At 63.3% G+C, this 44,050-nt stretch carries 29 protein-coding genes and 4 pseudogenes (1 of these 33 cut by a window edge); 11 read left to right on the top strand and 22 right to left on the bottom strand.

The features are described from left to right. A protein-coding gene (locus tag FHU13_RS23945) for an alpha/beta hydrolase (RefSeq protein ID WP_312889637.1) crosses the window boundary here: on the bottom strand, nt 1-726 show its 5' portion. It extends 189 nt beyond the left edge of the window; only the first 726 of its 915 coding nucleotides appear in the window; it begins with the start codon at nt 724-726; its stop codon lies off the left edge, out of view. A 266-nt stretch (nt 727-992) separates the two neighbouring features. On the opposite strand from FHU13_RS23945, the gene FHU13_RS23950 reads away from it, so the two are divergent. Then, a complete protein-coding gene (locus FHU13_RS23950) occupies nt 993-1,274 on the top strand; it encodes a DUF2312 domain-containing protein (protein ID WP_183438371.1) in 282 nt (93 codons plus the stop codon). A gap of 41 nt (nt 1,275-1,315) precedes the next feature. On the opposite strand, the gene FHU13_RS23955 is transcribed toward FHU13_RS23950, so the two are convergent. From FHU13_RS23955 to FHU13_RS23965, 3 genes are all read right to left on the bottom strand, one after another. Further along, complete coding sequence (locus tag FHU13_RS23955; RefSeq protein ID WP_183438341.1) at nt 1,316-1,642, bottom strand: tyrosine-type recombinase/integrase; 327 nt, start codon at nt 1,640-1,642, stop codon at nt 1,316-1,318. Nucleotides 1,643-2,607: 965 nt separating this feature from the next. Next, entirely contained in the window at nt 2,608-3,549 is a 942-nt protein-coding gene (gene tehA, locus FHU13_RS23960; protein ID WP_312889638.1) for a dicarboxylate transporter/tellurite-resistance protein TehA, read from the bottom strand. A 79-nt stretch (nt 3,550-3,628) separates the two neighbouring features. Further along, nucleotides 3,629-5,017 carry a PLP-dependent aminotransferase family protein gene (locus FHU13_RS23965; protein ID WP_183438343.1) on the bottom strand — a complete coding sequence of 463 codons (1,389 nt, stop codon included), beginning with the start codon at nt 5,015-5,017 and terminating at the stop codon, nt 3,629-3,631. A 193-nt stretch (nt 5,018-5,210) separates the two neighbouring features. Here FHU13_RS23965 and FHU13_RS23970 point away from each other — a divergent pair, with 193 nt between their 5' ends. Beyond that, nucleotides 5,211-5,615 carry a DUF983 domain-containing protein gene (locus tag FHU13_RS23970; protein ID WP_183438372.1) on the top strand — a complete coding sequence of 135 codons (405 nt, stop codon included), beginning with the start codon at nt 5,211-5,213 and terminating at the stop codon, nt 5,613-5,615. A 283-nt stretch (nt 5,616-5,898) separates the two neighbouring features. Here FHU13_RS23970 and ispF read toward each other — a convergent pair. From ispF to FHU13_RS28660, 6 genes and pseudogenes are all read right to left on the bottom strand, one after another. Further along, nucleotides 5,899-6,411: pseudogene (gene ispF, locus FHU13_RS23975) on the bottom strand (2-C-methyl-D-erythritol 2,4-cyclodiphosphate synthase); the annotation flags it as partial. A 100-nt stretch (nt 6,412-6,511) separates the two neighbouring features. Beyond that, the gene (locus tag FHU13_RS23980; RefSeq protein WP_183438345.1) at nt 6,512-7,375 is read right to left on the bottom strand and encodes a pseudouridine synthase; all 864 of its coding nucleotides are present in this window, start codon (nt 7,373-7,375) and stop codon (nt 6,512-6,514) included. Between the two features lie 10 nt (nt 7,376-7,385). Further along, nucleotides 7,386-8,648: a Glu/Leu/Phe/Val family dehydrogenase gene (locus FHU13_RS23985; RefSeq protein ID WP_183438346.1), complete on the bottom strand. Its 1,263-nt coding sequence runs from the start codon at nt 8,646-8,648 to the stop codon at nt 7,386-7,388. A 154-nt stretch (nt 8,649-8,802) separates the two neighbouring features. Continuing rightward, entirely contained in the window at nt 8,803-10,050 is a 1,248-nt protein-coding gene (locus FHU13_RS23990) for a phosphoserine transaminase (RefSeq protein WP_210287822.1), read from the bottom strand. A gap of 41 nt (nt 10,051-10,091) precedes the next feature. After that, nucleotides 10,092-11,531: a homospermidine synthase gene (locus tag FHU13_RS23995; protein ID WP_183438347.1), complete on the bottom strand. Its 1,440-nt coding sequence runs from the start codon at nt 11,529-11,531 to the stop codon at nt 10,092-10,094. 1,158 nt (nt 11,532-12,689) lie between these two features. Continuing rightward, the gene (locus tag FHU13_RS28660) at nt 12,690-13,622 is read right to left on the bottom strand and encodes a universal stress protein (RefSeq protein ID WP_183438349.1); all 933 of its coding nucleotides are present in this window, start codon (nt 13,620-13,622) and stop codon (nt 12,690-12,692) included. A gap of 1,476 nt (nt 13,623-15,098) precedes the next feature. Here FHU13_RS28660 and FHU13_RS24010 point away from each other — a divergent pair. Together FHU13_RS24010 and FHU13_RS24015 are read left to right on the top strand one after the other, a co-directional pair. Beyond that, on the top strand, nt 15,099-15,422 hold the full coding sequence (locus FHU13_RS24010; protein WP_183438350.1) for a hypothetical protein: 324 nt from the start codon (nt 15,099-15,101) through the stop codon (nt 15,420-15,422). Then, complete coding sequence (locus FHU13_RS24015) at nt 15,422-16,084, top strand: hypothetical protein (protein WP_183438351.1); 663 nt, start codon at nt 15,422-15,424, stop codon at nt 16,082-16,084. The genes FHU13_RS24010 and FHU13_RS24015 overlap by 1 nt, the downstream gene beginning before the upstream one ends. Before the next feature lie 151 nt (nt 16,085-16,235). Here FHU13_RS24015 and FHU13_RS24020 read toward each other — a convergent pair whose 3' ends face one another. After that, on the bottom strand, nt 16,236-17,195 hold the full coding sequence (locus FHU13_RS24020) for a helix-turn-helix domain-containing protein (RefSeq protein WP_183438352.1): 960 nt from the start codon (nt 17,193-17,195) through the stop codon (nt 16,236-16,238). 327 nt (nt 17,196-17,522) lie between these two features. Here FHU13_RS24020 and FHU13_RS24025 point away from each other — a divergent pair, with 327 nt between their 5' ends. Then, the gene (locus tag FHU13_RS24025; protein ID WP_183438353.1) at nt 17,523-17,990 is read left to right on the top strand and encodes a MucR family transcriptional regulator; all 468 of its coding nucleotides are present in this window, start codon (nt 17,523-17,525) and stop codon (nt 17,988-17,990) included. Between the two features lie 129 nt (nt 17,991-18,119). Here FHU13_RS24025 and FHU13_RS28030 read toward each other — a convergent pair whose 3' ends face one another. Then, complete coding sequence (locus FHU13_RS28030) at nt 18,120-18,452, bottom strand: site-specific DNA-methyltransferase (RefSeq protein WP_246714838.1); 333 nt, start codon at nt 18,450-18,452, stop codon at nt 18,120-18,122. Between the two features lie 280 nt (nt 18,453-18,732). Here FHU13_RS28030 and FHU13_RS24035 point away from each other — a divergent pair. Both FHU13_RS24035 and FHU13_RS24040 read left to right on the top strand, forming a co-directional pair. Beyond that, nucleotides 18,733-18,940 (top strand): annotated as a pseudogene (locus tag FHU13_RS24035) (IS630 family transposase); the annotation flags it as partial. Nucleotides 18,941-19,579: 639 nt separating this feature from the next. Further along, nucleotides 19,580-20,719 carry an HPP family protein gene (locus FHU13_RS24040; protein ID WP_183438354.1) on the top strand — a complete coding sequence of 380 codons (1,140 nt, stop codon included), beginning with the start codon at nt 19,580-19,582 and terminating at the stop codon, nt 20,717-20,719. A 477-nt stretch (nt 20,720-21,196) separates the two neighbouring features. Here the strand turns inward: FHU13_RS24040 and FHU13_RS24045 are convergent. Beyond that, nucleotides 21,197-21,378, bottom strand: a pseudogene (locus FHU13_RS24045) (integrase core domain-containing protein); the annotation flags it as partial. Here FHU13_RS24045 and FHU13_RS24050 point away from each other — a divergent pair. From FHU13_RS24050 to FHU13_RS24060, 3 genes and pseudogenes are all read left to right on the top strand, one after another. Next, a pseudogene (locus FHU13_RS24050) lies at nt 21,376-21,648 on the top strand (integrase core domain-containing protein); the annotation flags it as partial. The pseudogenes FHU13_RS24045 and FHU13_RS24050 overlap by 3 nt on opposite strands. 961 nt (nt 21,649-22,609) lie before the next feature. After that, nucleotides 22,610-23,266 (top strand): SGNH/GDSL hydrolase family protein, encoded by a 657-nt coding sequence (locus FHU13_RS24055; RefSeq protein ID WP_183438355.1) that lies wholly within the window; start codon nt 22,610-22,612, stop codon nt 23,264-23,266. 337 nt (nt 23,267-23,603) lie between these two features. Then, a complete protein-coding gene (locus FHU13_RS24060) occupies nt 23,604-24,596 on the top strand; it encodes an NAD(P)/FAD-dependent oxidoreductase (RefSeq protein WP_183438356.1) in 993 nt (330 codons plus the stop codon). 426 nt (nt 24,597-25,022) lie between these two features. Here the strand turns inward: FHU13_RS24060 and FHU13_RS24065 are convergent, their stop codons facing one another. From FHU13_RS24065 to FHU13_RS24105, 9 genes are all read right to left on the bottom strand, one after another. Next, on the bottom strand, nt 25,023-27,110 hold the full coding sequence (locus FHU13_RS24065) for a response regulator (RefSeq protein ID WP_183438357.1): 2,088 nt from the start codon (nt 27,108-27,110) through the stop codon (nt 25,023-25,025). After that, complete coding sequence (locus FHU13_RS24070; protein WP_183438358.1) at nt 27,107-32,920, bottom strand: HAMP domain-containing protein; 5,814 nt, start codon at nt 32,918-32,920, stop codon at nt 27,107-27,109. The genes FHU13_RS24065 and FHU13_RS24070 overlap by 4 nt, the downstream gene beginning before the upstream one ends. Nucleotides 32,921-33,738: 818 nt before the next feature. Next, complete coding sequence (locus FHU13_RS24075; RefSeq protein ID WP_183438359.1) at nt 33,739-35,694, bottom strand: AI-2E family transporter; 1,956 nt, start codon at nt 35,692-35,694, stop codon at nt 33,739-33,741. A 474-nt stretch (nt 35,695-36,168) separates the two neighbouring features. Then, a complete protein-coding gene (locus tag FHU13_RS24080; protein WP_183438360.1) occupies nt 36,169-36,408 on the bottom strand; it encodes a hypothetical protein in 240 nt (79 codons plus the stop codon). Nucleotides 36,409-36,440: 32 nt separating this feature from the next. Then, nucleotides 36,441-36,962: a DedA family protein gene (locus FHU13_RS24085; RefSeq protein ID WP_183438361.1), complete on the bottom strand. Its 522-nt coding sequence runs from the start codon at nt 36,960-36,962 to the stop codon at nt 36,441-36,443. 94 nt (nt 36,963-37,056) lie between these two features. Continuing rightward, nucleotides 37,057-37,344: a hypothetical protein gene (locus tag FHU13_RS24090; protein ID WP_183438362.1), complete on the bottom strand. Its 288-nt coding sequence runs from the start codon at nt 37,342-37,344 to the stop codon at nt 37,057-37,059. An 818-nt stretch (nt 37,345-38,162) separates the two neighbouring features. After that, nucleotides 38,163-39,860: a PAS domain-containing methyl-accepting chemotaxis protein gene (locus FHU13_RS24095; RefSeq protein ID WP_183438363.1), complete on the bottom strand. Its 1,698-nt coding sequence runs from the start codon at nt 39,858-39,860 to the stop codon at nt 38,163-38,165. Nucleotides 39,861-40,010: 150 nt separating this feature from the next. Then, nucleotides 40,011-40,814 carry a GAF domain-containing protein gene (locus tag FHU13_RS24100; protein ID WP_246714839.1) on the bottom strand — a complete coding sequence of 268 codons (804 nt, stop codon included), beginning with the start codon at nt 40,812-40,814 and terminating at the stop codon, nt 40,011-40,013. A 314-nt stretch (nt 40,815-41,128) separates the two neighbouring features. Then, a complete protein-coding gene (locus tag FHU13_RS24105) occupies nt 41,129-41,302 on the bottom strand; it encodes a hypothetical protein (protein ID WP_183438364.1) in 174 nt (57 codons plus the stop codon). A gap of 463 nt (nt 41,303-41,765) precedes the next feature. On the opposite strand from FHU13_RS24105, the gene FHU13_RS24110 reads away from it, so the two are divergent. Beyond that, complete coding sequence (locus tag FHU13_RS24110) at nt 41,766-43,910, top strand: helicase-related protein (RefSeq protein ID WP_183438365.1); 2,145 nt, start codon at nt 41,766-41,768, stop codon at nt 43,908-43,910. Nucleotides 43,911-44,050 lie beyond the last annotated feature (140 nt).

Genomic DNA, 44,050 nt, shown 5'->3' on the forward strand with positions numbered 1-44,050 from the left:
GACGATGTAGTCACGCGTGCCCCAAACGACGAGCGTTGGCTGAACAACCCGGAGCACCTTTTCTCCGATGCGGTTGTCGACCATGCTGCGTAAGGTCAGGATGTAGCGTCGGATCCCGCTACGGGCATAGTCGGCAAGCGCCACCCAGGCGAGCGACCAGCGCTCGAATGGTGCGATGAAGAAAAAGCCGACGATTTGCCGGATGATGCCACGTGCCTCCGGGTCCGGGGTAGGTCCCTGCAACACAAGGCGGTCGACAAGCTGAGGGTAGGCGAGCGCCAATTCGACCAACACCTCGCAGCCGAGCGAATTGCCAACGAAGGCCGCACGCTGCACTCCGACCTCGTGCATCCAGGCAGCCAGCGCATCGGCAAGCTCGCGAACTGTGAGCGCTCGGGGAGGCTTGTCGCTTAGGCCGAAGCCGGGCAGGTCAGGCGCGTAGACCCGTAGATGAGGGGCGAGATGCTTCGCGAGCGGGATCATGTAGCGGCTCGACATCCCGAGCCCGTGGACCAGGATCACGGGCAGGTGGTCATCACGCACGTAGTCGATTGAAACTCGGGCATGCATGGTGTTGCCGCCAACGCGGGTGTACCTCGTCGCGAGTCGTCCCAGACGTGTTCTACGCCTCTGGCTAGCAGGTCGGTCGGCTAAGGGTTTGAGCATGACCAGACCGGCCAAGACACCACCGGCCGTCACAGCGATCCACCGCAGGAACACGCTCACCTTCTGTCTTCAGCCAAAACAATCTCGAACTGATCGTCGAGACGTTGCAGCACCATGAAATCCAGCCGCGTTGAGGATGGTTTCCAACGATCGAGCTTTCAGACGTGAACCAGTACCACGCAGCTGTCGCGATCGGGAACGCAACGAGGGCAGCAAGCGTGACGACCCTGCCTTGCAAGTGGCTCGACTTCCACCCCGCGGGTCGCCTTAACCTCCCGCTTACCCAAACGAACGAGGTTGCGCGGCGGATCAGCCAAGGAGTGAGCATGTCCGACACGACCGACACCGTGGGCGTCGCAGGCGACCGGATCCGCTCCATCATCGAGCGCATTGAGCGGCTCGATGAAGAGATAAAGGATCTCATGGAGACCAAGAAGGAGATCTTCGGCGAGGCGAAAGGCGAAGGGCTCGACGTCAAGGTGCTCAAGGAAATCCTGAAGCTTCGCAAGCAGGACAAGGACGAGCGCGACGAGCAGGAGACACTGCTCGACCTCTATTTGCGGGCCATGGATGCGCCGACCCCCACGCCGGTCGCCCAGGCGGCCTGACGATTGGCGGAAGCAGCGCTATGTTGATGCCGCCGTGCTGGTCAAAAGACCTCCACGGCGGCGCGCATCGTCTCGTCATTGGCGCCGATGTAGCGCTGCGTGGTCGAGAGATGCCGATGATCCGCCAGCATCATGATGGCTTTGGGCGGGATGCCCGCATGAGCTAGACGCGTGATGAACCACCGACGGCCGCCGCGACCCGATCCGCTGTTTAGCCCAGCCAAGTCGTCCCAGCTGCGCATGCGCTGACACAGCATGTTGGCGCTGAACGCCGATCGCTTCTGCGTGCTAAAGACCGGCTGCGCGGAAAGTGTGGGTCCAACCATGCTGGATCGGAACTGCTCGATCCAATGTCGAGGCGCGTTCATGAAGACGCGGCGCGCTACCCCTTGTTACGGCCGCACTGATCTGAACCGGGCGCCGCGGTCGAACGGCCGCGACGCCCGGTATGGATTCTGGCCTTCAGGGTTCCGAATGACCCCACCGGGAACTTCAGCGGCAACGCCTTGAATGTCCGCTTGGGAAGAAGAGCGGCGGTTCGAGTCGCGCCCCTTAAAGGTCCGCTGCAGGCGCACAGCCGAACAAGCGACATGCGAACTCCTGACCCCTTCGGGACCGTCCAACCTGCTGGTGCGGATGTCCGCGCGTAAGGGAAAGCAGACCTATAGGCGTCAGCCACTACATCAGGATGTCGTGTAGTATCGAGCGGGTGCGCTTTCGAGATTTTGGGTGGCGACCCGCGCTCCTAAGACTTAACGCCTATCTTCAGCCTCACCCGGTGCGCCCACGGTTCCAGAGGCGGATTGTGCGTCGCCCGCACGGACGATGAAGAAGAGCCGTGTCAGCGAAGAGCAAATCATCGGCATGGTCGCGATAGGAGCGCCTCCGCATCGCCATCAATCATGCTTGTGACCGGCGCGAACTTCGCGGGGGCGGCAAGCCAGATGTCCAATTTCTCCGGCGTCCAAACGCCGCCTGCCGACCGGAGAGCCCCCTTATAGCCGACGCGTCGGCTGTTGCTGGCGACAGGCTTGCCAACCACGTCGTAGAGACCGGGACCGTTTCGGTCGCCGGCCCCATCGGACCGTGTGACAGGCAGGGCACTGACCGAACAAGCGGCCGCCCCGCATCGCATCGGCCATCCGCATGAGGGCGCCGAAGCTTGGGCTGTCGTCCAGGGTACGGCGACGCTCCCCGTCATCATCCGAGCAGGCCGTAACTAGGACGGTGAGCGCGAGCGGCACGGCACGCAGGCCAAGCGCGGGCAGACGGAAAGAGCGCGTCACCCTTTCAATCATGTCATCTCACTTCAACCGCAACCATCCGCGCGCATTCAGAGAGGACGGACAGGCAAGAGCTTGCCGCGCAGCAGCAGGCTCAATGTTCTGAGCGCGATCCAGCCGATGATGAGGTTGGCCGCGACGAACAGCGGGACGGCGAGGGACGCGCTCGGCCCTTCCAGCCCGCGTTCCGTCAGGCGCAAGGCGGCAAGCGGAAGGGCCGAGACGCCGAACGTGTAGGCCCAGGCCGCCGGCGAGAACGGCTGCTGCCGCAACCACGGCACCAGCCGCACCGTGACCAGGGCATGCAGCAGGGCGTAGCCGAAGAGGATCTGCGCAAGCCGATCGGGTGGCCCGTCCGTGACCGCCAGGTAGGCGACGCAGGCCACCGCGGGTGGCGCGAGGTGCAACCCGAGCGAGGCGCGCAACGACACCGGCAGGGCCTGCAGGATCAGACGATGGATGACGACCGACTCCAACGTCAGCCACGACAAGAGGCCTGCACCGAAGAAGAGCAGGCCGAGTTCCTTCATGTCGAAGGCAGCGCAGGTGATGGCCGCCACGAAGCCTCCACCGACAGTGGGCATGTAGAGGATCGGCGTCGTCGCCTCGAAGGCACGGTCGCCCATCCAGAGGCTTCCCATTCCCCAAACGGCGAAGAGGGTCGTCCCGAAAAGTCCCGCCAATGCCATCATCCAGGCGAAGTCCGGCCAGTGCGGCGCGAGGCCGACGCTGGCGATCATCGTGGCGACGGGAGCCAACGAGGCGAAGAACGAGGAGGTGGGATCGCGCGCCTCGACCAGAACGGTGTCCCGGTCGTTCAGCCACCGCGCGGCGTAAAGGATCAACCATGCCGCCCAGACCGCGACGCCCAAGAAGGAAAGCATCTCGCCAACCCAGGCAGGCGCCAGCCCAAGGCGCGCGGCGGCGCGCCAGCCGTTGCCCAAGCCGCAGAGCCCCAGGACCATCCCGAAGAAAGTGGCCGGGACCCGTATCCGTGGCAGCGAAGCGAAATGGCGCCGAGGTCCGGCCGGATCCTCCCGGCTGCTGGATGCGCTCGCCACGTCAGGCACCTCAGACGACCATCGTGATCGCGCCGGGCGGATGCGCCAGGAGCGTCGCGAGCAGGCTCAAACCGTACCGCAAGGTCTCGGCGTCCGACGCCGCACCCAAGGAAACGCGGATGGCCTCGGGTGCTGGTCCGACAGAGAAGGCATCACTTAGGATGACCGACAGCCCGAGCTGACGCGCATGCGCACCGAACTCGCCGCGACGCCATGGCTCGGGAAGGCGGAGCCAGAGGTGATGCCCGTAGGAATGCGCCCGGACGTCGAGTCCCTGTAGCGTCTCTCGGACAACCGCCTGCCGGAGTCCGTTCTCCTGCCGGATGGCTGCCACGATCGCGTCGAGCTCGCCTTCCGCGATCCACTGCGAGGCGAGCGCGGCCGTGAGCGGCGAGGCCATCATGTTGATGGCCCGCAGCTCGGCCGCCAGCCGAACCGCCTCGTTGGTCCCCGGCACGACGACGTAGGCGATGCGCAGGCCTGGGCTGACGCACTTGGACAGCGTCGCGACGTGCCAGGTGATGTCCCCGGCGAGGGACGCGATGGGAGCGGGAGCATCGGGCGGCAACGCGCCGTACGCATCGTCCTCGATGATCGCGACGCCGTGCGAGCGAGCGACTCCTGCAATCTGCTCACGACGGGCCCGCGGCAGCGTCGCAGTCGTCGGGTTGTCGAGCGTCGGCACCAAGTACAGGGCGCGCGGCCGCTCGGCTTTGCAGCTCTCCAGGAATCCGTCCGGATCGAGCCCCTCCTCGTCGCAGGCGACCGGAACGAGGCGAATGCCGCGGCGCTCGGCGGCCATGCGCAGACCGGGATAGGTGAGGGCCGGGACGCAGAGCGCGTCGCCCGGCTTCAGGATGGCGGCGAGCACGGCGGCGAGCACCACCTGCGCACCGCCCGCCACGAGGAGGCGCTGCACCGGAAGCGGCCCAAGCCGGCCACCGAGCCAATGCGCCGCTGCAGCGCGGTCGGCCATGTTCCCGGCGCCGTCCTGGTACTGCATCCGGTCAAGGAAGCCCGTCGAACCGGCAAGCCGTGACAGGCCTACCGCCATACGCTCGGCCAGACGCGCCGCGACCGGCTGGGGCGGCATGTTCATACTGAAGTCGACGCTTCCGGACGGGTTCGGCCTGCGCACCTCCGCTTGCTGCGCGAAACCGCGAACGAAGCTGCCTCTTCCGGCTGTGGCATCGATCAAGCCCGTCCTGCGTGCCTCGTTGAAGGCGCGCGTGACGGTGGTGAGGTCGACGTTGAGGTGCTTGGCCAGGGCGCGCTGCGGCGGCAGGCGGACGCCCGGCAGCAGCCGACCGGCACGAATGTCCTCGGCCAAGGCCTTGACGATGGCTAGGTATTTCGGGCCTGCGTCGCCAGCGATTGTAGGGCTCCAGACCTCCATCATTGACCCCCATTATCGCATTAGTGTACGCATACATATGCCGTACGTGTAACGCGATCAAAGATTTGTCTGGTATCGCGCCTTCGGAGCAGCCAGAACACATCACGAGTGTATGGAGATTTATGCCATACATTTGGAGCGCGCAAGGCACATCTCTATGCCGCCGGATACGGCGAGCGGTTCAGGAACGTGGACGATGCATAGGACGACCGAGCAATCCCTCATGTCAGTCGGCCTGCGATGCCGCTGTCCGCGGTGCGGCGAGGGGCGCCTCTTCGACGGCTTCATCACCTTGAAGCCGCGCTGCGAGTCCTGCGGTCTCGACTATGGTTTTGCCGACCCAGCCGACGGGCCCGCCTTCTTCATCATGATGACGATGGCTTTCCCGGTCACCGCCTTCGGTATCTGGCTCGAGCTCGCCTATGATCCGCCGCTCTGGCTTCATGCGGTCGTGACGCTCCCGTTGCTCCTGCTGGCCTGTGTGCCGGTTATCCGGCCGCTGAAAGGGCTCTTCATCGCCAGCCAGTACATTAACAAGGCGGGCGAGGGCCGCCTTGCGGCGCCGGCAGCGCCCAACACGGGTCACACGCCCCGAAACTGATTCCGCCGCTTCATCCCGCTAACCCGGCGGGATGAGCACCAGCGGCATAGGTTCTCCTGCTTGGCCCCCGCGGCGGATTTGAACCGACCTGGGTCTCCCCGTTAGGGGGCCTTGTGTCGACAGTTGGGTCACCACACGGCGAGATCGAAGACACGGCGGTCGGCAACTCGCGCGCAGCAATGTCCGGGTCTGGCCTGTCTGCTACTCATGGCTGACGCGGTACAATAGCTTCCGCTTGGCGGCAGAAAATGCCGCTCAGGTCATTGCTGGATTCGAGCTGGGATCAATCCGATTCGGTATGGACGGTTTCCGGAAACCGCACCGTGGCGGCGGCCTGGGCGGCAAGCCCCTCGGCGCGGCCGACGAAGCCGAGTTTTTCCGTCGTCGTCGCCTTGATCGACACCGAGGAGAGCGGCACGCCAGCCACCTCGGCGATGCGCTGGCGGATCGCTTCGCGATGCGCACCGATGCGGGGCGCCTCCGCCAGCACCGTCACGTCGAGATGGTCGATCTTGCCGCCGCGCGCCCGTACCAGCTCGCAGGCATGGGCCAGGAACTGGTCGGAGGCCGCCCCGCGCCACTTCTCGTCGGAGGGCGGGAAATGGGTGCCGATATCGCCGTCGGCGATGGCGCCGAGCAGCGCGTCGGTGAGCGCGTGCAGGGCCACGTCGCCGTCGGAATGGGCAAGCACGCCCCGGTCGGCGGGGATCTTCACGCCGCCGAGCCAGACATGGTCGCCCTCCGTGAAGGCGTGGACGTCGAAGCCGGTGCCGAGGCGGGTCACAAACTGCGTCAAAGCAAACGTCCTCTTCAATCCAAACTCGCTCACGGCCCGCATCTGCAGTAAAGCAGTCCTCTGCCTGCAGGGATCGAAGAAGCTGTGGCTCTTCGACGGGTCAGTAAGCCTTCGCCGAGACCATTTCGCCGCGTTTGGCTGCGCCTCCAACGGTTGACACTTGGAGGCCATCGCCGTCGACTCTCAGGCCTGCCGCCAAGCACGCCCTCTCGGAGGTAGTCAGGTGGCGGAACTTTCCCTTCGCGACGTCGCCGAGTCGTAGGGAACCCACGGCAACGCGTACGAGACGAAGCACGTTGACTCCGCTGAGCGCCATCATGCGTCGGATCTGACGGTTGCGGCCCTGCGTCAGAACGACTTCGAGCCAGGCGTTGCGTTCGCCCAGACGCAGAAGTGCCACGGATTTGGCTCCAAGCCTCTCTCCGTCGTCGACCACACCATCTTGCAACCTGGAGAGCAGAGCTTCGTCCAAATGGCCGTCGATCTGCACATGGTAGACCTTCTCGACATTCGAAGCTGGATCAAGAAGGTGATGGGCCCAACGCGTATCGTTCGTCATGAGTAGCAAGCCCTCGCTCGCGCAATCCAGGCGCCCGACAGGCCCTAGGAACGGCAAGTCGTGCCCCTCGAGACAATCGTAAACCGTCCGGCGGCCCTGCGGATCACCGTATGTCGTGAGCAAGCCGCGCGGCTTGTTCAGCAACAAGTATACCTTTGTCGCGGACACGACTTGGCGGTCATCGACGCAGATCGCGGCACGCCTGGGATCGACGCGCATGCTAGCGTGGCGAACCACATGTCCGTCGACGCGGACACGGCCGCTCTCGATCATGACTTGCGCCAACCGCCGCGAGCAGAAACCGAATTTAGAGAGAACCCGCGGCAAGCTGACGAGAGGAGGGCCCGAGTGGAACTCGAGTCTCCCCCTCGCCCGATTTTGCGAGTTGGCCCTGGACATGGACATGTCGAGCGCTTCAACTTGTAAAAAACTGCTGCGTCCCGTGCGCCTCGATCGCGCTCGCGAGCCGGGCAAGGGCGTGAACGTAGGCAGCTCTTCGGAGCGTCAGGCCACGCTCCTGCGCCAGGCGCCAGATGGCGTCACCTTCACGCTCCATCGTCGTCTGCAAGCGCGCGTGTACGTCATCGATCGACCAGTAGTATCCTTGTCTGTTTTGAACCCATTCGAAGTAGGAGACGGTGACACCACCCGCATTCGCCAGAATATCCGGCAGGACGGCAATGCCGCGGCGGTCGAGGATCGCGTCTGCCTCCGGCGTCAGCGGTCCATTGGCCAGTTCGAGGACGACTCTTGCCTTGATCCGAGACGCATTGCCCTCGTGGATCATGTCCTCCAGAGCGGCCGGAACGAGCACATCGCAATCCACGGCGACAAGGTCCTCGCTCGCCAAGGCCGAGAGGCCGGCGGAGCCGGCCATTGCCGTCACGCTTCCCCCCTGCTTCGCTTGGATGGCGCTGTGGGGATCGATGCCGTCTGGGCAATACACCGCGCCGTGCGAATCGGAGATCGCGACGATCCGATGTCCGTCCTCAGCAAGGAGGCGGGCGATATGCTGTCCGGCGTTGCCGAAGCCTTGCACCGCAACGCGTGCCCGGGACGGCAGGCGAAGGCGGTTCGTGAGATGCCGGACGAGATAGTAGCCGCCGCGTGCTGTGGCATCTTCTCGCCCGAGCGATCCGCCAAGTGCCATCGGCTTGCCGGTGATGACGGCCGGAGCCGGCTCGCCCTGGATTGAGGCGTATTCGTCCGCCATCCATCCCATGATCATGGAATTTGTGTAGACATCGGGCGCAGGAATGTCGCGATTAGGGCCGATGACTTTGGCAAAGGCCTGGATATAGGCGCGGGAAAGCCGCTCTAGTTCGGTTTTCGACAGCGTCCGGGGATCGACGCGGACGGCGCCTTTGCCGCCGCCATAGGGAAGATCCATCACGGCGCACTTGAACGTCATCCAGAAGGCGAGCGTCTCCACCTCCTCGGCGGTGGCCTCTGGATGAAAGCGGATGCCGCCCTTCGTTGGCCCGCGCGTATCGTCATAGCGGCAGCGCCAAGCCATGAAAGATTTCCGGGAGCCGTCATCCATGCGGATCATCAGACGGACCTTCGTCGTCTCGCGTGGGTATTTGAGCTTCTCCAGCACATCCGCATCAAGGTCGAGGTGCCTCGCGGCATCGTCCAGGCGCATCAAGGCCTGGTCGAAAATATTCATGCCCTGCATTTTCGAGTTTCCTTTTGCTGCACTTTCGCAAACCCGCCGCTTTGCGGTTAGGGCTCGCCTGCCCCTGGCATTTCTGAGTGCCTCACGAGACTTCCGACCGCGGACGGTTCTCACCGTGGCGATGCCGGCGCAGCGCGGGTTGGGTGGAAGACAGTCAGTCCTGAAGATCTTGCTTCGCCTGGGCGAAGGCCCAGTCGAGCCAGGGAGTGAGCGCCGCGAGGTCAGAGGCCTCGACGGTGGCCCCGCACCAGATGCGCAGGCCGGCCGGTGCGTCGCGGTAGGCGCCGAAATCGAAGGCGACGCCTTCCTTCTCCAGCCGGCTGACGATGCCGGCGGCAACCTTCTTGACCACGGCGTCGCCCTTGACGAGCACGTCCGGGTCGGTGATCACGAGGCAGACGCCCGTATTCGAGTAGGTCGCCGGGTCCGCCGCAAGGTGGCCGATCCAGGGAGTACGCGCCACCCAGTCGTGGACCACCCGGGCATTGGCGTCCGCCCGCGCGTGCAGCGCGTCGAGGCCGCCGATGCTCTCGGCCCATTTCAGGGTGTCGATGTAGTCCTCGACCGCGAGCATGGAGGGCGTGTTGATGGTGTCGCCCTTGAAGATGCCCTCGATCAGCCGCCCGCCCTTGGTCAGGCGGAAGACCTTCGGGATCGGCCAGGCCGGCGTGTGACTCTCGAGGCGCGCGACGGCGCGCGGCGACAGGATCAGCATGCCGTGCGCGGCCTCGCCGCCCATCACCTTCTGCCAGGAATAGGTGACGACATCGAGCTTGTCCCACGGCAGCGGCATCGCGAAGGCGGCCGAGGTCGCGTCGCAGATGGTGACGCCCTCGCGGTCGTCGGCGATCCAGTCGCTGTGCGGGATCTTCACGCCGGCCGTGGTGCCGTTCCAGGTGAAGACGACGTCGTGGTTCTTGGTGTCGATCGCGTCCAGCGCCGGCAGGATGCCATGCTCGGTGGTGCGGACGACCGGATCGATCTTGAGCTCCTTCAGGGCGTCGGTGACCCATTCAGCGCCGAAGGAATCCCAGGCTATGACCTCGACGGTCTTCGGGCCGAGCATCGACCACATCGCCATCTCGACGGCGCCGGTGTCCGAGCCGGGAACGATGCCGATGCGGTAATCGTCCGGAACGCGCAGAACCGTGCGGGTGAGCTCGATGGCCTCGGCGAGCTTGGCCTTGCCGGCGGCCGAGCGGTGCGAACGGCCGAGCGCCGCGCCGGAGAGGGCATCGAGGCTCCAGCCCGGACGCTTGGTCGTCGGACCGGACGAGAAATAGGGCACGCGCGGGCGCGCGGCGGGGCGGTCGAGCGCAGCGCTCGACCGGTTCGCCCCGGCAAGAATGCTGCCGGGGTTGCTAGAGGCTTGTTCAGAAGAGTGGTCACAGCGCGGAAGCATTCGCTTGCCTCGATTGCGAGACGGGACGCCTCAAGGCGGTCTCAGCCGTGGACGAGCACGTTGCGGAACTGCCAGGGGTCGCTCGGGTCGATGTCCTCCGGGAACAGGCCCGGACGGTCGGTGAGCGGGGTCCAGTCGGTGTAGACGCCCACCACCGGGCCGAGATACGGCGTCTGCACGTCCAGGCAGCGGCGGAAGTCGATCTCGTCGGCCTCTACGATACCCGCCTCCGGGTTCTCCAGGGCCCAGACCATGCCGGCCAGCACCGCCGAGGTCACCTGAAGGCCGGTCGCGTTCTGGTAGGGGGCGACGCGCCGCGTCTCCTCGATCGAGAGCTGCGAGCCGTACCAGTAGGCGTTCTTCTCGTGGCCGTAGAGGAGCACGCCGAGCTCGTCGATGCCGTCGACGATCTCATCCTCCTCGAGGATGTGCTGCCGCTCCTGCACCTTGCCGGCATTGCCCCACATCTCGTGCAGCGAGAGCACCGCGTCGTTGGCCGGGTGGTAGGCGTAGTGGCAGGTCGGGCGGTAGACCGCCTCCTCGCCCTCGCGCACCGTGTAGTAGTCGGCGATCGAGACCGCCTCGTTGTGGGTCACGAGGAAGCCGAACTGCGCGCCGGCCGTCGGAACCCAGGTGCGCACGCGGGTGTCGGCGCCGGGCTGGAGCAGAAAGATCGCGCAGCGCGAGCCTTTGGTCTGCTCCTCGGCATTGGCCGGCTTCCAGGTCTCGTGGGTGCCCCAGCCGAGCTCGGCCGGCTGGTTGCCCTCGGAGACGAAGCCCTCGACCGACCAGGTGTTGACGAACACGCCCATGGGCTTGGGGTGTTTGGCGCGCTGAGTGTCGCGCTCGGCGATGTGGACGCCTTTGACGCCGAGCTCGCGCATCAGCGCGGCCCACTCCTCGCGGGTCTTCGGCTCGGGCGTGGTCGAGCCGGTATCCTTGGCGATGTTCAGGAGCGCCTGCTTGACGAACCACGAGACCATGCCGGGATTGGCCCCGCAGCAGGACACAGCGGTCGGACCGCCGGGACACGCGGCGCGCGCCTCAAGGATACGGCCTCGCAGGGCATAGTTCGTCCGCTCCGCTTGGCTGGCACGACTGTCGAAGTAAAAGCCTGGCCAGGGTTCGGCGACGGTGTCGATGTAGAGCGCGCCGAGTTCGCGGCAGAGTTCGAGGATGTCGCGTGAGGAGGTGTCAACCGACAGGTTCACGCAGAAGCCCTGGCCGCCGCCCTCGGTGAGGAGGGGCGTGAGGACGTCGCGGTAGTTCTCCTTCGTGAGCGCCACCTTCTCGAAGCGCAGGCCGTGCTTATCGGCCAGGTCTTTGTGTGCGTCGGACGGATCGATGACCGTGAAGCGGCTCTTGTCGTACTCGAAATGCCGCTCGATCAGGGGCAGGGTTCCCCGCCCGATCGAACCGAAGCCGATCATCACGATCGGGCCGGTGATGCGGCCGTGCACGGGCCATCGAAGTTCGGTCATTACTACATTCCTGTGGGCGGAAGACATCGCGCAAAGCTGCGGCCGCGATTTCACGGCCTCGCCGGCAGCCGAACAATCGTCGGCAAGGATGCGAATAGTTAGAGATTCGGCCCGAGCGCGGGACGCCGGCTCTATAAAAGCCGTTAAGGTTCAAGGATTTGGAGCAGTATCCCAGACAGGATATTTAGGATGATGCTCTAAACCGTGGTTTCCGCATCGCCTTTTCCCGAAAGCCGATCACCACCTTTCGGGACGGTGCCCTAGCGGAGGAGAAGGCCGAACGGCCTGAAAGGTATAGGCTCGAGCGCAAATGCCGGCGGCGCTAAATCTGCGACTTCGAGGACGTGTTCCTGTCTCGCGGACTGGTCGCAAAAGGGCATACGGTCTCCTTTCTTGAGACCGAGGAGGGCTATGCCGACCAGGCTCGCCGCGGAGACTTCATCATCCGCGTCAGTCGAAACCGTTGGAGACACGACTTTGCACCTCTGTACCAACGGCTCATCATTGAGCCGATATACGACGCAACTATTTAACGTAACAGTATCTGTGGATGAAGCGAAAGCCCTACAGGAAGCTGACCGCTCGAGTTCCCTCAGCAGAAAGGCAGCATTCGGGTCACCGCACTGGTAAGCGGCAAGACCGAAAGCGACAAGATGATCGAAGTCGTGATTAGGAAGCGAAATCGGCGGGAGTTCCCGAACGGAATCCATACTGACACCTCACAGCGCGACCGCCCCGCCCGGCAAAGCCGCGCAGAGTGGATTCTCGCGCAGCCCTTCTGGCTTGCGCGTCGAAAAAGAAGAAGTGCTGGAGATTTAACCCTGGAGCGAGCCGCGCCTCATGAGGCCGGCAGGGCGCCAGGGCTTAAATGCCTGCTTGCAGACTGCCCGCACGCCCTAAGAGGCGGATGCTTTGGAGACGGTTCGGCATGATTATGCTGAGTACAGGCTAAGCCATACGGGAGTCAAGTATGCGGAGCAGGATGTTTCTGTGGCCCTCAGGGGCCGATTTTGGCTCGGCTCAACGATTTGATTTGTGGTCGACTTCGCTGATGCTCGAGCAACGATCGGCAATTCTGCGTCGTTTTCCGAGCTCGTCGCTTGAGTGCGAGGGGTCGCTCAAGGGATTGACGCGGTCGCCATCATCCTTCGCTTCAGGCTAAACGTGTCTCTCAAAACGCCCGGTCACCGGCCGTTTCACCTTCGTCCGCGACGGCGCAGCAGGCGTTTTGTGAGAGACACTAAGGTCGGGCTGGGACAGCGGAATTACCAGCACGTCGGCGCCGCCCTTGGCAACGATGTCCTCGATCACGCTTCCGAAAAGAGCCTTCTGAGACCGCTCCGGGCATGCGTGCCCAGACGATGAGAGCCGAAGGCATTTGCTCGGCAAGGCGCACAATGACGTCCTGCGGGGACCCTTCCTCGACCCGCCTCGACCACCCTTGATTAGCCGGAGAATAGGTCTCGAGGAAATTTTCGACTTCTGCGGCGAATAAAACACGCCAGTTTTCGACGTAACTGTCGATGTGCTCGCGCGCAACGAAGAAGCCGGACAGCTTCGGCTTTCCCATTGCCTCGAATGCGTGCATGACGGTGACCCGCGCACAGTCCAAGAGCTTGAGCGATGTCGCGGCCCACGCTGATCGCGCAGATGCTTCCGAAGAATCGACCGGTACCATGACCCACCGTAGGGTGCCGCTGCCAGCTGCCCGACAACGAGGACCGGGCTCGGCGCGTTGCGGATCAGGCTACGGACGGTCCGCCCTGATTGGCGCGGAGTCCACCCGGAGGGTGCGCCAACCACGACCAAGTCGGCTTTGTGGGCCGCCGCCGCATCGAGGATTGCATCAGGCGGGCATCCGCCGACAACGAGCGGCTCACAGGAAATCTGGAAGAGCTCCGGCACAATGGCGATCTGCTCGACGGCCATATGCCGGGTCTCGTGAAGGTTCCGCTCGAGCTCGCAAAATCCTTCACCGTCCGCGACATGCATCAGGATGACCTCCGCCATGTGTTGGGAAGCCAGTATTCCGGTGCGTCGCACGGCGCGCTGCGAACCGAGTGAGAAGTCGGTAGCGACAAGAATACGCATCAGTTTTCTCCGAAGCGGATTGGCATCGGTTGAAGTCTGAACTCGACAGGCTCGTTCTGATCGGCGGATTCGACCCGCGCGTACTCCGCCCCTGATGCTGCAGTCCCGATGCGGTTCTTGGGCTGTCGCGCCGGCTGAGATGGACAGTCCATTGCTCCGAACGGCGAGCCTTCGGCGCTCGCCAAGTTCGGAGGCTCACTGCCCTGCGACGAGGCGACCGGCTCTCAAACGCGAAAGGAAAACTGAGATCATCATTGCTCTTGCTGCCCTAGCTATTTCCCCAAACACTCCAAGTTCCAGCGTGCATTCTGACGAAGAAGCAACCGGCTCGCCGGAATGCGCTCTACACGTGACCCGATGTCTCGCCCTGGGAGACGTCAGAGGATTCATAGGCGGCTGCGCAGACGGCGGAGTCGCCTTTAAGTCCGGCGCGGGCGGCGAGCTCCACGAGTAGATCCCGAGAGTAGCCGGCCAGGCGGCCTGCCCTCAAATCCCGCACGCGAGCCATGCTGATGCCAAGCTGATGTGCCACCTTGCTCGGCGACTTCCGCTTCGCCCAGCGCTCCAACTTCGCCGCAACGTCGCACGGCAATATACCGGCGACGTCGTCGTATGCGGCGACCTTAGGCTGAGGCTCTTGCAGCAGACTTTCTTGGGCCCGTTCTTGGAACGCGTGCATTCGATACCTCAAGACATGACCGAAGCCCGCCAGGCGCGCCATTGCGCCGGGCCGGGTGGCGCCTCGGTGGGCGCGTGAAGGCAGAAGGTGACTGGGAGCCTTCCCTGGCTCGGACTTCATCCCGCTAGGATGTCCCGGGCCAGGGCTACAAGCCTGCTTGCAGGCTGCCCGAGCGCGCCAGGAGGCGGATGCTCTGGAGATGATCGGTCATGACTAACCTAAGGTCGGGACCGCGCTCACCGGTGTCAAGCCGTGCTTGCGCACCGCGCATCGATAGCGATTTCACCTGAGCGGCGTCCCCCGAAGCTTGCATTTGACAAAGGCTGCCACTTGGCCAATCTTAAGGAGATCATGCCGCATCGCCCGTCCCTCACACTTGGCCTGCTCCGAGCAGGCAAACTCATCGCGGGACAGTAGCCCCGAGCCGACGGCGCAGATCCGCACGTCCTGCTCGGGGTAGCCGGGAATGCTTTCGCAAAGCGCCCGAGAGTCGGCCGAGAGGGTCGGCGATCTCCATTCCAGACCATCGATAAGGCTCGGGCCGGCGGCTATCAAGGTCGTGGGCCCATGCCTTCACGAGAGAACGACGCCCAACATCGGCGCCTTGGTCCTGCAGCGTGAAGGAGGCATCTATGACCGCTGATAAGCCGGTTCCGGCACCGGAGTCCGAAAGACCGGCCGACGACGCACGCGACGGCACTGTCGTCCCTCTGCGCCGGCCGCGACCGAATGAACCTCCCGAACCGGACGATGACGACGACCCTGGCCCTCAAGCGGCCTGATCAAGGATCAATGACATGGGGACGACAATGCGGAAGCGCGTGGGCAGCACGAGCTTACCCAAGATCAAAGTGTCGGCAGAACACCACGACCGCTTGGTCGGTCTAGCCGCGACCGCCATAGACCCCATGCCGGAGGTGGCGGGCTATCTCGCCGACGAACTCGACCGGGCGCAGATCGTGCGGCCCGGAAAAACCGCCTATGCGTTCGTCGGGATGGGCTACCAAGTCGAGTTCCGGGATGACGCAACAGGGGAGGTCCAGACAGTGGCCGCGAGGCCCTCTCGCTCGGCGGTGCCGGTACAGGCTTTGGCGCCGACCTCATCACCATCGATGACTTGATGAAGGCGAGCGACGCGTCCTCACCGGCCAAGCGTGAGGAGGTGAGGACCTACTACGAGCAGACGCTGCTCTCACGCCTGAACGACAAGGCGAGCGGGCGCATCGTGGCCATCCAGCAGCAGCTGCACGAGGACGATCCTGCCGGCTACCTAATCAACTCCGGCCAGTTCGAGCACCTCAACCTGCCGACGATCGCCATCCAAGAGGAAGCGGTGCCGATCGGCTTTGGCGAGGTTCATCATCGCAGCACGGATGCTGTGCTATGCCAGGAGCGCGAGTCGCGACAGGTTCTGGAAGAGCTACGTGTCAGCATGGGCGGCACTGCCTTCTCCGCGCAGTACCAACAGGATCCGACACCTCTTGGCGGCAGTCGGATCCGCTGGGAATGGTTTGGCAGCTATGACACGCCGCTGCCGCGAGGGGCTTACCAGTGCGTGGTTCAGAGATGGGACGCGGCGCTGACGGCGGGGCCGACGAGCGACTTCTCGGTCGGCCTGACCTTCGGCTTACACGATGGGTGCTGGCACCTGCTCGACTTGGAGCGACAGCGGCTAGACTTCCCGGACCTGAAGCGGCGGGTTCAGGGGCTTGCCGCCCGCTGGAACGCTGACGTCGTGGTTGTGGAGCATGCCGGCTCGGGCATCTCCCGCTGCAGCAACTGAGGCAGGAGGAGCCAGCCGCGCACGGCTCTTTGTGGATGGGCCGATCAGACTGGACAAGCGCACGCGGCTTGAGGCTCAGACGGAGCGGTTGGAGAGCGGCCGCTAGGGATGCGCTCTACGTGTCCGAACCATAGGGAACGCGACGGTGCTCTCAGCCCCGGAGGCGCGCCTGCCGGCGGCACTCGCTGGGCAACATGCCGTAGGCAGCCCTAAAGCGACGACCGAAATGGGTCATGTCGGAAAACCCCCAACCGTAGGCGATCTCGCTCACGGTCCGGTGGGTTTGGGCAGAATCCTCAAGCGCCTCTCGACACCGTGCGAGGCGCTTGGCCTGGATCAGCCGACCAAGGGACAGCTCCTCATCTGCCAGGATGGCATTGGCGTGGCGCGTGCTCACCCCGGCGGCGGCCGCGACCGTCTCGGTGTCGAGCCCGGGGTCGGCTAACATCTCCTCGATTGCAGCGTGCAGCCTCATGCGGATGAGCGAGCGGCCCGACGAGCCGAGTGACACCTGCCCTTCCATCACCTTACCTAACGCAAGCGCGATCAGGTCGAGCAGGTGGGTCTCGACCATATCCTCAGCTACCGAATTCAACAGGCCTGATTGGGCCGGCAGCAACGCTAAGTAACCCGCCGCCAAACGCCCTTCGGCGGTCTCCTGGGTGAGCGGGCGCCCCGTCAGTTCGTGGACTGCTCCGAGACGACACTCCAGCGACCGGCGCTCCATAATTACCGTGAGGACTTCCGAGTCTTCGGAATAGCGTCCCTCGTGAGGCAGCCGTGGGTCGACCAGGGCAAACTGCCCGGGCTCAAGTACAGCCTGCCGGCCATTCTGCCGGACCATCTTCGTTCCGGCCAAGGGCATAAAGACGAAGAGCAGGTCGTCGCTGGGCTGCCCACTGTGGCGCTTCGTATGCGAGACTCTGAGCTCCGAACTGCGTGCGAGTGCGAGGTTTACCCTGCCGACTGAGCCAGCGCAGAGTTGCGCCCTGAAGCCTCTCCTCCGAGCCGGGATCGCATCATTGTCGATGAAGTCTCTGCGGATGACGCTCATCCAGCAGTCGAAGCGGTCACGCGCGTGAATGCCGGCCGTTGTGAAGATCTTTCGCAAGACGCCTTCTCATGTAGCCGAGGATCTATTCCCAAGGAGCCGATCCCGCGTCTCTGGTGCCGGGTAGCATGGCCCATCGACGGTGGGAATACAGTTGCCCGTCACGACAGGCGAGGGACGCGTGCCGCACTTCTAATTCGATATCGGGGGCAGCTTGCCGAGGTGCTGATGGTGGGCCCGTCGGGCGCGCGATGATGCGGTGTCTCGGTCTCAGAACCTGCCGTGGGTGGCGATAGCCGTGGGCTCCCGTCATCACAGGATCGTTCTTTCCCGCTCCGGGGACGAAGCGCAATCGCGCGCAAGGAGGAGCGTTAGGGGTTTTCTTCGATGAACTTCAACCACAGCCGGGGGTCCGCGCTGCTCAAACTCGCCGGTAGGGTCGTCTCAGCCTACGTGTCGAACAACTCCGTTCCCGCCGCCGAGATGCCGTCCCTGATCGCCAACATCCACACGGCCCTGCGAGGATTAGGGGATGGCGCATCCACCAAGGAGGCGGCGCCCATTGAGACGATCGAGAAGCCGACGCCGGCCCAAATCAAGAAGTCCATCACCCCGGACGCGTTGATCTCCTTCATCGACGGCAAGCCCTACAAGACCCTGAAGCGCCACCTCACAGCCCACGGACTCGATCCCTACGGCTACCGGACGCGCTACGAGCTGCCCAAGGACTACCCGATGGTGGCAGCGAACTACGCGGCTCAGCGCTCCGCACTCGCAAAGGACATCGGCCTCGGACGCCCGGGCGCCATGACCGAGGAAAGCAGACCTAAGGAGCGCGGCCGGAAGAGTATCTGACCTCGGCGACGACAGACGCCAGCCGGCGTCAGGCTCGTCGCTCGCACGCGGCTCGCGGTGCGGATCATCGGAGATCTGCAACCTGACCGAAGGTCGATAGGATCGCCGTCCGTCACATCCACCCAGGGCCTAGGGAGGGCGCCCTCGCCAGCGCATCACCGCGCGTTGGGGCTCGTGGCCGTCGTTGGTCTTGTTCCAGACGCAGATGTTGAGCTGCTCCAGCCCGGCTTGCCTGGCCACCGTGCTCAGCTCAAACACGTGCCGATGATCCATGGCCAGATACATCAAGCCGCCGCGCATCAGTTTATCGCCCAGATGCGTCATGGCGCGATCCAGGAAGGCGACGAACTCAGCCTCACTCATCTCGCCTGAGTCCATCGCGAACTCGCGATGCTGCACCTTACCCGAACCGCAGACGTGCCCGGTGACGGGTCCGTTGTAGGGTGGATCGGAGAACACCATCCGCACGCTCTCGCCTTGCAACAGCGTGGCATACCTGTCCGCCTCCAGAGCTGAGCCGCGGAGCAGACGATGCGGCCCTAGCTGCCAGAGCTCGCCGACACGCGAAACGGCCGGCCCAGAGGCGAGTGGTGGACAGCAATCAGCAGGGTCGGCAGCTGCCTTTGCATTGGGTAGATCGAGGATGAGATCGATCTCGGCGGTCTCGAAGCCGGTCAGCTCGAACTCGAATTCGAGGTCGATCTCAACGCAAGGTGATCTGGAGAGCGTGTGCGTCCACAGCGAGGCAGCAGACGCGCAGTTGCACTATCTGCAGCCCCACTCTCCCGACTTCAACCAAATCGAAGGCTTTCGCCAAGCTCAAGGCGCAGCTGCGCAAAACCGCCGGGCGCACCGTCGAAGGACTCTTGTCGGCTATTGGGCGCCTCATCGACCTCGAGTCGCATATTAGAGCCACCGCCTTCTTCGAAGTCGCAAGATACAAACTAGATTGGGTGGAAGGGGCTCTAGCGGAAATCGAGGCCCTACGGCCGCGTCCTTACATAGGCTCTTGAATCCACTCAACTAGACCATGCTAATAGCTGATGTGTGGTCCACTTAACCAAATAACCGGAAAATACATCTGTCATCCCCCGCTCAGCGCAATGTAATCGAGCATAGAGTTCATACTTATCTATATGCAGGTTTCTTGGATAATCCTAGACGGTCTGTGACGTTGCACGATGTCGTAGACTAGCAGTGAGAGGAGGAGCAAGGCCGCGGCCACGAGCCCACCCTTTTCGAGCATGCGCCCGGCTTCCGTCAGGAACGTCGTCACTCCGATGGTCGTGGTGAACCGCTCCCAAACGATCATGTGCTGCTTGGTTGAGAGCATCATACCAAAACGCACGTTTCGAGCGCTGCTGCGATCGTGAGAGCACGGCAGCGAGGATAGCTTGCATGCTCCTCCCGCCCGGCGCACGAAGCTGGGCTGCTCCGCATATAGGCAGTCTGCCTCAGTGCGTTGCAATTTTGGCTGAGACCCGTAAACCGGTATACGGTATACCAGTCTCATGCGCCGGCGAGCGGATCTTCTGCCTGTTAAGCGGGCGCCTCCGACCCCGGTTCAGACGAGCGAGGGACGCGCGCGGATGTCCACTACCGTTGGTTCGGAACAAAAAACTGGCAAGTCATCCGGTTTTCGGCTGTTCAGGCCGATCCTGGCCGGGGCGACCCTCAGAGAGCGCCTGGTAGCCTGCCTCGGGGCCCTTGCCGGGATTACGCTTACCGGCCTGATCTGCGGGTGGTTCTTCGGTCAAGGACCCGACATCCCGCTCATCGTCGCGCCGATGGGCGCCTCTGCGGTATTGCTGTTCGCCGTACCGGCGAGCCCCCTGGCCCAGCCCTGGCCCATTATTGGCGGCAACACGATCTCTGCCTTCATGGGCGTGCTCGCCGCTCATTTCATTCCGGATCCTGTGATGGCTATCGGTGTGGGCGTCTCGCTTGCCATCGCCGCTATGTCGCTCACTCGCTCTCTCCACCCGCCCGGCGGGGCAGCCGCCCTGACGGCACTCATCGGAGGCCCAGCCGTCACGTCCGCCGGCTTTATGTTCCCGCTGTTCCCGGTCTGCGTGAACTCGGTCATCCTGGTGTCGCTTGGTGTCGCCTTCCACAAAATCTCGCGTCGCAACTACCCGCACGTTCCGATTCCAGCGCCGGTCAACACGCATGGAACCGCGGACCTGCCCGCGCCGCTGCGGGTCGGCTTCAAGCCTGAGGATGTCGACGCGGCCTTGGTCGCTCTCCACGAGACACTGGACATCGACCGCGCTGATCTCGACCGGCTCCTGCGGCAGGTCGAACTCCACGCACTTGTACGTACACAGGGCAACCTCACCTGCGGAGAGGCAATGTCTCGCGATGTCGTCACCATCGGTCTGGACGGAAGCGCGGAAGGGGCACGGAAGCTTCTGATTACGCACAACATCCGGACGCTTCCCGTTGTCGACGAAACCGGTCGACTTGCGGGCACGCTCGGTTTGCGTGAGTTGATGCTGCAAGGTGAGGTGGGCATCGCACAGGTGATGTCCGAGGCTCAGACCGCCAAGCCGGATGAGCCGGTGGTTGCTCTGGCTTCATCGCTGACAGACGGCCGCACCCATGCAGTCGTGGTCGTGGATGGCGATCGGCGCGTTCTCGGGATCATCACGCAGACCGACCTGCTCGCGACCCTGACCCGCCTGCTGTCGGCGAAGGCGTTCGCACCCTCTCAGCCGATACCGGCTTAAGCAAACGCTACTGTTCGATCATACCGGTTGGCTCGAAAACCTAGCCCGCGGGATCGCGACCACCCTGCGCGTGAGGTGTTTTCAAGGCGGCCGCAGGCGTTGGCCCGGTTGTTGCCAGAGCTTCTGCTTTCCTGGCAACGCCAGGTCCGCAGGATCGAGCCGATGCAAGACGGGGCGCTTTTCCTTCACCTGCTGCATGCAGCCTTGATGATATCGAGCATGATGTTGACCTGGCAGGTCCATCGCCTTTTTAAGCCTAAAGCAGAGTAGTCCTGCTTCCTGTACGGGACAGAAGTTCGGGCGCTTCCGATTGCGCATCGAAGCTTGAAGTAGCGATAAGTCACAAGCCAAGCGCGGACTCCTGACCCGCAGCCGCCGATACGGTGCACGAGCTCCTGTCCCCTCGCTGCTTTTCCGAGGTGATCACGCGAACGGCGGAGCACTCTGTGCGTGACCTTGCCCCCTGTTTGACCCCGTTCATAACAGGAACCCGTTCTGGTCCTGTCGGGACCGGGTTGCAAATGTGCTCGCTGTGAGCCCACAGAGGCTCGTGTGAGGGCGACAGGTGTTGTCGTCCGTAACGCCTCAATGACAGTCCGAGCCGCTGGCAGGCTCCGGAACAGAGGCTCGTTCAGGCACTCGTCGCGAACGCGCCCGTTAGAGCAGTCGGCGCAAAATCAGCCTACATCGCTCCGACCGCACCGTACGAGCACGGCTACGTTGAGAGCTCCAACATGCTCCTGCGGGATGAATTCTTGAACGGCGAGGTGTTCGACGCGTTGAGGGAGGCACAGATCATCATCGAGAATGGGAGACGGCACTACAACAGCATGCGCCCACATGGCGCGCTCAGCGAAAGTGCGCCCGCCCCAGAGGTGTGGGTGGCGGCCTTGGCCACCTGGCCGACTGCACTCACCCGGCCAAGCTAACCGCGGAGCTGCGGCCAACCCTGCACGAATCTCGACACCGGTCCACCTCGTGGGAGCCAACTAGTTGGCGCTCCGTATGGAATCGTACCGAAACTGCGCCATGCGCTGAGCAGTTCCAAGCACAGCACCTACCTCGCAGACACTCTCTTTTCTCAGGCATTTCATGGTACAGCATCGGATCAAGAATTTAATAGAGACTTGGCCAACACAACAGTCGAGCGACGATATTTACTGCGCCGACCTGAATAAAACCGCCCTTCGTCATATATGAACCAATGGAAGAGGTTATCGGTGTTGCAAATGGCACTTCGGGCGTTCCTTACTGCCCCTCTCATATGCTGGATGGTTTTAGGCGAAACAGAAGGGCGGTGCAGTTGATCTTGATGCAGAGTGACAAATTTCTGCGAAAGGATGAAGACCCTGCCCTCATAAGACGGAGAGATGCACTAATCTGTCTACGTCTGGCAAGTTCTGCACGCAAAGCGGCGGCACGCGAAAGGCCGCTTGGAAGCGACTCGGCGAAAGATCTGGAGGTCGCTCACCGGTGCCTTCGGCAGGCACGGCATTACGGCATAGCATCGCGACTGCTGGGGTGGCATCTGCCGGGATCGTAACAAGGGAGGAGTTGCTCCGCTTTCGAAATCTACGAGCATCGACTGCCAAGGAGTTACTCCATGCGTCCGGCATCAGCGGATCCTCGATTTGGAAAAGCAGGCAAAGGATCAGAGCGCCGATCCTGTCGTGCTCGCAGCGATTACGAGCGCGCGTAGAACCGCCGGAGCGCTGCAACCGTCTTCTGGCCGTCGCGGGCCCACGGCCTTTAAACGGCGCGCAGCAGCGGGATCGCCGCGCTGGCGCTCGTTACGCTCCTTCTAGGCTCGGCGATGGAAGGGGTCGCGGGGTGGGGTGCGCCAGCCGTGCCAATCGAAGCGACCGGGCTGCCACCGAACAGGATCTCGCCATGTCACATGTCGCGTTAGTCGGCGATTCCATCTTCGATAACGGCGCCTACGTGCGTGGGCGCCCGGACGTGATCCAGCAGCTCAGAGGCTTGCTGCCTGCAGGATGGCAGGCAACCCTCGTCGCTGTCGACGGCCACGTCACGAGAGATGTCGTGCCTCAACTGCAGCGACTTCCCCGCGAGGCAACGCACCTCGTGATCAGCGTCGGCGGCAATGATGCGCTGAGGGCATCGAGAGTCTTCGAGCAGGCAGCACGCTCGGTAACTGAAGCACTTGGCCTCCTTGCTGAAGTGCGGGAGCACTTCTGGGCTGAGTACCGTGGCATGCTGGATGCGGTTCAAGCGCGGCGTATGCCCACTGCGATCTGCACGATCTACGATCCACGCTACCCCGATCTCGAGCGCAGGCGGCTGACCGCCACGGCACTCAGCGTGCTCAACGACATCATCACTCGCGAGGCCTTCGCACGCGGGTTGCCTCTGATCGATTTGCGCGTGCTCTGCAACGAGGAGGCCGACTTTGCCAATCCCATTGAGCCGTCCGCCCGCGGCGGCCAGAAAATCGCCGAGGCGATCGCCGCCCTGATGAGCCGGGATCCGGCTGCGTGGCGCGGCCATGTGGTGGCGGGGGTAGTAGAGCCAGAGGCTGCGCCTTGAACAGGACTTGGACGATGGTGTCTCACCTGATCCGGATCCTTCCGCCGTTGTCCGGAAACGGTGGCGCCGCCTTGCCTCGTGCGGAGTTCACACTTGTCGAAACGAACCGATGGATCAGTTCGGCGGGATAATGGACTTCATCGGACGTTGCTGCCCAAGGAACGCGTGAGATCCCCGATGGCGTGGAGCTTGTGGAAAAAATCGAAGCCGTAACTGCTCTCCCGGTGTGGAGAGGAAACGCGCCAAGCCTTGGAAGTTCTACATTGGCGAGGCGATCGCATCAGACGCCGGCGGCCCGCGACTCTACAGGACGTGCGTGCCAGAATGAGGGGGAGCGATGACTGAGCAGCGGTCCGGCAGTCAGGGGGTGCACCTCGACTGCCTCATCGTCGGAGGCGGTCCAGCCGGCCTGACCGCGGCTCTCTACCTCGCCCGTTTCGGTCGCCGCTTCATGGTCGTCGACGCAGGGGATTCTCGTGCGTCTTGGATACCGACAAGCCACAACATCCCGTTCTTCGCCGACGGCATCGCCGGACGGGAGATTCTCGACCGTCAACGGGAGCACCTGGCGCGGTATGGCGGGCAAGTGATTCGCGGCACCATCACCGTGCTGAGCAAAGCTGAGGGAGGCTTCGCAGCACGCTTCAAGGAGGATGCGGGAGCGGGCGTCTTACGCAAGGTTCAGGCGCGCCGGGTACTGCTCGCGACGGGGGCGGATGACGAGGAGCCGGGCTTCCCCGACCTGCCCGACGCCATCCGGCGCGGACTCGTCCGCTACTGCCCGATCTGCGACGGCTACGAGGCAAGGGGCAAGCGCATCGCTGTTATCGGCCATGGCGACAGAGGCCTAGGCGAGGCGGCCTTCGTGGCCCGCACCTATTCACCGGACGTGACACTGCTCACGCTCGGCCGAGGCGTCAACCTCAACGCGGACCAGCGGAAGCTTGTAGAGACGCACGGCATCAAGGTTGTCCATGAGCCGATCCACGGGCTCGACATTGAGGACGGCAGGATCACGCTTCTGCGCACGGCAAACGGCGAGGAACACCGGTTCCAGGTGCTCTACTCCGCTCTCGGGCTTAAGATTCGCTCCGAGCTCGCGCTCGCTTTGAATGCCGAGCACGATGGAACGGGCGCGCTCATCGTCGACGAGCACAACCGCACGACCGTGCCCGGTCTCTACGCCGCCGGTGGGGTCGTGCGCGGCCTCGACCAAGTCGTGGTGGCGATGGGTCATGGAGCGGTAGCAGCCACGGACATCCACAATCGCTGCGAGCTTCCCACCGAGGAGGAGGCAGACGGTGCGGAGAAGGTGCCCAATGGTGGCTGAAGCGGGACGGCCCGTCCGGATCACCTATCAGCACTGAAGCTGACACGGGGCCTGTCCCGCGCAACGCCTCCTCGTGCAGCAAGGCAAGCACGATCGAGCCCGCGATGCAAAACCCCTCAGCCGAACAGCGGCGCATCGCCGGTGTGATGGCTTGGGACTTCGATTTCATAGAGCCTCAGACCAGCGTGCAGGACGCTGCTATAGCGCCGTACCTACCGCCTTCCAGGCACAGCACCACGAACGAGGCCGATTAGAAACGAGTTTAGTCGCTTACATGGGCACGCCCGGCCACTTCATTTCGGCCATGCAACTGCCGTGATGCCCCCTCCGAAGCAGACAATGTCGTCGAAGAATTGCGGTTTTTGGCCCGAATTTTCGCAGCTTCGCCTGCAAGCGGGCTTCGTCCGCTCTCCAACCTTCCAACCGTTATTCCAGAGTCATTGCCCCGCGAGCATCACGGAGCAGCCCCCGTAGTGATTCAACCAACTCGGTCGCGCGGTATGGTTTCTGCAGGAGCGAGAAGCCGTTTGCGTCCTGATCTTCCCGAAGGTAGCCAGACGCCAGCAGGATTGGCATGTCTGGCCATCGCTGACGGATGATGTGTCCGAGGTCGATGCCGTTCATCGCGCCGGGCATGTTTACGTCGCTGAAGACGAGAGCGATGTTCGACTCTATTTGCAGGAGGCGCAGGGCCTCGTTGACGTCCTGCGCACTGAAAACCTTGAACGCAAGCGCTTCAAGGGTCGAGATAACGGTAGAGCGAACATCAGCGTCGTCCTCGACGACGAGCACGGCTCTACCTGCACCATCCATCGGATTCAGCGATCCGGTGGCGGCCACCGGATCGATTTCCTCGGAGGTGGCACTCCGACTCGCAAGCACGGGCAACGTGATGACGAACCGGGTGCCTTGGTCTGGACTACTCTCAACGGCGATGGTTCCACCGCTCTGCTGTACGAAGCCGTAGACCATGCTCAGACCAAGTCCGGTGCCTTTACCGACCTCTTTGGTCGTGAAGAAGGGTTCGAATACGCGGGCGAGGACGGCGGGCGACATCCCCATGCCCGAGTCGGCAACCGCAATCTCAACGGAGCGCACCTCCTCGAGGCCCTCCTGCGCAGCGGCCTCACGACACTTGATGCGAATGTCCAACGCCCCCCCATCTGGCATAGCGTCCCGCGCATTCACAGCGAGGTTGATGAGGGCAGCCTCGAATTGAGCGTGATCAACACAAACCTCCGGCAGCCCCTCCTCCAAGTTTGTGGAGATCGTGATCCGCTCCCCGAGGGTGCGCTCTAGGAGCTTGATCAGACCAGGTATGAAGCTCGTGAAGTCCAGCGCTCTCGGCTGGAGAGGAGAGCGCCGGGAGAAGGCCAGCAGCCGGCTGGTAAGTTCGGCGCACCGATGCGCCCCCTCGATGGCACTCTCGACGCGGCGGAGCGCTTTCTCGTCGCCCTTCAACGACCCCTTCACCAAGTCAAGATTGCCGATCACGATGCTCAGCATGTTGTTGAAGTCGTGTGCGATACCGCCGGTGAGACGGCCAACCGCCTCAAGCTTCGAGGCATGCTGCAAGCTGAGTTCAAGCTCCTTGCGTTCTGTCACATCGAACCACATCCCGAAGAGTTCGATCGGCGAGCCGTTCTCATCACGATTGACCACGATTTGATCGAGGATGTGTCGTTCCGTGCCGTCTGCATTGCGCCAGCGATATTCTAGAGCCACTGCGCCAGTTTCCGAGACCGTGCGCAGATCCGCGGAAATGCGGTCCCGATCATCCGGTTCGAGTTGGGCCCCCCAGAGGTTAGAGGCCGCGAAGGCCTCGCGCGAGAAGCCGGTGATACGCTTGATGCTGTCATTCGTGAAGTGAAGCCTTCTATCCTCCCCGCCGAGCGCTGAGGTGTAGAGCGCGATGGGGAGGCCGCGGAGTACAGCGGCCTGATGCTCCTCACGCCTGCGCAAAGCCTGTTCGGCGACGAGTTTCTCGCCACGCACGCGCAGGTTCTCCAAGAGCAGCTGCTTCTCGGCCGCCGCCTTGCGCTTGATTTCTTCGGCTTTACGGTACAGGTCGACGAATACATCAACCTTAGATTTCAATACAAGCGGCTGGATAGGCTTAAATACATAGTCGACTGCCCCCGCGGAGTATCCGCGGAAGATGTGCATGTCCTCCTTGTTGTGCGCCGTGAGGAACAGGATCGGGACACAGGACGTGCGCGAGCGGCTGCGGATCAGGGCAGCGACTTCGTAGCCGTCCATGCGCGGCATCTGCACGTCGAGCAGGATCAGGGCGAAATCCTCCCGAAGTGCCCGACGCAGGGCTTCCTCCGGTGAGTTCGCCAGGACGAGATCGATCGCCGGATCGGCCAGAACTTCGGAGGCCGCGAGCAGATTGCGCTGATCGTCATCCACAATCAGGATCTTCGCCCTAACCGGCTCCGGTTCAGTGAGCGCGCTCCGCTGTCCAGGGGACATGCCCGTACCAGTCAGATGGAAATCGAGCTGGTCGGTCATTGTGGTTGCTGCTCTAGGTCCCTCACGTCCCCGCGCATCGGCGCGGCGCCGTTTGCGACCTCGCCACGCCGCGCCAACTGTACACGCAGCACGGCCAGGAGTTGGTCCATGTCGATCGGCTTCGAGACATAATCGGACGCGCCCGCCTCAAGGCACTTCTCGCGGTCACCTTTCATGGCTTTCGCAGTAACCGCGATGAGCGGTAGGCTTCGGAAGGCAGACTGGGCCCGGATCGCGCGCATCGTCTCATAACCGTCCATCCCCGGCATCATGATGTCGACCAACATCGCGTCAACGTTCGGGTTGGTTTTGAGAAGCGCAATTCCGTCCTGCCCGTTCTCGGCGAACAGAACGTCCAGCCCGTGCTGCTCGAGTGCGCTGGTGAGCGAGAAGATGTTACGAAGGTCGTCATCGACCAAGATGACCCGACAGCCCTGAAGAGACGCCACGTCCTTCCGCTCGACGAGGATCTGCTCCTCGACCGGAACGCGATTGATGGCCCGGTGCAGGAACAGCGCGGTCTCATCGAGAAGCCGCTCGGACGAGCGGGTGTCCTTGAGGATGATCGTCGAGGCGGTCTGCCTGAGATGCTGCTCCTCGGCGGCCGTGAGCTCCCGGCCCGTATAGACGATGATCGGCAGCTCCTCCCCTTCCTGCGACGCGCGGATCTGCTCAATCAGCTCGGAACCGCCGATATCGGGCAGGCCGAGATCGATGATCGCGCAGTCGAACCGGCCGCCTGTCAGGGCCTCCAACGCGGCGGAAGCCGTGCCGACCCCGAAGATCTTGACGTCCTCCTCGCTCAGGAGCGCTGTGATGCTGGCACGCTGGTTCTCATCGTCCTCGACGAGCAGGAGATTGCGCACGGGTCGTGTGATGAAGTCCTTCGAGCGCTCCAGGGCCCGCAGCAGGCCCTCGCGCTCCACCGGTTTCTCCAGAAAGCCGAATGCGCCCGCTCGCAATCCGCGCTTCTTCTCGTCGTTGACCGAGATAACGTGGATCGGAATGTGCCGGGTGCGGGGATCGTTCTTCAGAAGGTCGAGCAGGGCCCAGCCGTCCATGTCGGGCAGGCCGATGTCGAGGGTGATGGCGTGCGGCTTGAAGCGGTGGGCGAGGCTCAGCGCCCCGGCACCGTCCTGCGCGATCAGCCCCTTGAATCCACGCTCGCGCGCAAGCTCCAGCAGCACCGAGGCGAACATCGCGTCGTCCTCCACGATGAGCACGATATGATCGCCTGGGTGAATGGCATGCCGGTCGTCCGCGGAGGCCGAGAGCGCCATCGCCGCGTTAGGCTGGCGGCCGATCTGCGCCGAAGTTCCGTGCCCGTCGGATATCTCCGTGGCGCGCCCCGTGACCACCTGCACGGGCGGCTCGAAGGGGAGGAACAGGGTGAAGGTGCTGCCCGAACCGAGGCGGCTCTCGACCACGATTTCACCGCCCAAAAGGCGCGCGATCTCGCGGCTGATCGCGAGGCCGAGGCCAGTGCCACCGTACTTGCGACTCGTGGTTCCGTCAGCCTGCTGAAACGCCTCGAAAATGATCCGCTGCTTGTCCTCGGCGATGCCAATCCCAGTATCGGTGACCGACATGGCGATCCACTGGCTCCCAGCACGCAGAGGCGACCCCTCGGCCGAGCCGATCCGGAGCGAGACGCTTCCCTTTTCGGTGAACTTGAAGGCGTTGGAGAGAAGGTTGCGCAGGACCTGCTGCAGGCGCTTCGAATCCGTCCGCAGCGACCGCGGCAGGCTCGGCTCGATATCGATCACGAATGCGAGGTGGCGCTCCTCGGCGAGCTGCCGGAAAGTTCTGTTGAGGTTCTCGCTTATGTCCTGCAGCGCGACGTCGCCGATCTCAAGCGACACCGTACCCGACTCGATCTTGGAGAGATCGAGGATGTCGTTGATCAGCGACAGAAGGTCGGTTCCGGCCGCGTTGATCGTCTTGGCGAACTCTCGCTGCTTGTCTGTGAGGTTCCCATCGCGATTCTCGGAGAGTAGCTTTGAGAGAATCAGCAGGCTGTTGAGCGGTGTCCGCAATTCGTGGCTCATATTAGCCAGGAATTGTGACTTATAGCGCGAAGTCAGGCTCAGCTGTTCGGCCTTCTCCTCCAGCGCCGTCTTGGCAATCGATACCTCGCGGTTCTTGCCCTCCACCTCACGTTTCTGGATCTCGAGCAGCCGCGCCTTCTCCTCCAGCTCTTCGTTGGTCTGCTGAAGCCGCTCACGCTGGTTCTTCAGGAGATCCTCGGACTGCTGCAGTGAGGCGGCCTGCAGCTCCAGGCGATCGTTGGTCTTCTTCAGCTCCTCTTGCCGGCTCTGCAACTCGCCGGTCAGGAGCTGCGACTGCTTCAGGAGGCCTTCCGTCCTCATGTTGGCGGCGATCGTGTTCAGCACGATCCCGATGGATTCGGTGAGTTGGTCGAGGAACGACTGATGGGTCTCGCTGAAGCGATTGAACGACGCCAGCTCTATGACCGCCCGGACTTCCTGCTCGAAGAGGACGGGCAGCACGATGATGTTGAGAGGAGACGCCTCGCCGAGCGCGGACCCGATGGTGATGTAGTCGCCGGGTACGTTGGTGAGGAGGATGCGCTTCTTCTCGAAGGCGCACTGGCCCACAAGGCCCTGACGCAGGCGATACCGGTTCGATAGGTTCTTGCGCTCCGTGAAGGCGTAGCTTGCCATCAGATCCAGAACCGGCTCTCCGCCCTCGTCCTCCACCATGTAGAACACGCCGCGCTGAGCGTTCACGAGCGATGCAATCTCGGACAGGATCAGGTTTGAGACGGTGGCGAGGTCGCGCTCGCCCTGGAGCATGCGGGTGAACTTGGCTAGGTTCGTCTTCAGCCAATCCTGCTCGGCATTCTTGAGTGTCGTGTCCCGCAAGTTGCGGATCATCTCGTTGATGTTGTCCTTCAGCGAGGCCACCTCACCGGAGGCCTCAACCGAGATCGAGCGGGCGAGGTCACCCTTCGTCACGGCGGTCGCCACCTCGGCGATGGCGCGCACCTGGGTCGTCAGGTTCGCGGCGAGCTGGTTCACGTTATCTGTCAGATCGCGCCATAGACCCGCTGCTCCCGGCACCCGAGCCTGGCCGCCGAGCTTGCCTTCGACACCCACCTCGCGCGCCACGTTGGTCACTTGGTCGGCAAAGGTGGCGAGCGTCTCGATCATCTCGTTGACGGTGTCGGCGAGGGCGGCGATTTCCCCCTTGGCGTCAACCGAGAGCTTCCGCTTGAGGTCGCCCTGCGCCACCGCCGTGACGACATCCGCGATGCCGCGGACCTGACCGGTGAGGTTCGCCGCCATCATATTCACGTTGTCGGTCAGGTCCTTCCATGTCCCGCCGACGCCGCGCACTTGTGCTTGGCCGCCGAGCTTGCCTTCGGAGCCGACCTCACGGGCGACGCGGGTCACCTCGGAGGCGAAGGAGTTCAGCTGATCCACCATCGTGTTGATGGTCGACTTGAGCTCCAGGATCTCTCCCTTCACATCGACGGTGATCTTCTTGGACAGGTCGCCGTTGGCCACGGCGGTGGTCACGTCGGCGATGTTGCGCACCTGACCCGTGAGGTTCGCCGCCATCATATTCACGTTGTCGGTGAGGTCCTTCCAGGTTCCCCCAACACCGCGCACCTGAGCCTGACCGCCGAGCTTTCCCTCGATGCCCACTTCGCGCGCCACGCGGACCACCTCGGAGGCGAAGGAGTTCAGCTGATCCACCATCGTGTTGATGGTCGACTTGAGCTCCAGGATCTCACCTTCGACGGCGACTGTGATCTTCTTGGACAGGTCGCCGTTGGCCACCGCGGTTGTGACCTCGGCGATGTTGCGCACTTGACCGGTGAGGTTCGCCGCCATCATGTTCACGTTGTCGGTCAGTCCCTTCCATACGCCGCCAACGCCCTTGACCTGGGCCTGGCCTCCGAGTTTACCCTCCGTGCCGACCTCGCGGGCGACGCGGGTCACCTCGGAGGCGAAGGAGTTCAGCTGATCCACCATCGTGTTGATGGTCGACTTGAGCTCCAGGATCTCTCCCTTCACATCGACGGTGATCTTCTTGGACAGGTCGCCGTTGGCCACGGCGGTGGTCACGTCGGCGATGTTGCGCACCTGACCCGTGAGGTTCGCCGCCATAAGATTCACATTATCGGTAAGGTCGGCCCAAGTGCCTGCCACGCCTTCGACGCGGGCCTGCCCTCCGAGCTTGCCTTCCGAGCCGACTTCCTTCGCGACGCGAGTGACCTCGGAGGCGAAGGAGTTCAGCTGATCCACCATCGTGTTGATGGTGTTCTTGAGCTCCAAGATCTCGCCGCGCACATCGACGGTGATTTTCTTGGACAGGTCGCCATTGGCCACCGCGGTGGTCACGTCGGCGATGTTGCGCACCTGACCTGTGAGGTTTGCCGCCATAAGATTCACATTATCGGTGAGGTCAGCCCAGGTGCCAGCGACACCACGAACTTGGGCCTGCCCTCCGAGCTTACCTTCCGAGCCGACTTCGCGCGCGACGCGGGTCACTTCAGAGGCGAAGGAATTCAGCTGATCCACCATCGTGTTGATGGTGTTCTTGAGCTCCAAGATCTCACCGCGCACGTCGACGGTGATCTTCTTGGACAGGTCGCCGTTGGCCACCGCGGTCGTCACGTCGGCGATGTTGCGCACCTGACCTGTGAGGTTCGCCGCCATCATGTTGACGTTGTCCGTCAGATCCTTCCAAGTCCCGCCCACACCCTCGACTTGCGCTTGGCCGCCGAGTTTACCCTCCGTGCCGACCTCGCGGGCGACGCGGGTCACCTCGGAGGCGAAGGAGTTCAGCTGATCCACCATCGTGTTGATGGTCAGCTTCAAGGCTAGAATTTCGCCCCTAACGTCAACGGTGATCTTCTTGGACAGGTCGCCACGTGCAACCGCCGTTGTGACCTCGGCGATGTTGCGCACCTGACCGGTGAGGTTCTCGGCCATCATGTTGACGTTGTCCGTCAGATCCTTCCAGACACCGCCCACGCCCTTCACCTGAGCCTGCCCACCGAGTTTACCTTCGGATCCCACCTCTTTGGCGACGCGGGTGACTTCCGAGGCAAAGGAATTGAGCTGGTCCACCATCGTGTTGATGGTCGATTTCAAATCGAGGATCTCGCCTTTCACATCGACGGTGATCTTCTTGGACAGATCGCCGTTGGCCACCGCGGTTGTGACCTCGGCGATGTTGCGCACCTGCCCGGTGAGGTTCGCCGCCATTAGGTTCACGTTGTCGGTCAGGTCCTTCCAGGTTCCACCAACGCCTTTTACCTGCGCTTGGCCGCCGAGCTTGCCCTCGGAGCCAACCTCGCGGGCGACGCGGGTCACTTCCGAGGCGAAGGAGTTGAGCTGGTCCACCATCGTGTTGACGACTTTGCCGATCCGCAGGAACTCGCCTCGCAATGGGCGACCTTCGATCTCGATCTGCATGGTCTGGCCGAGGTCGCCTTTGGCGACGGCCCCGATGACTCGTGCCACCTCGGTGGTCGGCTGCACGAGATCGCCGATCATCGCGTTGACCGACTCGACGCAGTCATTCCACCCCCCGGACGCCGTCGGCAGCTTGCCGCGCTCCCCGATGCGCCCGTCCTTGCCCACCGCGCGAGCGACCCTATCGAGTTCACGAGCCAACCCCTGGTTGAGCTCGACGATATCGTTGAACGCTTGCGCGATCTCACCATCGATGCCCGTCAGATCCAGCGGCAGCCGGGTTGAGAAATCACCCTTCCGAAACGCACGAAGGCTCTTCAGGAGGAGCTTAGGCTCCAACTGCAACGTAGTCGGCGTCATTCGGGCACACCTTTAGGGTAGCTGATACGGCCCAGCGAAGCATTCTTTGGATCGTCGGCGGCAGTGAGAAACCACCGACGAGGAAGAACGGCAATAGGGCCCAGCGCGAATGGCTGCACAATCCTTCGGTCGGCAAAGCGGCTTGACACATTGCTTTTTCCGAGACGTGGCCGTTCGGCCAAAAATAGGGCCGCTCGTCGCAGCAATGAGCGTTGCTGTCGCGCAGGCCGAGGTTACTCGATGCACGCCCAGGTCGTCAGGCGCATGCCGCAGACATCCACTTCCATGATTGCACCGTGACGACGGGCCCGAATGGTCCCGTTTGGTCTGCTTCACCGTTTCAACGGCTCGAAGCAGACCACTGGCTTTCCGCCAAAACCGGCTCTTTATGTCCGTAGTTCGCCCATCCGGAAGCGGACATTCCCAGGATCTGCCTTGGGTCAGAACTTTGTACGCCCTTTACATGACTGTGCGTCAGGGTCCGGCGGTCGCTGGCAGGAGGCGCGTGGTCCGCTGTGGAGGGAGGAGCGGACTTCAATGCGCGCATTGCCAAGCTTGGCGAGAACCTGCTTGATCACGTTTGACGTCCATCCACGGCGATGCGCACACCAAGCCCGTTCCGCTGCCGCAGCATGAGGTGCGCTCGGCTCGGGTCGGTGATGAGCGCGGTCTCCGTCACCTCGATCTCAGTCAATCGGCAGGTTCCTGGCATTGGATTTCTGGGATCGCGTCCTGCGTATCGTGGCCGAAGGTTTACCCGGCCGCGCAGTGATGACGAAGGGTATTCCAGCCGAGGGGATGCCCGGCCACATTGAAGCTCACGCTGCGCGATCAACGTCTTCAGGTGCCTCCGCCGCTGCGAGGCACGCCTCGACAGCCTGCCGGAGCGAGGACACGTAAACGTCGGCCCCGACTTGCCGACCGAGGGCGGCATCGGTCAGCACCTTCTCGCCTTCAGGCCAAAGGCCGACCAGCAATTTCACCTGCGGAGCCTTCTTCCGGAGACGTTCGAGGAGGTAGCGCAGGTGGGCCGGGTTGCCGGTGATGTCGAGGTAGGAGATGCAGATCATCGCCACCCCCGTCACGTCCAGGTCACGTATCCGACCTCGCGAGACCTCGCCGTGCGGGATGACCCTGGCTCCAAGCCCATGCTTACGCAGCAATTGCGCCAGCATTGCCGAGGAGGCCTCATCGAGAGGACCACGTCCGGCCACGCACAGCACTGGTTCGCCGGCTTGCCACGTGACGGGAAGCGCTTCTCGGGGCGGCGCCTGCCCTGGAACGGCGTCGGTCTTGAAGTGCGTCCGTTCTGCAAGCGACGGTGTCGCGTTTGGGTTGACCGCCTTGTCCTCGCCCTCAGGCTCGACGTCGGGCCGGTCTTCGAAGTCGTCGACGAGCGATCGCGCCGAAGCGCGGATGTTCTCCAGCTGGGCCGGCGTCACGACCCCGCGGGCATAATCGTTTGCGGCGAGTTGAAGCCCTTTCAGAGCGACCTCGTCATAGTAGGAAGAAAGCGAGCGCTCTTTCAGTATGGCCTCGCCGAGGTCGCGCGCTTCATCCGGATCTCCGGCCAACATGCGCTGATAGAAGTTCTCCACAGGCGTCAACGGCGGCCGGTCACCCAGTATGATGTCGAGAAACTCTAGGCTGTCGACATGGCGGCCGAGCACCACAAGGCAGACCGTGAAAGGCGTGGCCAGGATCAGGCCAATAGGTCCCCATAGGAACCCCCAAAACAGGGTCGAGACGATAACCGCGAAAGGAGAGAGGCCGGTCGAGTGCCCATAGAGAAGGGGTTCAATGACGTGCCCGAACAGAGGCTCGGCCACCAGGAACAAGATGGCCGTCGCGATGACCATAGACCAGCCTGGGTCGACTGCCGCGGCCAGGGCAAGGGGGAACAAGGCCGAGATGAAGGCGCCGATGTAGGGCACGAAGCGCATGAGCGCGGAGAATACGCCCCACAGGAGCGGGTTTGGTACGCCGATGAACCAGAGACCGAGGCCGATGATGACGCCGAAGGTTGCGTTCATGCCGAGTTGAACCAGGAAGTAGGTGCCGAGCCGGCCGGCAGCATCGTCCATGGCCACGGTCGTACGGTGCAGGTCACCTGATCCGAACAGGCGAATCATGCGGTTGCGCAAGTCCTCACGCTGGAGCAACAGAAACACCACCACGACGAGCACGATGCCGACCGTGGTCAGTGGCTCGACGATGGGACCGAGCACCTTCTCGGCTAGGGTGAACGGCGACGGATCGGGCTCCTGAACCTTGACGAGTTGGGCCTTCGGCATGTCGGTGGCACGATCCGTCGCGACCGCGGTGCCGGCAGCATCCGCCTTCTGAGTGGCGCTATGGACTTGGTGGCTGAGCCGCTGGAAGATCCGGCTGGCGTCGCCAAGCCAGCCTTCCTGCAGCCCGGCGAATTTTTTCTGCACGGTGGCTTGGTACTGCGGCAGGTTGCCGGCAAGCCCCGCGACTTGTGTGCCGATGACGACCCCGACGCTGCCGATGACGGCGAGAGCGAGTAGCACAGCGACGATGACCGATGGCACACGACCGAGCCTGATCCGGCGCAGCAGATTGACCACCGGAGCCAGGACGAAGCTGAGGAGCACCGCCAGCACAAGCGGAATGAACACCTCCCGCCCAAAGTAGAGGGCGGTCACGAGCACGACGCCGACGGCAAGCGTGAGGAGGCCACGCAGGCCGGGCACCAGGGGCGGCGGCACCTGAGCAGGCGGGCGTGAAGCGGCGGCTTCGTCCATCAGCATTCTGCGTAACTCCTCGACGCCGCGCCAACGCTCGCGTCACATTCCCATTCAACTCCGCCCGGAAGCGTTTCGCCCCCGGTCCCTGCCGGCAGGGGAAAGTTCTCGCTTGCATGCCGTTAGAACACGCGCATCAACGCGAGCACCACCAACGTCAACACGACGGAGATTACGACCGAGCCCAAGCAGCCAAGCCGATTGGAGAAGAAAAAGAACATGTCCGGGAAATGCCAGACTAAGCACGGAAGTTTCCTTGGTCTGACTGAGATAAATGAGCTGTCCCACACTCGAAGCCGGCCGGTCGCCCTATGGCCGCAACGATACACGCCGCTGGCTCGCACAAACATCAAGCACGGTAGAGGGTTGAACTTGGCAAAGCAGACTTGATTATCGCCCGAGGAGGCGCTCGCGTGGAAATCTTCGAGACCCTGCGGGGCCTTCTGGCCGACTGCGTCGTTCTGGTGTTGGCCGCGCCAATTAGAGGTTCATCTCGCTATTGTCCTCGTCGGCGGCACGGCTCTCGCCGACATTCCTGGCCTGCCGACCTTCACTCCCGACCGGCAGCGCGCGCTCGTCCTGTTCCTGCCCGTGCGCTTCCACCAGGCCGGTCCCGGGACGAGTTTCTGTCGCGCCTTTCGCGGGATCAGCTGCAAGCGATCGACCGATACGCTTCGGATGGGCGCGTCCCAGCCTAACGAGCATCTGGGTGCGCCGCATGGGCGGAGGCGGCGCCGCACTCACGGCTACCTTCAACCGCGCCACCACGTCATCAATCCGGCGCCCGGCGCGATGAGGATGAACGCCCAGACCAGGGCGGAAGCGACGTTCGCGGCCTGGAATGGCAGGCGGCGCACGCCGAAGACGCCCGCCACCAGCGGGATGACGGCCCGGACCGGCCCGAAGAAGCGCCCGAGCGCCACGGCGCCTGCGCCCCAGCGCCGGCAGAACGCCTCTGCGCGCGCCACCGCCGCGGGGTAGCGCCGCATCGGCCACATCCGCTTGGCATCGTCCTTGAAGTAGTGGCCGAACTCGTAGGACAGCCAATCGCCGAGCGCGGCGCCAATGGCCGCGCAGAGCACCACCGGCCAGAATGACACGTCGGCTGCCGCGATCATGGGCCCAAGCGCGAGTAGGATCACGGTTGCGGGCACCAGAAAGGAGAGGAAGGCCACAGACTCGCAGAAGGCGAGCAGGCCCGCGATCAGCGGCATCCAGGCTTTGTGGTCCCCAATGAAGGCGAGCGCCCACTGCCGGATTGCGTCGAGGTCCATGAAGCCGCGCTGTCGTGAGGTGTCAGGATGCGCGAGGCGGCCTCAATCGACCGCCGCGCTGAGGGGGCGTACTTTGGTGGTCGCCCACGATCCTTCAGTAGCTGTAGGAGCGTCGCGGGTAAGCTTGGGGCGCGCCGTACCCGGTGCCGCGCGGCTGCACGCGGGAGCCATAGTCGATCTCGCGCTCACGTCGGGCTTGGCGGTTGGCTAGGTAGCGGCCGCCGAGGCAGCCCGCCACGGCACCAACCACCCCACGTTCGGCCAGGTAGTGACCGGCCAGGCCACCGATGATCGCGCCCTTGATGCAGCCCTTTGCCTCGGCGGCGCCCACACTCATGAGTGTGACAATGGCGAGGGCCGAGGCGTGTCCGACAAGTCGCATGCTGGTGCTCCTAGTTGATGGCTAGAAGAACACCGTCCGCCGCAGGAGCGTTCCTGCTGCTCGAGCCCGACCAAACCTCGCGAAGGCAGGACGTCACCGCTCCGTTCGGCCTAGGCGCCTTCGAAATGCCCGCTGGGCTGGCGTGGACCCTGGGGCGGGCTCCCGATGACCGTGAGTGTTGCCGAGAACTCTGAGCGCCGACAGCACGATGTCGAATCCCGGCCTTCCCTTCGAGCGTGAACTCGGATCGACTTGACGCGTCAGAACACACTGATGCAGGCGAGGCCTACCAGCATCAGCTGGCGGAAGGATGGGCCCGAAGCTTGCCTGGTGGACCTCCTGACCAGACAACGTGATCGAGGACAACCGGGGCCACAAACTGGCTCGTCAATACCGGCGCCATCCGGCCGTCCAACAACGCCACCAGGGAACGCCTCCCATCTTTTCGAAAGAGGGCCAGGAGATCCGCACCGTTCGGCCGTTAAAGCCGACTCTGGCGGGAACGACTGGTGTTCGAAGGACGCGTCAAATGTCGGGAGCCACAACTGAGTTCTCGACCTCTCGGACCCCGCTGCCTACTGATGCGGGCCATGGTACGAAGACGTCGTTCTAGGCCCTGAACCTCGGCTCCATCGGCGTGTTGTCGAAGCCCGTTCTTGTGATGATGAAGGTATTCGGCCTATTAGAAGAGACATATGTTAACGTCCGCCGCGAGGTGAGCGAGTCCGAGCCCATCGACGACCTCGGAAGAAGCCGTTCTCCAGCCTGGGTGGCCTCCTGTCTTGGCGTGTCACTAATGGACCAATTGACGAACTCTCTCAGCCCGTAAGGGCTTGCAGGCTGGTGTTGATCTCGCCGACACCCTGGGCAGCCGTCTGCATGCTGGACGAAATCTCCTGAGTGACGGCGCTTTGCTCCTCGACCGCAGATGCCACTCCGGTCACCGTCCCTCGAACCGACCCGATCGCCTGCACGATCGACAACAGGGCCCCAGCTACCTCTTCCGCTATCTCCTGCATCCCAGTGATATCCTGCGCGATCCGGCTCGTCGCCTGCGTCACCTGGTTCGACAAATTCTTCACTTCACCGGCAACCACGGCAAAACCGCGCCCGGCTTCCCCTGCCCGCGCCGCCTCAATCGTCGCATTGAGGGCCAGAAGATTGATCTGCTGACCAACACCTTGGATGAGTTGGACGACACCGTTCATTGATGCGGCGGCCTCCTTTAGCTTCGCTGTTGAGCGATCCGCCACGACGGTCTGATCGTGGATTGCATCCACCTCGGAGCGCGAGCGAGCCAAGCTCTGGGCAATCTCGCCAATCGAAGCACTGAGTTCCTCCGCCGCGGAGGCGACGGTCTGCACGTTCATCAGTGTCTGGCCTGAGGCACCGGTCGCAGCGTGCTGAGCCGCCGTTTTGGCAGTGATGTCAGTGGCGTACTTCACGACCTTGAACGGCTTACCATCCGCATCGAAGATCGGATTATAGCTCGCTTGGATCCAGACGGGTCGCCCACCCTTGCCGACGCGTTTGAACACGCCCGCTTGATACTCACCGCGCCGAAGCGCCTCCCATAGCTGCAGGTAATCCGCTGACTGAGCGTGAGACGGCTCGACAAAGGTCCGATGGTGCTGGCCACGGACCTCGTCCAGTCGGTAGCCAACGACGCCTAAGAAGTTCTCGTTGGCGTCGAGGATCGTGCCGTCCATGTCGAAGTGGATGACGCCCTGCGACCGGTTAATGGCCGCGATCTGCCCTGCCACGTCAGCCCGGTGCAGCTTGTCCTGAGTGATGTCAGTCGCGAACTTCACGACCTTGTAGGGCTTGCCTTGGCTGTTGCGAACCGGATTGTAGATGGCCTGCAGCCACACCTCCCGTCCGCCCTTGCCGAAGCGCTTGTACTCGGCGCGCTGGAACTCACCACGCGTCAACGCTGCCCAGAAGTCGCGGTAGGCTTGGCTTTCACGCTCTGCTGGAGCGACAAACAGGCTGTGGTGCCGGCCTTGGATCTCTTCCAAGCTGTAGCCGACGGTGTTGAGGAAGTTGGGGTTGGCCGTGAGGATGGTGCCGTCCAACGCGAACTCGATCGTGGCCCGCGAGCAGCTGATGGCTTGGAGAACCGCCGCCTGATCGGCGCTCCGCTGCTGCTGTACGGTGACATCCATCGAGAACTGGCTGATTTTAGTCGTCCGACCGGCACGGCCGAGCACGGGGCAGTAGCTCACCTGCAACCAGAGCTCGACGCCCTGTTTGGTGAGGTGCCGCGAGCAGGCCGTACGGCATTCACCCCTAATAACGGCCGCCCAGAGTTCCTGCTGTTCATCGCTCCTCGCCTCTTGTGGATCCAAAAGAGCGTCGAGTGAGCGGCCACGAACCTCGTCGAGCGTATAGCCGAGTAATCTAAGATAGGGGTCGTTGGCGCTCAACACCACGCCGGCCGGCGTCAGCTCCACCACGCCATGAGCACGACCTACAGCGTGCAGCACGGCATGATCGCCGCGAAAGAACAGCGACATGCATCCACCCTAGAAGCGGCATTTTTCGGTTGGACCACGCCCTTTTGGAGGACGGGGGCGCCGCACTGCCGCCAGGCGGTCTGCCGTTGCCCAAGATGGGCAATCAGGCCCTAAAGAGTTATTAATCCCGCAATTCACCTCCGCATAAAACTAATATCTTATAAGTTGCACACCCGGAGCGGCCGAGTCATGTCCCAAAAACACAACCCTTCGCGCTTCTAAGGTCATCTTGATCTTTGTTATCGTCTGGTGGCTGCTCGGTCGTCTGCCGTCATCCGCCTCGACACGCTTGATCGTATTTGGCGACAGACCTGCTTGCAGGGCGAGCTCGTCAATTGACCAGTTCAGCAGTGCTCGGGCAGCGCGAACCTGCACACCAGTAATGATAACTGACTCCGCAGAGGTGCGCTTGACTTCAGCAGGATCCAAGCAGCTTCGATCTTGACCGGACGCGAGGCTTCGCAACCAGATTTCGTCCACAACAACGCGCGCCATGCGAGCCAACATCTGCGCATCTTCTTGGCTGAAGGCACGAGGCTGTCTGTCGATAATACAAAGTGAGCCGACTCTTGTTTCTGGCGCGACTGTCAGAGGCGCACCGGCATAAAAGCGGATAAACGGCTCGCCGGTCACAAGAGGATTCGTGGAAAAATCAGCATGGGCGCGTGCATCGGGAACGATGAACACGCTATCGTGTAAGATCGTGTAGTTACAAAACGCCTGCTCTCGCGGTGTCCCCGGGACCTCCAAGCCACACTTAGCCTTGAACCATTGCCGCTCCTCATCGAGCAGTGAAATGATCGCGATCGGGACGCCGAAGATCGTCTGAGCCAGCTGAGCGATCCGGTCGAAGGCCGGATCAGGTGGCGTGTCGAGCAGCTGCAGGCGATGCAACGCGGCAAGCCGCCGGCTCTCGTTCTGCCTGGGCGGCAAAGGCGACGTAAGTGCTGCCATGGTCATCGTTTGCGAAGCCGGTCCGTATTGATGCGCGGATCTGCGTCAAAGCCGCAGCGCAGAACGGAGAATGGATACAATTAGGCGCGGAAACGATGTCCCTTCGCCAACCAGTGGTGCGGCCTTTCTAGATTGAGAACCCGGACCGTGTGACGACAGGACTGCATGGCAGCGTTGCGGAGCGCCGCACTCCGCCTCCCCTTCGTAGGAAATAGACCTCTCCACGCAAATCAGAGTCAACTCCCTTTGCCGAGGGTGACTGCCGATCCGTGCCTCGAGCTGGCACTACCAGCGGGGGGCGGACCTTTGATTCATCATGCCCCAGAGGTCACTACAGGGCCCGATCGGCTCACCGCGCCTCCGGAGTGCGATCTCCACGGCTTCCAGTCTTTGTGATCAGACAGCACTATGAAGTCGCGAAATGTGATCAGTTCAGCGTCGAGCAGCACCAAAGCATCGTCACGGCTTTTGACCAGCTCAGCATTCATGGGCGCTGCTCCTGCGGAACCAGCGGTCGGAAACCGTAGCAGCGATCGGTGCTCTCGGCGCGGCTTCTATCGTCTTGTGGAACGGCCCCCGTTTTCTCGCACGCGGTGATGTGTCTTTTCCACGTCGGAGAATACCATCATGGACATCACCGCGGTCCAACGCAGTTCACTCGTGTGCGAATACGACCTCGGACCCTCGGGAACGGACGGCGACACCGGAACGCGGACGGTCTTTGAGGCTCCCCGCCGGTCGATGGCGCGCGGCATCATCGGCCATCAATGGGTTTCGGGTCTCGACACGCATGGGGGCGGGAGCCGGAACTGCACCTCTCGTCGTGGAGATTGCTTCGTCAAAGAAGCACGCTCCTCGGCCGCCTCATGAACCCATGCCACAGTCATCGAGTTTGATTAGGCCTGGGCGAAGATCCGGCCTGAAACTGACGCCGTTGTTGAAAGTGAGCCGATGGCCCGGAAGCGTCACCGCCCCACCGTCGAAAGCCTGATCGAGGTGGTCGGACGGCTCGGCCTCGCGCCGAACGCCGTCGATCTTGAGGCTCTGCGCACCCACCTCGAACTGCCGGAATTCGGAGCGGAGGTCGAGGACGAGCGCGTGGCGCGCGCTCTGCGAGAGATGCGGGCGGCGCGGGCTTTCGCGGAGACCGGCATCCCGGCCCTCAAGCGCACGGTCCCCGTCCTCAGGGCCGCGGTGGCCAAGGACCATGGCATTCGCTGGAGCGCCCGCATCAGCATCCCGCTGCTTGAGGCCGGTCGCATGGACCTGCGCATCGACGCGGCGCCGGACCCGATCAGCGCCGAAATCCTCAGCGGAATGGCGTCCCGGAACGATCCCACGCACCGTCTGGATGAGCTGCGCGCCGCCGTGGCGGAGATGACGGTGCGGACGAGCCGCGACCTGCGCAAACCGGTCGACCGACTCAGAGGTCAGATCCTCGCCGATCTGCGCGAGGTGGGCGCCGACGCGGCCGCCTATCTCGAGCATATGGACCGCTCGCTGCGCTCCCGCCCGTTCAGCCTCAATCCTAGGCTCGCTCGCTCCCTCACGGACGCGCTGACACCGGTTCGTCAGCGGGCCAAGGCAGTAGCGCGCGAGGGCTCGCGCCTGCGGCGCCTTCGGGATCAAGTCGGGTTCGGCGCCTATATTGAGAAATTCGCCGCGGCGCGCCGGCTGAACCGCCGCATCCTGTTCCACATGGGGCTGACCAATTCCGGCAAGACCTATGCGGCCCTGCAGGCGCTGAGCGCAGCGCCCACCGGTGCTTATCTCGCTCCGCTGCGTCTCCTGGCACTGGAAAACTACGAGGGTCTGCGCGAGCGCGGCCTGCGCGCCGGAATGGTCACCGGTGAGGAAGTGCTGGGAGAGACCGATCCGACGCACACCGCCCGAACGATCGAGACGGCCGACCTGACTCGGCCGATCGACGTCGCGGTCATCGACGAGATCCAGATGCTCTCGGACCCGGATCGCGGCTGGGCCTGGACGAATGCCTTGTTCGGTGTCCCCGCCAAGACCGTTATCGTCTGCGGATCGGACGATGCTCTGTCCTATGTGCGCCGCGCCGCCGAGGCGGCGAACGAGTCGCTGGAGGTGCTCACCTTCGAGCGCAAGTCGCCGCTCGTGCTTCTGGACGAGCCCGTTCCGCTGGAGAAGGTCGAGCCGGGCGATGCCGTCGTCGCCTTCTCTCGCCGCGCCGTGCACGAGAATCGTGAGATCCTGGTCGCTCGCGGACACCGGGTCGCGACGATCTACGGCGCCCTGTCGCCGGAGGTCCGCCGCGCCGAGGCGGCGCGCTTCCGATCGGGCGAAGCCAATGTCCTCGTGACCACCGATGCCATCGGCATGGGGCTCAATCTGGGGCCGCTGAAGCGGATCGTCTTCTCGGCCGTGTGCAAGTGGGACGGCGTCGAGGAGCGCGCGCTCACCAATTCCGAGATCCGGCAGATCGCTGGCCGGGCCGGGCGTTACGGCCACCACGACGTCGGCTACGTGGCAGCAACCGAGGCAACCGCCATCGAGCCGATCCGAGCAGCTTTGGCCGGAGCTCCCACGGCGCCGGCCGCCGATACGCGCTTCTACGTGCGTCCGGACTTGACCGCGATCCGCTCGGTGGCCGAGGAGATGCGGACGCCCAGCCTCTACGAGGTGATGACGCATTTCGCGCGGGCGACCTTCTATGCCGGTTCGCCGTTCCAGCCATCGGCTCTGGAAGAGGTTCTGGAGATCGCGCGCACCATCGACCGGGCGCGTCTCCCGATCGAGGAAAAATTCGTCTTCTCGGTCTGCCCGATCAATCGGCGCGACGAGATTGCCATGGGTATGCTGGAGCGGTGGAGTCAGGTTCGCGCGACCGGCGTGACGGTGCCTGCCCTGAGAGCCAGCCTCGCCGGCGAACTCGATTACCAGGAGCGAACCGTGAAACTCGCCAGCGCCTATCTGTGGCTGTCACGGCGCTTCCCCGAGACGTTCGACGATGTCGAGGCGATCCGGCAGATGCGAGCGCGCGCAAACGACGCGATCGAGCATCATTTACGGCAGACCGCGACCCGCAAGGCGGAGCGTCGAACGCGGCGCACCGTCGGAGCATGGTGAGGGTGCCGCGCAGCTCCGCACGGTCGATGCAGCCCTGAGGCACGCGCCCCCTCCCCTTTCGGGTCGCCGGGGTGCGTGGCGGGTGGGGCCTGCCGGTCCGTCGTGGTGTGATCGGCGTGGAACGGCATGAAGCCCGCGGA

It is taken from the genome of Methylobacterium sp. R2-1, from assembly GCF_014191355.1.
Taxonomy (GTDB): domain Bacteria; phylum Pseudomonadota; class Alphaproteobacteria; order Rhizobiales; family Beijerinckiaceae; genus Methylobacterium.

What these genes read in the sequence shown, in the direction of transcription:
- FHU13_RS23950 (WP_183438371.1), top strand. Translation starts at nt 993, where the DNA reads ATGTCCGACACGACCGACACCGTGGGCGTCGCAGGCGACCGGATCCGC.
- FHU13_RS23955 (WP_183438341.1), bottom strand. Translation starts at nt 1,642, where the DNA reads ATGAACGCGCCTCGACATTGGATCGAGCAGTTCCGATCCAGCATGGTT.
- FHU13_RS23965 (WP_183438343.1), bottom strand. Translation starts at nt 5,017, where the DNA reads ATGATGGAGGTCTGGAGCCCTACAATCGCTGGCGACGCAGGCCCGAAA.
- FHU13_RS23970 (WP_183438372.1), top strand. Translation starts at nt 5,211, where the DNA reads ATGCATAGGACGACCGAGCAATCCCTCATGTCAGTCGGCCTGCGATGC.
- FHU13_RS23980 (WP_183438345.1), bottom strand. Translation starts at nt 7,375, where the DNA reads ATGTCCATGTCCAGGGCCAACTCGCAAAATCGGGCGAGGGGGAGACTC.
- FHU13_RS23985 (WP_183438346.1), bottom strand. Translation starts at nt 8,648, where the DNA reads ATGCAGGGCATGAATATTTTCGACCAGGCCTTGATGCGCCTGGACGAT.
- FHU13_RS23990 (WP_210287822.1), bottom strand. Translation starts at nt 10,050, where the DNA reads ATGCTTCCGCGCTGTGACCACTCTTCTGAACAAGCCTCTAGCAACCCC.
- FHU13_RS23995 (WP_183438347.1), bottom strand. Translation starts at nt 11,531, where the DNA reads ATGACCGAACTTCGATGGCCCGTGCACGGCCGCATCACCGGCCCGATC.
- FHU13_RS28660 (WP_183438349.1), bottom strand. Translation starts at nt 13,622, where the DNA reads ATGCGTATTCTTGTCGCTACCGACTTCTCACTCGGTTCGCAGCGCGCC.
- FHU13_RS24010 (WP_183438350.1), top strand. Translation starts at nt 15,099, where the DNA reads ATGGGGACGACAATGCGGAAGCGCGTGGGCAGCACGAGCTTACCCAAG.
- FHU13_RS24015 (WP_183438351.1), top strand. Translation starts at nt 15,422, where the DNA reads ATGAAGGCGAGCGACGCGTCCTCACCGGCCAAGCGTGAGGAGGTGAGG.
- FHU13_RS24025 (WP_183438353.1), top strand. Translation starts at nt 17,523, where the DNA reads ATGAACTTCAACCACAGCCGGGGGTCCGCGCTGCTCAAACTCGCCGGT.
- FHU13_RS28030 (WP_246714838.1), bottom strand. Translation starts at nt 18,452, where the DNA reads ATGGTGTTCTCCGATCCACCCTACAACGGACCCGTCACCGGGCACGTC.
- FHU13_RS24040 (WP_183438354.1), top strand. Translation starts at nt 19,580, where the DNA reads ATGTCCACTACCGTTGGTTCGGAACAAAAAACTGGCAAGTCATCCGGT.
- FHU13_RS24055 (WP_183438355.1), top strand. Translation starts at nt 22,610, where the DNA reads ATGTCACATGTCGCGTTAGTCGGCGATTCCATCTTCGATAACGGCGCC.
- FHU13_RS24060 (WP_183438356.1), top strand. Translation starts at nt 23,604, where the DNA reads ATGACTGAGCAGCGGTCCGGCAGTCAGGGGGTGCACCTCGACTGCCTC.
- FHU13_RS24065 (WP_183438357.1), bottom strand. Translation starts at nt 27,110, where the DNA reads ATGACCGACCAGCTCGATTTCCATCTGACTGGTACGGGCATGTCCCCT.
- FHU13_RS24070 (WP_183438358.1), bottom strand. Translation starts at nt 32,920, where the DNA reads ATGACGCCGACTACGTTGCAGTTGGAGCCTAAGCTCCTCCTGAAGAGC.
- FHU13_RS24075 (WP_183438359.1), bottom strand. Translation starts at nt 35,694, where the DNA reads ATGCTGATGGACGAAGCCGCCGCTTCACGCCCGCCTGCTCAGGTGCCG.
- FHU13_RS24080 (WP_183438360.1), bottom strand. Translation starts at nt 36,408, where the DNA reads ATGCGGCGCACCCAGATGCTCGTTAGGCTGGGACGCGCCCATCCGAAG.
- FHU13_RS24085 (WP_183438361.1), bottom strand. Translation starts at nt 36,962, where the DNA reads ATGGACCTCGACGCAATCCGGCAGTGGGCGCTCGCCTTCATTGGGGAC.
- FHU13_RS24090 (WP_183438362.1), bottom strand. Translation starts at nt 37,344, where the DNA reads ATGCGACTTGTCGGACACGCCTCGGCCCTCGCCATTGTCACACTCATG.
- FHU13_RS24095 (WP_183438363.1), bottom strand. Translation starts at nt 39,860, where the DNA reads ATGTCGCTGTTCTTTCGCGGCGATCATGCCGTGCTGCACGCTGTAGGT.
- FHU13_RS24100 (WP_246714839.1), bottom strand. Translation starts at nt 40,814, where the DNA reads ATGGCAGCACTTACGTCGCCTTTGCCGCCCAGGCAGAACGAGAGCCGG.
- FHU13_RS24105 (WP_183438364.1), bottom strand. Translation starts at nt 41,302, where the DNA reads ATGAATGCTGAGCTGGTCAAAAGCCGTGACGATGCTTTGGTGCTGCTC.
- FHU13_RS24110 (WP_183438365.1), top strand. Translation starts at nt 41,766, where the DNA reads ATGGCCCGGAAGCGTCACCGCCCCACCGTCGAAAGCCTGATCGAGGTG.